The 57,671-nt window shown below is 37.8% G+C and carries 51 protein-coding genes and 1 pseudogene (2 of these 52 only partly in view); 21 read left to right on the top strand and 31 right to left on the bottom strand.

Annotation, left to right across the window (positions count from 1 at the left end):
* The 7 genes from CDG61_RS08625 to plsB all read right to left on the bottom strand — a co-directional run.
* Positions 1–138: the 5' end (the start) of a mechanosensitive ion channel family protein gene (locus tag CDG61_RS08625; RefSeq protein ID WP_171405587.1), read on the bottom strand. 1,134 nt of this gene lie to the left of the window's left edge; 138 of the gene's 1,272 nt are visible here — the first part of the coding sequence; the start codon lies at positions 136–138; its stop codon lies off the left edge, out of view.
* Between the two features lie 156 nt (positions 139–294).
* Positions 295–831 carry a DUF2058 domain-containing protein gene (locus tag CDG61_RS08630; RefSeq protein WP_087550067.1) on the bottom strand — a complete coding sequence of 179 codons (537 nt, stop codon included), beginning with the start codon at positions 829–831 and terminating at the stop codon, positions 295–297.
* A gap of 15 nt (positions 832–846) precedes the next feature.
* A complete protein-coding gene (locus tag CDG61_RS08635) occupies positions 847–1,521 on the bottom strand; it encodes a YoaK family protein (RefSeq protein ID WP_087550066.1) in 675 nt (224 codons plus the stop codon).
* Positions 1,522–1,563: 42 nt separating this feature from the next.
* Entirely contained in the window at positions 1,564–2,760 is a 1,197-nt protein-coding gene (gene sstT, locus CDG61_RS08640; protein WP_087550065.1) for a serine/threonine transporter SstT, read from the bottom strand.
* 211 nt (positions 2,761–2,971) lie between these two features.
* The gene (locus CDG61_RS08645) at positions 2,972–4,702 is read right to left on the bottom strand and encodes a SulP family inorganic anion transporter (protein ID WP_087550064.1); all 1,731 of its coding nucleotides are present in this window, start codon (positions 4,700–4,702) and stop codon (positions 2,972–2,974) included.
* 103 nt (positions 4,703–4,805) lie between these two features.
* The gene (locus CDG61_RS08650; RefSeq protein WP_087550063.1) at positions 4,806–5,123 is read right to left on the bottom strand and encodes an ArsR/SmtB family transcription factor; all 318 of its coding nucleotides are present in this window, start codon (positions 5,121–5,123) and stop codon (positions 4,806–4,808) included.
* A 285-nt stretch (positions 5,124–5,408) separates the two neighbouring features.
* Entirely contained in the window at positions 5,409–7,910 is a 2,502-nt protein-coding gene (gene plsB / locus CDG61_RS08655; protein WP_087550062.1) for a glycerol-3-phosphate 1-O-acyltransferase PlsB, read from the bottom strand.
* A 288-nt stretch (positions 7,911–8,198) separates the two neighbouring features.
* On the opposite strand from plsB, the gene cysK reads away from it, so the two are divergent.
* The 3 genes from cysK to CDG61_RS08670 all read left to right on the top strand — a co-directional run bounded on the left by cysK (position 8,199) and on the right by CDG61_RS08670 (position 10,770).
* Positions 8,199–9,197 carry a cysteine synthase A gene (gene cysK, locus CDG61_RS08660; RefSeq protein ID WP_087550348.1) on the top strand — a complete coding sequence of 333 codons (999 nt, stop codon included), beginning with the start codon at positions 8,199–8,201 and terminating at the stop codon, positions 9,195–9,197.
* Between the two features lie 148 nt (positions 9,198–9,345).
* A complete protein-coding gene (locus CDG61_RS08665) occupies positions 9,346–10,239 on the top strand; it encodes a LysR substrate-binding domain-containing protein (protein WP_087514053.1) in 894 nt (297 codons plus the stop codon).
* 195 nt (positions 10,240–10,434) lie between these two features.
* On the top strand, positions 10,435–10,770 hold the full coding sequence (locus tag CDG61_RS08670; RefSeq protein ID WP_087514052.1) for a hypothetical protein: 336 nt from the start codon (positions 10,435–10,437) through the stop codon (positions 10,768–10,770).
* An 80-nt stretch (positions 10,771–10,850) separates the two neighbouring features.
* Here CDG61_RS08670 and yddG read toward each other — a convergent pair whose 3' ends face one another.
* Positions 10,851–11,783, bottom strand: coding sequence for an aromatic amino acid DMT transporter YddG (gene yddG, locus CDG61_RS08675; protein ID WP_087550061.1), 933 nt, complete (start codon positions 11,781–11,783; stop codon positions 10,851–10,853).
* 523 nt (positions 11,784–12,306) lie between these two features.
* Between yddG and CDG61_RS08680 the strand changes: the two genes are divergently transcribed.
* From CDG61_RS08680 to CDG61_RS08690, 3 genes are all read left to right on the top strand, one after another.
* A complete protein-coding gene (locus CDG61_RS08680; protein WP_087550060.1) occupies positions 12,307–14,913 on the top strand; it encodes a peroxisomal multifunctional enzyme type 2 in 2,607 nt (868 codons plus the stop codon).
* Positions 14,914–15,073: 160 nt separating this feature from the next.
* Positions 15,074–16,255, top strand: coding sequence for a lipid-transfer protein (locus tag CDG61_RS08685; protein ID WP_087550059.1), 1,182 nt, complete (start codon positions 15,074–15,076; stop codon positions 16,253–16,255).
* 149 nt (positions 16,256–16,404) lie between these two features.
* Positions 16,405–17,295 (top strand): metal-dependent hydrolase, encoded by an 891-nt coding sequence (locus CDG61_RS08690; protein ID WP_087550058.1) that lies wholly within the window; start codon positions 16,405–16,407, stop codon positions 17,293–17,295.
* Positions 17,296–17,637: 342 nt separating this feature from the next.
* On the opposite strand, the gene CDG61_RS08695 is transcribed toward CDG61_RS08690, so the two are convergent.
* Positions 17,638–18,642: a fatty acid desaturase family protein gene (locus CDG61_RS08695; RefSeq protein WP_087550057.1), complete on the bottom strand. Its 1,005-nt coding sequence runs from the start codon at positions 18,640–18,642 to the stop codon at positions 17,638–17,640.
* A gap of 123 nt (positions 18,643–18,765) precedes the next feature.
* A complete protein-coding gene (locus CDG61_RS08700) occupies positions 18,766–19,560 on the bottom strand; it encodes a PaaX family transcriptional regulator (RefSeq protein ID WP_087550056.1) in 795 nt (264 codons plus the stop codon).
* A gap of 49 nt (positions 19,561–19,609) precedes the next feature.
* Here CDG61_RS08700 and CDG61_RS17740 point away from each other — a divergent pair, with 49 nt between their 5' ends.
* Positions 19,610–19,732: a hypothetical protein gene (locus tag CDG61_RS17740; RefSeq protein WP_265936252.1), complete on the top strand. Its 123-nt coding sequence runs from the start codon at positions 19,610–19,612 to the stop codon at positions 19,730–19,732.
* Positions 19,733–19,977: 245 nt separating this feature from the next.
* On the top strand, positions 19,978–22,182 hold the full coding sequence (locus tag CDG61_RS08705; protein WP_087550055.1) for an OsmC domain/YcaO domain-containing protein: 2,205 nt from the start codon (positions 19,978–19,980) through the stop codon (positions 22,180–22,182).
* A 128-nt stretch (positions 22,183–22,310) separates the two neighbouring features.
* Here the strand turns inward: CDG61_RS08705 and CDG61_RS17460 are convergent, their stop codons facing one another.
* Positions 22,311–22,451 carry a hypothetical protein gene (locus CDG61_RS17460; protein WP_171405445.1) on the bottom strand — a complete coding sequence of 47 codons (141 nt, stop codon included), beginning with the start codon at positions 22,449–22,451 and terminating at the stop codon, positions 22,311–22,313.
* Between the two features lie 221 nt (positions 22,452–22,672).
* On the opposite strand from CDG61_RS17460, the gene CDG61_RS08710 reads away from it, so the two are divergent.
* On the top strand, positions 22,673–23,299 hold the full coding sequence (locus CDG61_RS08710) for an XRE family transcriptional regulator (protein WP_087514044.1): 627 nt from the start codon (positions 22,673–22,675) through the stop codon (positions 23,297–23,299).
* A gap of 218 nt (positions 23,300–23,517) precedes the next feature.
* On the opposite strand, the gene CDG61_RS08715 is transcribed toward CDG61_RS08710, so the two are convergent.
* From CDG61_RS08715 to CDG61_RS08725, 3 genes are all read right to left on the bottom strand, one after another.
* Positions 23,518–24,240 (bottom strand): pirin family protein, encoded by a 723-nt coding sequence (locus tag CDG61_RS08715; RefSeq protein WP_087550054.1) that lies wholly within the window; start codon positions 24,238–24,240, stop codon positions 23,518–23,520.
* Positions 24,241–24,433: 193 nt separating this feature from the next.
* Positions 24,434–25,132: a DUF1826 domain-containing protein gene (locus tag CDG61_RS08720; RefSeq protein WP_087550053.1), complete on the bottom strand. Its 699-nt coding sequence runs from the start codon at positions 25,130–25,132 to the stop codon at positions 24,434–24,436.
* A 137-nt stretch (positions 25,133–25,269) separates the two neighbouring features.
* Positions 25,270–26,193 (bottom strand): AraC family transcriptional regulator, encoded by a 924-nt coding sequence (locus CDG61_RS08725; protein ID WP_087550052.1) that lies wholly within the window; start codon positions 26,191–26,193, stop codon positions 25,270–25,272.
* Between the two features lie 105 nt (positions 26,194–26,298).
* On the opposite strand from CDG61_RS08725, the gene CDG61_RS08730 reads away from it, so the two are divergent.
* Genes CDG61_RS08730 through CDG61_RS08750 form a run of 5 tightly spaced genes read left to right on the top strand, consistent with a single transcriptional unit; the run spans position 26,299 to position 30,661 of the window.
* Positions 26,299–26,862, top strand: a complete 564-nt coding sequence (locus CDG61_RS08730) for a carboxymuconolactone decarboxylase family protein (protein WP_087550051.1) — start codon at positions 26,299–26,301, stop codon at positions 26,860–26,862.
* The gene (locus tag CDG61_RS08735) at positions 26,855–27,904 is read left to right on the top strand and encodes an acyl-CoA dehydrogenase family protein (RefSeq protein ID WP_087550050.1); all 1,050 of its coding nucleotides are present in this window, start codon (positions 26,855–26,857) and stop codon (positions 27,902–27,904) included. The genes CDG61_RS08730 and CDG61_RS08735 overlap by 8 nt, the downstream gene beginning before the upstream one ends.
* A 3-nt stretch (positions 27,905–27,907) precedes the next feature.
* The gene (locus tag CDG61_RS08740; RefSeq protein ID WP_087550049.1) at positions 27,908–28,696 is read left to right on the top strand and encodes an ABC transporter ATP-binding protein; all 789 of its coding nucleotides are present in this window, start codon (positions 27,908–27,910) and stop codon (positions 28,694–28,696) included.
* 10 nt (positions 28,697–28,706) lie between these two features.
* Positions 28,707–29,906, top strand: coding sequence for an ABC transporter substrate-binding protein (locus CDG61_RS08745; protein ID WP_087550048.1), 1,200 nt, complete (start codon positions 28,707–28,709; stop codon positions 29,904–29,906).
* The gene (locus CDG61_RS08750; RefSeq protein ID WP_228199631.1) at positions 29,903–30,661 is read left to right on the top strand and encodes an ABC transporter permease; all 759 of its coding nucleotides are present in this window, start codon (positions 29,903–29,905) and stop codon (positions 30,659–30,661) included. Before CDG61_RS08745 ends, CDG61_RS08750 begins: the two co-directional genes overlap by 4 nt.
* 62 nt (positions 30,662–30,723) lie before the next feature.
* Here CDG61_RS08750 and tatC read toward each other — a convergent pair whose 3' ends face one another.
* The 5 genes from tatC to CDG61_RS08775 all read right to left on the bottom strand — a co-directional run bounded on the left by tatC (position 30,724) and on the right by CDG61_RS08775 (position 34,228).
* Entirely contained in the window at positions 30,724–31,473 is a 750-nt protein-coding gene (tatC, locus tag CDG61_RS08755; RefSeq protein ID WP_087550047.1) for a twin-arginine translocase subunit TatC, read from the bottom strand.
* Positions 31,470–31,751: a hypothetical protein gene (locus CDG61_RS08760; protein ID WP_147387781.1), complete on the bottom strand. Its 282-nt coding sequence runs from the start codon at positions 31,749–31,751 to the stop codon at positions 31,470–31,472. Before CDG61_RS08760 ends, tatC begins: the two co-directional genes overlap by 4 nt.
* Before the next feature lie 166 nt (positions 31,752–31,917).
* A complete protein-coding gene (locus CDG61_RS08765; RefSeq protein WP_087550045.1) occupies positions 31,918–32,112 on the bottom strand; it encodes a twin-arginine translocase TatA/TatE family subunit in 195 nt (64 codons plus the stop codon).
* 352 nt (positions 32,113–32,464) lie between these two features.
* A complete protein-coding gene (locus tag CDG61_RS08770; RefSeq protein WP_087550044.1) occupies positions 32,465–33,349 on the bottom strand; it encodes a bile acid:sodium symporter family protein in 885 nt (294 codons plus the stop codon).
* A gap of 24 nt (positions 33,350–33,373) precedes the next feature.
* Positions 33,374–34,228 carry an SDR family NAD(P)-dependent oxidoreductase gene (locus tag CDG61_RS08775; RefSeq protein WP_087550043.1) on the bottom strand — a complete coding sequence of 285 codons (855 nt, stop codon included), beginning with the start codon at positions 34,226–34,228 and terminating at the stop codon, positions 33,374–33,376.
* Between the two features lie 178 nt (positions 34,229–34,406).
* Here CDG61_RS08775 and CDG61_RS08780 point away from each other — a divergent pair, with 178 nt between their 5' ends.
* The gene (locus CDG61_RS08780) at positions 34,407–35,447 is read left to right on the top strand and encodes an AraC family transcriptional regulator (RefSeq protein ID WP_087550042.1); all 1,041 of its coding nucleotides are present in this window, start codon (positions 34,407–34,409) and stop codon (positions 35,445–35,447) included.
* 59 nt (positions 35,448–35,506) lie between these two features.
* Here the strand turns inward: CDG61_RS08780 and CDG61_RS08785 are convergent, their stop codons facing one another.
* The 6 genes from CDG61_RS08785 to CDG61_RS08810 form a co-directional block, all read right to left on the bottom strand.
* A complete protein-coding gene (locus tag CDG61_RS08785) occupies positions 35,507–36,712 on the bottom strand; it encodes an OmpP1/FadL family transporter (protein ID WP_087550041.1) in 1,206 nt (401 codons plus the stop codon).
* 135 nt (positions 36,713–36,847) lie between these two features.
* Positions 36,848–37,297, bottom strand: coding sequence for a DUF2147 domain-containing protein (locus CDG61_RS08790; RefSeq protein ID WP_087550040.1), 450 nt, complete (start codon positions 37,295–37,297; stop codon positions 36,848–36,850).
* 26 nt (positions 37,298–37,323) lie between these two features.
* Complete coding sequence (locus tag CDG61_RS08795) at positions 37,324–38,145, bottom strand: MBL fold metallo-hydrolase (RefSeq protein ID WP_087550039.1); 822 nt, start codon at positions 38,143–38,145, stop codon at positions 37,324–37,326.
* A gap of 58 nt (positions 38,146–38,203) precedes the next feature.
* A complete protein-coding gene (locus CDG61_RS08800) occupies positions 38,204–39,172 on the bottom strand; it encodes a quinone oxidoreductase family protein (protein ID WP_087550038.1) in 969 nt (322 codons plus the stop codon).
* Between the two features lie 18 nt (positions 39,173–39,190).
* Entirely contained in the window at positions 39,191–39,712 is a 522-nt protein-coding gene (locus CDG61_RS08805; protein ID WP_087550037.1) for a VOC family protein, read from the bottom strand.
* Positions 39,713–39,781: 69 nt separating this feature from the next.
* Positions 39,782–40,102, bottom strand: a complete 321-nt coding sequence (locus tag CDG61_RS08810; RefSeq protein ID WP_087550036.1) for an SCP2 sterol-binding domain-containing protein — start codon at positions 40,100–40,102, stop codon at positions 39,782–39,784.
* 179 nt (positions 40,103–40,281) lie between these two features.
* Here CDG61_RS08810 and CDG61_RS08815 point away from each other — a divergent pair, with 179 nt between their 5' ends.
* Positions 40,282–41,310, top strand: a complete 1,029-nt coding sequence (locus tag CDG61_RS08815; RefSeq protein ID WP_171405588.1) for an AraC family transcriptional regulator — start codon at positions 40,282–40,284, stop codon at positions 41,308–41,310.
* A 111-nt stretch (positions 41,311–41,421) separates the two neighbouring features.
* On the opposite strand, the gene CDG61_RS08820 is transcribed toward CDG61_RS08815, so the two are convergent.
* Together CDG61_RS08820 and CDG61_RS08825 are read right to left on the bottom strand one after the other, a co-directional pair.
* Positions 41,422–42,504, bottom strand: a complete 1,083-nt coding sequence (locus tag CDG61_RS08820; RefSeq protein WP_087550034.1) for a hypothetical protein — start codon at positions 42,502–42,504, stop codon at positions 41,422–41,424.
* 20 nt (positions 42,505–42,524) lie between these two features.
* Positions 42,525–43,046 carry an ester cyclase gene (locus CDG61_RS08825; RefSeq protein WP_087550033.1) on the bottom strand — a complete coding sequence of 174 codons (522 nt, stop codon included), beginning with the start codon at positions 43,044–43,046 and terminating at the stop codon, positions 42,525–42,527.
* 328 nt (positions 43,047–43,374) lie between these two features.
* Between CDG61_RS08825 and CDG61_RS08830 the strand changes: the two genes are divergently transcribed.
* From CDG61_RS08830 to CDG61_RS08845, 4 genes are all read left to right on the top strand, one after another.
* Complete coding sequence (locus tag CDG61_RS08830; protein WP_087550032.1) at positions 43,375–44,394, top strand: ComEC/Rec2 family competence protein; 1,020 nt, start codon at positions 43,375–43,377, stop codon at positions 44,392–44,394.
* A complete protein-coding gene (locus CDG61_RS08835) occupies positions 44,381–49,582 on the top strand; it encodes an ATP-binding protein (RefSeq protein WP_228199632.1) in 5,202 nt (1,733 codons plus the stop codon). Before CDG61_RS08830 ends, CDG61_RS08835 begins: the two co-directional genes overlap by 14 nt.
* A gap of 65 nt (positions 49,583–49,647) precedes the next feature.
* Positions 49,648–50,787 (top strand): hypothetical protein, encoded by a 1,140-nt coding sequence (locus tag CDG61_RS08840; RefSeq protein ID WP_087550031.1) that lies wholly within the window; start codon positions 49,648–49,650, stop codon positions 50,785–50,787.
* Between the two features lie 150 nt (positions 50,788–50,937).
* Positions 50,938–54,285, top strand: a complete 3,348-nt coding sequence (locus CDG61_RS08845) for a hypothetical protein (RefSeq protein WP_087550030.1) — start codon at positions 50,938–50,940, stop codon at positions 54,283–54,285.
* A 14-nt stretch (positions 54,286–54,299) separates the two neighbouring features.
* On the opposite strand, the gene CDG61_RS08850 is transcribed toward CDG61_RS08845, so the two are convergent.
* Positions 54,300–54,791 carry a hypothetical protein gene (locus CDG61_RS08850; RefSeq protein WP_171405589.1) on the bottom strand — a complete coding sequence of 164 codons (492 nt, stop codon included), beginning with the start codon at positions 54,789–54,791 and terminating at the stop codon, positions 54,300–54,302.
* 85 nt (positions 54,792–54,876) lie between these two features.
* Here CDG61_RS08850 and CDG61_RS08855 point away from each other — a divergent pair.
* Positions 54,877–55,086 (top strand): annotated as a pseudogene (locus CDG61_RS08855) (helix-turn-helix domain-containing protein).
* Here CDG61_RS08855 and CDG61_RS08860 read toward each other — a convergent pair.
* The 3 genes from CDG61_RS08860 to CDG61_RS08875 form a co-directional block, all read right to left on the bottom strand.
* Positions 55,075–55,512 carry a hypothetical protein gene (locus CDG61_RS08860; protein ID WP_087550029.1) on the bottom strand — a complete coding sequence of 146 codons (438 nt, stop codon included), beginning with the start codon at positions 55,510–55,512 and terminating at the stop codon, positions 55,075–55,077. The pseudogene CDG61_RS08855 and the gene CDG61_RS08860 sit on opposite strands and share 12 nt — an antisense overlap.
* A gap of 174 nt (positions 55,513–55,686) precedes the next feature.
* Positions 55,687–56,819, bottom strand: a protein-coding gene (locus CDG61_RS08865; protein ID WP_223155595.1) for an IS3-like element ISAba14 family transposase whose coding sequence is annotated in 2 segments (ribosomal slippage) — positions 55,687–56,567 and positions 56,567–56,819 — 1,134 coding nt in all. Because the reading frame shifts where the segments join, the coding sequence is not laid out codon by codon here.
* A gap of 49 nt (positions 56,820–56,868) precedes the next feature.
* Positions 56,869–57,671, bottom strand: partial view of a hypothetical protein gene (locus CDG61_RS08875; protein WP_228199558.1) — the end only. The gene runs 1,453 nt beyond the window's last position; 803 of the gene's 2,256 nt are visible here — the last part of the coding sequence; the start codon falls outside the window, past its right edge — the gene reads right to left on this strand; the stop codon is at positions 56,869–56,871.

Raw genomic sequence — 57,671 nt, forward strand, 5'->3', positions numbered from 1 at the left:
TCGTACAACAACCTGTTTTGCAATAAAGTTCGCTATAAATGCAAATAGAATCAGTATTCCCAATGAAGTCAGCATTTCCAGCCACGGGTACTGATCTGACCATTCCTGAATACGCTGTATGTATGCAAAATGATTCAAAACCTAGCCTCAAGATATTTAAAACTGAGGTGAATTGTATAGATTTAACAAAAACAGATACTTAGGCTTAACATTTCATATACATTTTATAATCTAAGCTTACGCACTGGAGGCATGAAAAAACCGGCAGTAGCCGGCTTTCATTCACTGTCTCAATTACCACATCAGATCATCTGGAATGACATAAGCAGCATACGGATCTTCTTCATCAGTTACAGCTTCATTTTTCTCGGAATTATTGACGATAATAAATCCCTGCATTTTTTCATTGATACGGTCAGCAAGTGCTTTTGGCAGGAAACTGTATGATTCTTTATCTTTGGCTATAACCAGACTGCCTGATACGAGGGCATTGTAAATCTGCTGGTTGATATAAACCTTTTTGATTTTATCTTCATCAATGAACTGATAGGTTGAATCACCGTCCGTTTCACGTATTTTGTGCTGATTGATCATCTGAACAATGGCAGCTTTGAGTTCTTTCTCATGCAGCGCTTTTTTCTTTTCAAGATCCAGTGCCTGGTCTCTGGCTTGTTTTTCCTGCTGATCCTGCGCAATTTTTGCTTTTAGATCTGCTTCATTGCTCTGACCAGTGCGTTGCTCATGCTGTGCCTGTTTGCTCAGTTTTTTCGCTTTTTTATTATCGACCAGACCCGCTTTTAATAACTGGGCTGCTAAAGCATTTTTGACCATAAGAGTTCCTGAAAATTATCTGTGTAGTTGCCGATAATGAAAATAGAGTATCCAGTATACCATGCTCATGGCCAGGCTCAGAGCTGCCGGTATAAGAAAAGAATTTAATTTTAATAAAGGATAGATGAATGATGCAATCAGTCCACCGGTTAAAAATCCGCTGAGAATCAGCAGATGCAGAATTATTCTGCGATTTTCAACTTTAAGACCACGAAGACGGTAGCCCATGGCCAGTCCTAAATCTGTCAGGACACCAGATAAATGGGTTGTACGTATGATCGTACCTTTGTAATGACTGACCATTGCATTCTGAACGCCCATTGCCAGGCATGACCATAACAGTGCATAACGTGGAAACCAGGGAAGGAACAGCCAGCAGAGCAGTATGGAAAAAGCCACAAGGCTTAAGGGAATGCCGTAGCGACGTCCCAGACTGAAATGACTGTTTCCTAATATAAACCCGCTATAAAATGAACCAATGACATAACATAAAATAACAAGGGTCAGATAAATAACAGTTTCGGAGCGCCACTCCAGGATTGCCATAGCAAGAACACTGACATTTCCGGTCATATGGGAAACGGACTGATGAAGTACAGTCACCAGTCCCAGTACGTTTATGATTCCTGCATTTATCGCAAGAAAAAATGCCCCGGCCTGAACCCAGAAGGGCAAAGATTGTAACGGCATAATGAATATACTGATAAAATTAAGAATTATCAGTATATTAACTTATTTTTTTAGGCCGCGGTCAACTGCTGCTGTAAACAAAACATCGGTAGATGAATTCAGGGCAGTTTCTGTTGAGTCCTGAAGTACACTGATAACCATACCGATAGCTACTACCTGCATCGCAATATCTGAAGAAATATTAAACAGACCACAAGCGACAGGAATCAGTAACAGCGAGCCTCCAGCAACACCTGAAGCGCCACAGGCAGAAATAGTCGCGACGACAGACAGGAAAAGCATGGTTGTAAAATCAACATGAATGCCCAGTGTATGTGCAGCAGCCAGTGTCAGAACTGTAATGGTCACTGATGCACCTGCCATGTTAATGGTTGCACCCAGAGGAATCGCTACACTAGCAGTTGATTCATCAACACCCAGACGCTTTGCAAGATCAAGGTTGACTGGAATGTTTGCTGCTGAACTGCGGGTGAAAAATGCAGTAATTCCACTTTCACGTAAACACTGAAACACCAATGGATAAGGATTTGAACGGGTTACAACTGCAACCATAAATGGGTTGATTACAAGAGCAACGAAGAACATCGTTCCCAGGAGCACTGCAAGTAACTGAGCATAACTCGCCAGTGTTTTCAGACCTGCATCTGCAAAGGTCACTGCAACCAGACCAAAGATACCAATTGGCGCAAAACTGATTACAACACGGATGACCTGATTGACTGCATTTGCAGTATCTGTCAGGAATGTCTTGGTTGTACTGCTCGCATGACGAAAAGCCACACCAAGAATCACCGCCCATGCAAGAATACCGATGAAGTTGGCTTCACCTATTGCAACAACAGGGTTGGCAACAAAGCTGAGCAACAGATTTTTCAGAATCTCAATTAAACTTCCTGGTGGTTGCAGTTCTGTATTTGCCGGCACATTCAGGAACAGTGTGCTTGGAAAACTGATACTTGCAATCACGGCACTGAGTGCCGCCAGGAACATACCAACAGCATACATCAGGATGATTGGACGCATGCGAGAAGTGTGTCCAACCTGAAAATTGGCAATGGAGGCAAGAACAAGTACAAAGACGAGTACGGGTGCAACGGATTTAAGTGCTTTGATGAACAGGTCACCCAGCAGACTTAAATAAGGTGCCACTTGTGGGAAAAAGATAGCAACACCTATACCCAGGAAGATGGCGATAATGATTCGGGAGACCAGACTCAATCTCGCAAAAGCTGAAAACATAAAGATAGCCTTGCCTAATCTGAAAGTAAAAAATTAATACAAGCCTGCCATTTTATACCTAAAATTATGATCCTATTACATTTTATGAAGTCATAAAAATTAACTGATTATTTTTAAAGTTAATATTTTCAGCATTGAATTTATGACCTGGTGTATAAAACAGCAATCTGACTTGTAAGTACTGTGGGTGTCAGGTTTATTCAGCTGAATATTAATTCAGTTGTAAGTCCTGAGCAAGTTGCTGTACTGCCTGAAAATGTGAAAAATATACTTTTCCACTCAGGTTTTTCAGCAGATGTGAATGCTCCAGTTTATCCATGACCGGACCTTTAATTTCTGAAAAATGCAGCTGTATATCCAGGCGGGATAACTCTGTATTCAGATCTTCAAGCATTTCAAGGGCACTGAAATCAATGGAACTGATACTGGAACAGTTAATAACAACATGTTTCAGCTCCTTGTTCTGGCTCACTTCACTGATCAGAAATCCTTTTAAGGTATTCGCATTTAAGAAAGTCAGATTTTCATCAATACGCATGGACAGAACCTCATGGGAAGTCTGAACCTGGTGTCTGTTTACGTTACGGAAATACTGTGTACCATCAATCAGTCCAATCACAGCAATATGCGGTCGGCTGATTCGCCAGAGCAACAGAACAAACGTAGAGATAATGCCGATGATCAGTCCGGTTGAGATATCTATACAGATTACCCCGAAAAAAGTCACCCACATGGCAATCCCATCTGCTCTGGAATAACGCCACGTCTCTATAAAAGGCTTAAAGTCCACCAGTTTCCAGATGGAAACCATAATGGTTGCCGCTAAAACAGCAAGGGGCAACTGCTGAAAAAAACCGGTGAAATACAGACTGACCACAATAATCAGCAGAGATGAAAATACACCTGCCATTGGCGTTTTTGCACCAGAATCAGCATTTACAACTGTACGGGATAAGCTGCCGGTAACGGGAAAAGATGCCGTCACACCTGCGCCGATATTTGCAAGCCCTAATGCAATCAGTTCCTGATTGCTGTTCAGATCACTGCGTTTCTGTAAGGCTGTTGCCTGAGCGATGGACAGTGATTCTACAAAGCTGATCATGGCGATCATTGCAGCTCCAGGCAGTAACTGTAAGACCATTTCAGTATTCCAGAACGGCATGGAAAAAGGTGGAAAACCAGAAGGGATTTCACCAACCGTTTTTATGCCATAACTTTGAAGATTCAGGAAATAGACCATTGCGATGGAAATACCAACCAAAGCCAGTGGAAGAGCTTTTGCAATAAAAGCAGTATTACTGAATATTTTTTTGATGAATTGCAGACAAAACAGTTTAGGCACATAAATTAAAAAGAGGATGGAAGCTATGCCAAAAATAAGCGTATAAACATTGGTAAACTGAAAATATTCCCATAGTGACAGTAAAAACTGAGGAATATTATTTGCCTCCAAAGGTACATCAAGAACAAATTTGACCTGGCTTAATGCAATGAGCAGTGCTGATGCAATGATAAAACTTTTGATGACAGGATGGCTGATCAGCTGAATCAGAAAACCAAAACGGAAAACGCCCAGTAGAAAAGAAATCCCCCCGACCAGTAATGCCAGTAAACAGGCGGCTTCAATATAAACAGGTGAGCCGGGTTCATACAGCGGACTGAGAGTTGCAAAAACCATCATGGAAATAATGGCGACAGGGCCGATGGAAAGTGTAGGGCTCCCACCAATAAATGCATAAATAATCATAGGCAAAATACTGGCATATAACCCCGTGATCGGAGGCAGTCCTGCCAGTATGGCATATGCCATACCTTGTGGAACAAGCATTGCAATGACAATCAATGCTGAGAGCATATCTGCTCTGAACTTTAGAGGTGAGTAGTGGCGTAACCATTGCCAGGCTGGCAAAACGATGGAAAGGCGGGAATCCTGATCTGGCATACAAAAATCTAAATCACATTTTAAGATATATTATGCATAAAAAATGCTAAAAAATCCTGCCGTTGTTCAGATTTTATTCCATGTTTATGATTATAAAAATAATTTAAACAACAGGCTGTGGGCAGTAAAGCTCATATAAATGGTTCAGTACAGAGATGAGACGTTCATCTTTAATGGAGTAATAGATCTGTTTACCATCACGGCGGGTACTGACGACATCACTTTTACGCAACATCATGAGCTGCTGTGACAGAGTCGGCTGATTGATTCGTGTGATTTCTTCAATCTGAGAGACGTTCAGTTCCTGCTGAGAAAGATGGCAAAGAATCAGCAAACGGTCTGTGTTGGCGAGTGATTTCAGTATTCCAACGACGGTTTCTGCAGATTCACGCATGGATGCGATTTCCAGCTCATTACTCATTTACAGGACTCTCTTTAATTTAGAACCGATATATCAGGTGTTTATACCTTTACAAAACATGCCGTTATATTCAGCCCGACTGAAAAAAATGTTCAGTACAGCACATAAATATCTGTTCAGAAATGAACATAAAAATGAACGTCTGCTTTAAGCTACACATTATAAAGCCAGATGATCTTAATGCACTGTTCAGACCATACAAAATCAATTCTTTTTCATGAATGGATTTATAAGATAATCTGATATAAATAAGCATTTTTGAGGATGCTTATTTACAGGCAATATTTATTTCTTTGTCAGATCACTAAAATCTTTCAGCTCTTTTTCAGTAAAATTACTTGCTTCAGAAATAATCTGGCGGGTTTCAGCATTATACCAGCTGAAAATATGATAAGCCGTATCCAGCTGTTCAGAATTAATCTGTACCATATTATCCTGAACAGTGATTAATTTCCGTTCTTTCATAATACGGATAAAACTTTTCAGGGTAGAGCTGTCAAAATAGAAACCTGAATGAATCCGCCCTGAAACATTCAGTTTTTTCAGCATGGACTTACACATTTTTTCCAGTGATTTTATATTAATCCCGGCATCAACAGCATACTTCCCAAGAAGATCAATCATGACGGTGAAATTATTCATGGTCAGTGTTGAAATCTCTGCCACTGAGTGCAGGATGAAAGCAGACTCCGTATCTGAAGCAGGGATCAGCTGATCATTCTGAACCTGGATCAGACCAATATCAGTCAGACTGTTCAGAGAAGCCTGAATCTGAGTATTCAGTTCTGCTTGCGACCATTTCAGGAACATTTCTTCTTTAATAAAGGGATAGATGTTTTTAATATACTGAGTCAGTTCTTCATACTGAATATTTTTGTGAACGCTGATGATGGATGAAATAACCGAAGTCAGAATAAAACAGTGCAGAATATTATTACTGAAATAACTCAGCAGAACTTTCTGATTGGTGACTACTCTGATCCAGGTTTCACCCTGATGATTATATCTTTCTATCTGTTTAAGTTTTAATACGTATTCGATTATTTCTGCTGCTGCAAGCTCAGTAATAATCATACGTTTATCATAACAGAGCTGTTTTAACAGTGTTTTGTATTTCAACAGATGCTGAACCAGAAGTGATTCAGACATTTCATTTTTTTCAGTATTTAATAAAATCAATGAAATAAGCGAGACAGGATTAATGACCACGGCTTTATTGATATTTTCCAGAATTTCAGATGAAACCTGATTTACGGTCTGAATAACCGGTTTTGGTAAGTCATCGGTTACTCTCAGCTTTAACTGATCCGCTGCATTTTCCTCAAGCACATCTTTCAGAAAAACAGGTTCTCCAAAATTGACATAAACCTGTCCAAATACTTTTTCAATTTTACGCATGGAACTGAGCAGACCGAACAGAGACTCAGCTTCCTTAGGCTTCCCACTCAGTTCATTCAGATAAGAAGATCCTTCAAGCAGTTTTTCATAACCAAAATAAGCAGGAATGAAAACCACAGGTTTGGTTGAGCCTCGTAAATGACTCTGAACAGTCATTGAAAGCATTCCTTTTTTAGGAGGCAACAACAGTCCTGTTCTTGAACGACCACCTTCAATAAAGTACTCAAGCGGTGTATTTCTGGACAGAAGGCTGTGTAGATATTCTTTAAAAACGGAAGTGTACAGCTCATTTCCACTGAATGTTCTACGGATAAAATATGCACCGGCTCCACGCATTAACTGTCCCACAACAGGCATATTCAGGTTAATACCTGCTGCGATATGCGGCACCATCAATCCACGTTTAAAAATTACATAGGACAGCAGTAAATAATCGATATGACTGCGGTGGCATGGTGTATAGACAACTTCATAGTCCTGAGCCAGTTCACGCACGGTATCAAAGTTATGAACTTCAATCCCGTCATACAGCTGTGTCCACAGTTTGGTCAGTGCAATTTCAGCAAAACGTAAAGTCGAATAGGAAAAGTCAGAAACAATTTCCATCAGATAACTTCTAGCCCTGTTTTCAGCTTCAAGCATACTGACTTTTTCTTCGATGCTTTCTTTTACGATAGCCTGACGCACAGCTTCTGTTTTTAACAGGCTATTGATTAAATTGCGTCGGTCTGAAAGATCGGGACCCAGTATGGCTTCTTTGTATTTATTGAAACTCGAGTTCAGTTCCTGAACCACGGGATGGGCAGGTGAAAAGTTCGGAAGGTGAGTTTTTGCATCCTGAACGAGCGTGCGCAGCGATAGGGGTTTATGAAACTCAATATAGTTTTCACGACCGTAAAGTGAAATATTAATGGTCTGTTTCAGTTTTGACGGGGTGGACCATGCATCTGAAAAAAGAGCCTTGAACCATGAATCTTCATACTCTGGCGCGCGCCCCCAGAGTACAGTGACAGGAATCAGTTCAATTTCATATTCTGGATATTTATCAAGGTATTCAATCAGCCGGATGAGCTTTTCTGGATAATGATAAGCATTGGAAACAGGGTCAGTGTCATTCAAAACCAGTATGGAGTCCGACTCATGTGACTGTTCAATGCTGATTTCTGAAAATACGGAAGGCAATCCGCGTTTTTCAGCTTCCTTGTCAATCAGAACCGTATTACTCAGAGATGCATCCTGAAGCACATAACAGACACGTACTTTGTCTGACTGTTGTGCAAGATTCTGTTCCAGGGCAGCGGTATTACCCAACACCTGGGGAGTCACAATTTTATCCAGTATTTTACGGGTTAAGTTCCGGTAGAGTTTACTGTAACTTTTATTTGACATTGTGTCCCCTGGTGATTTTCTCATTTGCCGATATTGTCAGGAATTCGATGTTACATTACAAACCTTTGTAAGACTAAATACTGCATCAAAGTTGTAAAAATTGCTTACATTTTATTCACTTCATAATGCTTTCACTAAAAAATACCCTTAAAACTCGTCTGTTTTATTAGAGCAGTATAACTGTGAAATATTTTTCAATGGAAATTCGTATAAGAATGCTTTTACATCATTAATTAAACGGTATGATGTCTGAGTTCTGAAAATCAAAAATATTTTTAGGGAATGATTATGACGACTGATTCTGCTTTTCCAGCAACAGAAAATAAAGGCATTGCTGTATACAGTAATAATGCCGAGGCAATTGGTAATACACCACTGGTACGGATTAACCGTGTAATCACGGGTGGGGCAACTGTACTGGCAAAAATTGAAAGCCGTAACCCTGCTTTTTCAGTAAAGTGCCGTGTCGGTGCTGCTTTGGTGGAAGACGCTGAAAAACGTGGATTATTAAAGGCAGGTATGCATATTGTTGAGCCGACCAGCGGTAATACTGGTATTGCACTTGCCTTTGTTGCAGCTGCCAAAGGCTATGACATTACACTGACCATGCCGTCCAGTATGAGTATAGAACGTCGTAAAGTACTGAAAGCACTGGGAGCAAACCTGGTACTGACAGACCCTGCCAAAGGTATGAAAGGTGCAGTGGATGAAGCGGTCCGACTGGTGACCGAGCAGCCTGAAACTTATTATTTACCTCAGCAGTTTGAAAACCCTGCCAACCCTGAAATTCATGAACTGACTACGGGTCCGGAAATCTGGAATGCAACTGGCGGTAAAGTGGATATTCTGGTTTCAGGTGTGGGTACTGGTGGAACAATTTCGGGTATTTCACGTTATTTTAAAAAGGTGAAAAATCAGCCATTATATTCTGTTGCCGTTGAACCGGCTGAGTCTGCCATTATCAGCCAGACGCGTCGTGGTGAAAGCATTACTCCAGGACCTCATAAAATCCAGGGGATTGGGGCGAACTTTATTCCAGGTAACCTGGCACTTGATCTTGTTGATGAAGTCATTGCAGTTCAAAGTCAGACAGCGATTGATTACGCACGTAAAACTGCGGTGCAGGAAGGAATACTGGTCGGTATTTCCAGCGGTGCAGCGATGGCTGCTGCTGCTGAACTTGCAACACGTCCAGAAAATGCTGGTAAAACGATTGTTGTGATATTACCTGACAGTGGTGAGCGTTATTTATCCTCTGTTCTGTTTGAAGATATCTCAGCAGACTGATTACTGAACAGCATTGACTTACTTATAGTAAGTCAATGCTGTTTTTATAGTTAAAAAGAATAAATAGATACTTTTAAACATTGGAACTGTGATAAAAAGGGCAGATGATGGAAACACTGTCTTTAATGAAATAAGGGAAATAAATTTCGTGTTTGAACTGGACTGTAAATTACTCAGCATCTTTTTTTACGTCTATAAATATAAAAGCGTTTCAGTTGCCGCAGATCATCTGACCATGAGTCAGCCCACCGTCAGTAATATTCTGAATAAGATCCGTCAGCATTATAATGACCCGCTGTTTTTACGTATCGGTAATGAGATGATTCCAACAGAATTGTCCAAACAACTGTTTCCTCTGGTCAGTGAAGCACTGAGTAAAGTTGAAATTATCAATAATTTTACGATTGATTTTGATCAGTCCACATCACAGCAGCAGTTTACACTGGCAATGACCGATGTATCGCATCTGGTTCTTCTGCCCCGAATTACGCAATATCTGAAAAAATATGCTTCACATATCCGTCTGAATGTCCGTCCGATTACCTCTGAAACCAGTTATCAGATGGCAAATGGCGAAATTGATCTCGCGCTGGGTTTTTTACCACATCTTGAAAATGGCTTTTATCAGCAGAAACTTTTTGAGCAGTATTATGTCGTAATTGCATCCAAAGACCATCCACGCCTGACAGGAAACAGCATCAGTGCAGAAGAATATTTAAGTGAGTCACATATTGATATTGATGCAGGAATGGGACATTACCACATTGAAAATGAGCTTTTAAACCTTGAGCTGAAGCGCAATATTCTGATGCGTCTGCCAAGCTATCTGGGTGTTGGACTGGTGGTTCAGGATACCGATGCAATTGCCACTGTGCCTTATTATCTGAGTGAAGTACTGTTGTCACGTGGCAATCTGAAAATATTTGAAGCCCCGATTTCATTTCCGACTTATTCGGTTAAACAGTACTGGCATATGTCCTGCCATCATAAAACCAGTCACCAGTGGCTCAGACATATGTTCCATGAAATATTAATGAAATAATCATGAATATTTCTGTTCAGCAAGACTGAAAGCCGGAAACACAGTAATGATGCTGACTGACCTGACGCTGTAAATTTAATATCCTCATCACATTTATTCGGTAAACTAGACTGATAAATGCTTTGAGATAAATTCTTGAGCAATTCAGCTCAACCACTTAGAATGACACAACTTTCAGCGCTATACGGAATACACATGGACAAAGATTTAATTGAAGAACAGCAACTTGTCTGTGAAGAATTTGATTCAAGCTATAATGCAGTAAAAGAGACTGATCTCGTTGCCATAGCTGTTCATACACTGAACAAAGAACCTGTTGTTGGACTACGTAAAGCGCTTGATCCACAGGACAATGTCGCCTGGTATATCTACGGTGGAGAACTTGAAGAAGGGGATGATTTTTTTGAAATCATTACTGTAAAAGAACTCTTTGAGGTTTTCCCTGATGCACTTCCATACCTTGCACTGGCAGAAGGTTATCGTTTCATGATTGATTCAGATGACTACGAAGACGTCTGGAAAGCTGAATAAATTTGTCTGATACTCTATAAAATCATTAAAAAAGCCCTGAACTTTTTATAAGCTCAGGGCTTTTTTACAATGAAAGAGATTTAAAGTACTTTTCCATTAAACATATAAAAGAACTTATTTTTCAGCAATTGCCAGTTGGTTGAAATCCAGCAGAGCAATGAACCTGCTGTGACCAGCACCGCTCCATGCCAGAAATTGACCGTCAGTGCGGTCTGTAAAATAAACATGGAAATGACAGATGAGAAAATAGGACTGAAATAAGACAAAGCGACCAGTACTGTAATGTTGCCCTGAATAATGCCGATATTCCAGACGGCATAACCAAGTCCAGTCACAGTAGACAAAATAAGCAGGTAACCCAGTGTACTGAAACTCATATTTTCAAGAGGTGTCAGATCACCAATCAGCAGAATTTTCAACCAGAGGACAGCCGTGATTGCCAGGAAAAACAGGGTAATCGGATTGTGTCCATTACTGTACTTCTTTGTGATCACACAATACAGAGACCACAGTGCGGCACCAACAAATGCCAGCATATAACTGATGGGATTAGCTTGTAAATTCTGTAAGACTGTTCCCCACTCAAAAGACCCCGATCCACTTTGAATCAGTACAATTCCACTCATACTTATGCCCAGTCCACACAGCACCAGTATGTTGAATTTCAGTTCTTTAAAAAGAATAAGAAACAGAATGGTCATGCTTGGCCAGAGATAATTGACCAGACTGACCTCAATCGCTTGTTGTGCAGTCTGCGCCAGTGCAATTGCATAGGAAAAACACAGCTCATACACGACAAAAAGCAGAGTCGCAAAAATCAGATATCCACGGGAAAGCAGCTTCAGATCGGGGATTTTGAACAACACCAATAAGATCAAAGCACTGATACTGTACATAAAGGTCACGGCAAGATCTGCACCTATGTCGAAACTTACTTTTTTCAATAACCCAACTATAGACGACCACTGTAAAATAGCACTGAAGCCAATAAGGGTCGCAAGATTTCTGGACATTTCACACTCTGGTGCAGAAGAAAGGAGAGCAGCCTTTTGCAGGCTATTGATGAATTATACTGCTTTAAAAAAACCTCAGAAGCAGAATAATATGCACAAATCGTAAATTCTTAATTTATGAATTATATTGAATGATCATGTTTTATTACTAAAAATAATCAAAAATTAAAAAAGTTTAATGCTGTTTGATTCAGTTCAGATATTACTTTGAATATTGAATCAGAACATCTGCAGATTTGCATAAAAATTCAGCTCCACCCTATAAATCACGCTTATTGCAATTGACGAAAATTTCATCCGATTTTAAAACAGATATGGATAATTTAACGGCATATTTAACTGAGCTGAAATTTTATAAATCAGAAAAATGAACATGCAATGATGCCCCGAAAATGCATGAAAACCGGTGCCTGCACTTTTATTTTTAAACAGGCTTGCAATGAAAGTATTAAAAAACAGGACGTCTGATTACTTTCATCAACATCAATTTTTATATGCATACAGATAAGTAAAAGGAATAAAAATGTCAGAATTACGTTTTGATGGGCGTGTCGCCATTGTCACAGGTGCAGGTGGTGGCTTAGGACGACAACATGCACTGACTCTTGCAGCACGAGGCTGTAAAGTGGTAGTCAATGACTTGGGTGGTGGCGCACATGGCTCAGGTCAGTCATCTTGGGCGGCCGACAAAGTTGTTGAAGAAATTCGTGCCGCAGACGGTGAAGCGGTTGCCAATTATGACTCTGTTGAAAATGGTGAAGCCATTGTCCAGACTGCTTTAGATCACTTTGGTACTGTAGATATTGTCATTAACAATGCAGGGATTTTACGGGATGTCAGTTTTGCCAAAATGACTGAGCAGGATTGGGATCTGATTATGCGTGTGCATTTGAATGGCTCGAAAAGTGTCTCACATGCTGCTTGGCCAATCATGCGTGAAAAAGGTTATGGTCGTATTATTATGACCACGTCGGCAGCTGGAATTTACGGTAACTTCGGTCAAGCCAATTATTGTGCGGCAAAATTGGGCATTCTCGGATTAGCCAACTGTCTAGCGGAAGAAGGCCGTAGTAAAAACATTTTCGTCAATACCATTGCACCCTTAGCAGCGTCTCGTTTGACTGAAACCGTCATGCCACCTGATTTATTGGCTTTGCTCAAACCTGAAGCGGTGAGTCCTTTGGTGGCTTGGCTTGCTCATGAAGACTGTAAGGAAAATAAAGGCTTATTTGAAGTCGGTGCAGGTTTCGTTGCTAAACTGCGTTGGGAGCGTACAGAGGGTTATATGTTCCCGAATACACGCCCATTCAATGTCGATGATGTGGCACGTCATTGGGATAAAATTACCGATTTCACAGAATCAAGCCATCCGACATCGACTACAGAATCATTCACGCCAATTTTGGAAGGGATTCATCATCCAAACTTAGGGGGCAATGAATTCATTGACTTAGATCTTGCGTCTAAAGCTAAAATTGAGATCGAGTCATCCTATGATGAACGTGATTTATCGCTTTATGCATTGGGAATTGGTGCAGCGCAAAATCCATTGGACAGTTCAGAACTTGCTTATGTCTACGAGTTGGGTAGTGAATTCCAAGCCTTTCCAACTTATGGTGTGATGCCACAAATGAATGCCATGTTGCAAATGGCAAAACAGGGCGTGACACTTCCGGGAATGAATTATGGCTTTGACCGTGTACTACATGGTGAGCAATATACTGAAATTAAACGACCTTTACCGCCAAATGCCAAGTTACAGCATACATTTACCTTAAAAAGTGCTTATGACAAAGATCCGAATGCTGTGGTGACTTTTGCAATTTCGTCTAAAGATGAAAATGGTGAAGAACTGATTTATAACGAAATGACTGCATTTGTTCGAGGTGCAGGTGGTTGGGGCGGGGATCGTGGTGATTCGGCAGAAATCAATGTCGCACCTGAGCGTGAACCTGATGCTGTGATTGAAGAGAAAACAGACATTAATCAAACACTGTTATATCGTTTGTCAGGTGATTGGAATCCATTACACGCTGATCCTGCATTTGCCAAAGCCTTTGGTTTTGACCGTCCAATTTTACATGGCTTATGTACTTTTGGATTCAGTGGTCGCCATGTGATTAAAGCTTTCAGCAATAATGATGGACGTTATTTCAAAAGTATCAAAGTACGTTTTGCTAAGAGTGTTTATCCGGGCGATACCCTTGTGACGAAAATGTGGAAAGAATCAGACACCAAAATCATTTTTGAAACGTGGGTCAAAGAACGTAATGAAGTGGTGATCAAAAACGCTGCTATTGAATTGTATAAAGAAATTCCAACAGTGAAAGCAAAACCAAAAACGGTTCAAGATTCAGCTCAATCTGCTCAAGTCCAAGTATCGAATGAAGCTAATGCGGTAAATACTGAAATCACGCTTGCGGATCTATTTACAGCGGTCAATCAACACATTCAATCGAAGTCAGATATTGTCGATAAAACCAAAACTTCATTCCAATTTAAACTGAAAAATCCTGAGTCTTTGTGGTTTATTGACCTGAAAAATGGTGCAGGCAGTGCAGGTGCAGGTGAAGTTGCCAATCCTGATGTAAGCCTTGAAATGGATGAAGAGCATGTGCCAACCGTGTTTAATGGCTCACTTGCTGATGTACAAAAGTTGTTCTTTGGTGGTCAGTTAAAAATTGGGGGCAATGTGATGGCATCCAATAAGCTGATTGTTCTGCAAGATATGGACAAAAAGCTGATTGATCAGGCTCGTGATGCACGTGTGGCTTCGGGTGATACAACACAGGCTGCGGCAACACCGACAAGTACAGCCAAAGAGGCAAAAGCACCTGAAATTTTCACAGCACTACAAAATCGTTTAAAAGGTGAAAGTAATGCAAACCATACTTATCAATTTAACGTTACTGAACCGAATGAATCTTGGACAGTGAATTTAGCCAATGGCAGTGTGCAACAGGGTAGCGATGCCAATGCTGATGTGACTTTGACATTATCCGATCATCATTTGGCAGAGTTGGTTTCAAGTCAGCGTGAGATTCGCGATCTGTATCAGCATGGTGATGTGGTAGTGGATGGTGATATTCGTTTGGTACATCAGATGCAGTTTTTAAGTGGATTAGTTTAATTTGAAGATTGAATTCATATTTAACTCGTAATGGAAGTTCTCACTTACTTTAAAGGATGAGAAATAGAATTTCGTATGAGGGATAGGATTTATATAAAAAATTCCCCTCATCCTAACCTTCTCCCAAAGGGAGAAGGGACTTTAAAATCAGGATATTAAAATGAAAAGACGTGTCAATGTAATTGGTGTCGGCATGACCAAATTCGCCAAGCCGGGTGCAAGTGCTGAATATTATGAAATGGCAAAGGAGGCAGGGCAAAAAGCCTTACAGGATGCCAATATTCAATACAGTGAAATCGAACAAGTTTTTGCAGGTTATGTCTATGGTGATTCAACTTGCGGACAACGAGCAGCCTATGAACTTGGCTTAACAGGTGTACCCATTGTCAATGTCAATAATAACTGTTCTACGGGTTCGAGTGCTTTATTCCTTGCCCGTCAAGCCATTGAAGGTGGATTGGCTGAATGTGTACTCGCACTCGGTTTTGAGAAAATGGAAAAGGGCGCATTGGGTGCAAAATTCAATGACCGTGAACCACCGATGGGACAGCATGCCCAAGTGATGTTAAATGTACAAGGTTTCAATTCTGCACCGCCTGCAGCACAAATGTTCGGTGGTGCAGGGCGTGAGTACCGTTGGAAATACGGCACGAAAAAAGAAACCTTTGGGCAGATTGCGGTCAAAGCCCGTAAACACGCAAGCAACAATCCTTATGCTTTATTTGGTCAGGTCTTATCTTTGGATGAAATCATGGCATCGGATAATGTCTTTGATCCATTGACCCGTTTTCAATGTTGTCCGCCAACTTGTGGTGCAGGTGCAGTCATTTTATGTTCTGACGAATTTGCCAAAAAGCATGGTATTTCCAATCCTGTTTATATCGCAGCGCAGTCAATGACTACCGATTATGCCTCAAGTTTTGAGGAACTAAGCATGATTAAAATGGTCGGCTATGACATGACCAAACAAGCCGCAAATCAAGTCTATGAAGCAGCAGGCATCGGTGCAGAAGATGTCGATGTGATTGAATTACATGACTGTTTTACTGCTAATGAATTACTCACATACGAGGCTTTGGGACTGTGTCCTGAGGGCGAAGCTGAAAAATTCATTTGGGATGCAGACAATACCTATGGTGGTAAATATGTCACCAATCCATCAGGGGGCTTATTGTCTAAAGGGCATCCTTTGGGTGCAACAGGCTTGGCGCAATGTACTGAACTGGTATGGCAATTACGTGGTACAGCAGATCAACGTCAGGTTGCAAATGCCCGAATCGCTTTACAACATAACCTCGGCTTGGGTGGAGCGTGTGTCATTACCATGTATCGACGTGACTGACATTGATGTGACTGAATATGGCCTAAATGTAAAAAAAGAGATGCAATGACATATAAATGAGTCGAAATGACCTATGGAATTGTATTCAGCTGAGTACAATTTCAGTAAGGACATCATTATCAATGATAAACATGAAGGCGGGATAAATCATGGGTATTTTAAAAAAATTTATAAAGTCTGCGACTTATCATGAGCCACTACCGATTCGGCGTGATATTCGTTTTGATTTGCCGGCAGACCGTATTGCAGACTGGCATACTTCAGCTGGACCTATTTTTACAGCATTACTGAATACATTTTCAATCGTTTTACCTATCGGTGAGCGTTTCTTCATTGATGCCGTCCGTGCACATCGTGATCTGGTCGAAGACCCAGAACTGAAGAAAGCAGTGACTGCATTTATTGGTCAGGAAGCGATGCATGGTCGTGAGCACGAGGACTATAACAGAGCTTTGTTTGAGCGAAATCCAATTGCACCGAAGTTTGAAAGTTTTGTACTTGATGTTTTTGGTTTAATGAAAAAGCATTTACCTGCATCATACTGGTTAAGTGGAACAATTGCGCTTGAGCATTTTACCGCTTTGCTTGCAGATTCAGTTTTACAGATTCCTGAATTATTCGAGGGTGCAGAAGAACATTATGCCAATATCTGGCGCTGGCATGCTTTTGAGGAAACTGAGCATAAAGCCGTGGCTTATGATGTGTGGAATACGGCAATGGGTCAGGGCATCTATGCTTATCTGTTGCGTAGCTTTGGCTTGGTTGCTGCAACGGTCGTATTCTGGGGCTTTGTATTGCCTGTATTTACCAAAATCGTGATGGATGAGAAGAAACTGACTGATCTCTCAGCATGGCGTAAAGCGTACAGATATACCTTTGGTGAAGTGGGTGCTTTGCGTAAACAACTGGGTAATTATATTGATTATTTCCGCCCAAATTATCATCCATGGGATCATGATAACCGTGCACAAATGCTGGCTTTGCAGGATTTGATTTATGAGCTGGCTGATAAGACCAAAGCAGCCAAAGTTCTGTCATAAAACAGAAACTGATTCTGAGTGTATTTTTCTCCACGGATACACTCAGATTTATTTCAATCAGACCGCTGCAGTCACTGCATGATATTTATGCATTTCTTTCTGATGATTAAAAAATAAACTTTACTCATAATCTCCTGGTAATTTCTCTTTGCCAGCAGTACTTCTATTGTGCAGTTTAGAACCAGTGCTTTGACACCACAACATCATCCGCTGATATTTATGACTGACAACATAGCTACATTTTTACAGTGAAATACCAATCACAAAAAACTGCCTGTTTTCAGCGACAACTGAAATAAGGCAGCTTCTGAGTATTTTCCCAGAGTATTTACTGGGTCTGTGTTATGCAGTCGTTTCAGGTATTACGGCTTTCTTCTCTGACAAAGAATTAATCACTTCAACATAGGTGGGTGGTTGATCTACAAAGCCACGCTCACGAAGTACCCGGTGCATACGTGGCAATTTAAAATAAGGAACTGAAGCCATCAGATGATGTTCCTGATGAAAATTGACATGAATCGGGGCAACAAATGAACGTGCAAGTAAACCTGCATGTGTTGTTCTGGTATTGGTCAGGGCTGAATGGCTGGTTTGCATTCCTGCGTGTTCAGCCATAGAGCGGATCCGGATAAACAGCGGAAATGGTACGGTATAAGCCAAAGGCCACAACGCATAAAGTCCAGGGTGTCCTGCACGCCATAAAGCTCCAAAAATCACAGCATTGCTGACTACAGCACCCGAACTGTTTTTGAATAAGGACAGTGCATAGTCCTTAAACGTTTTTCCATTCTGAGGAATACGTTTCTGATCATTGGATACCGTCCATTCAAGTATATCCAGATCCATCAGCAAGCGACCAAACAGAAATTTCACGCCAGTCAATCCTGTTAAGTCACGGGTAAATTTGCGCAGCAGGGACTTCTTTGTCACAGGAAAACCTGCGACCAGACTCAGATCTGGATCTTCAGGCAAAGATGTTTTTGCGTGGTGTCGCATGTGATGCGCCCGATATTTATGTAAATCATTCCATATAGGACGGGCACAGAGCCAGTCAACAGCAACATCATTCAGCCATCTGGTTTTAAATAAGCTACTGTGAGATGCATCATGCATCAATATGGCAAGGCATAACTGCCGACCTGCGAGTATTGCCAAGGCAACTGCAATCATTAATACTTTTGCCCAGACGGGGGCGTACTCCCAGTAATATGCTACCCCTGCAAATGTGGCCGCAATAATTGCCCATGTAGAACCGACAGCCCATGCACCATGCAGATCTGATGCTGTAGTCAGTTCTTTAATTTCGTCCCTGCTGAATAATTCAGTCACACTGACACGGGTATTCATTTTTTATAATCCATTTTATTGGTATTGATAATTAATATAACTCAAATCATTACACAAAACTAAATTTTATTTTTAAAAATGTAATAAAAAGTATTTACCAAATATATAATTTAAATCAGAAATTTATAGTGATTCTGTATTCAGTGAATGCCATATTTTTAAACCTGTCCGATCCAGTTCAGTCACATTCTGAATAAACCGGTCACGCAGGTTCACATCAACAAATGCTTCAGGAAGCAGAGGATCAGTCATCAATAAAGCAATGGTTTCCCGCCCCAGTAAAAACGATTCTCTGGCTGCATCATTAATATTCAGATGAGGGTATTCAGCAAGCCATTTCTCAATAATGGTATTGTATTTTATATAATTTTTTTCAAATTTTGAGGTATCCCACAGCTTTGGAATGGACTGCTGTGTTTTTTCATCAAATGAATGAATCAATGCAATTTTGACTGTCGGCTCTACACCGGCGTTTACCAGTTCACGAAAAATATCATCCAGGCTCAGTGTTAAATTATCCGGACGAATGAAAATTCCCTGTTCCAGTTCTTTAAACCCAAACCGTTTCAATGCCCGTTCACGTCTGCTCAGTGCAGCACGGTCAACACGTCCCAGACTGTTACTGAAGACAGCAATGTACTGTTGTTGCCAGGGTCTGGTTTTTAGAATCCCTTGCTGTCGATTGACAATAATATCAGCCCAGTCATGAGACTGCTGTGCCAGACGGTAAGTCCCGCGTGAAATTGCTTCAATTTTATGTTCATTACACAGGCGGGTCGTAGCAACCCGTATCTGGTTCTCTGAAATATCAAATAACCGGGCAGCGGAGATGAGTTGTCTGATCGTAATAGGACGGTCTGATGCTGCAAGTAAAAGATCTATAACCAGGGTCTTTGCATTCAGTTTTAACGATGTCATGACAGAAAACTTTCCCTGAATGTTGAATTATGGATATTCGGATTAAAATATGGATCGTCTAATGTATCTGAAGTATGCAGAACTTTCATCTGTTCACCAGTGTATGTATGACGAAGAACGGGCTTTGAATAAAAATCCCAGTAATACTGAAGTCAGAACCATTAAAAAATAACAGCGAAGTAATGATAAAAGTCATCCATTGATGTGAATAATTCGGTAAAATCACAGGTCATTACTTTCGAATCTGTTTTTAAGGGCATAATCAGTCTTTCAGTACTGTATTTTTCAACTTTAAAACATTGTTTTTCTTATTTTTATATGTGTATCCGATCAAAATCATAGTCTGGATATACATATTATTTCATTTTTATATTCCTTTTTTCAGCAATGCTGAACAGGAATACTCAGGTGTCCCGCATGGAAATCAAGGTCAATTATCTCGATAATCTTCGTCAGGAAGCAAAATTCGATGATTTTACGGTCATTGCCGACCAACCCATCCGATACAAAGGGGATGGTTCAGCACCGGGTCCTTTTGATTATTTTCTTGCATCTTCAGCGCTGTGTGCAGCTTACTTTGTCAAAGTGTATTGCGCAGCCCGTGATATTCCAACAGACAATATCCGTCTGTCACAGAACAATATAGTAGACCCTGAAAACCGCTATAAACAGATTTTTAAAATTCAGGTTGAATTACCGACTGATATTTCTGAAAAAGACCGTCAGGGAATCTTACGTTCCATCGACCGCTGTACTGTTAAAAAAGTCATTCAGACCGGTCCTGAATTTATTATTGAAGAAGTTGAAAGTATTGATGCCGATGCTCAGGCATTGCTCATGCCGAGTCTTAAATCTGAAAATACGACGTATATTCCAGGCAAAGACCTGCCACTGGAACAGACCATTGCCAATATGTCAGGTATTCTGGCAGGTTTGGGGATGAAAATTGAAATTGCCTCATGGCGAAATATTGTCCCAAATGTATGGTCATTGCATGTCCGTGATGCACAAGCACCTATGTGCTTTACTAATGGTAAAGGGGCGACCAAGGAAAGTGCGCTTGCTTCAGCACTGGGTGAATTTATTGAGCGTCTGAACTGTAACTTTTTCTACAATGACCAGTTCTGGGGAGAGGATATTGCCAATGCTGAATTTGTGCATTATCCAGATGAAAAATGGTTCAAACCTGGTCCAAAAGGTCAGTTACCTAAAGAAATCCTGGATAAAAATACGCTCGCAATTTATAACCCTGAAAAAGAATTACTGGGGACGCATCTTTACGACACCAACTCAGGAAAAACTGAGCGTGGTATCTGTTCATTGCCTTTTGTGCGTCAGTCAGATGGAGAGACCGTTTATTTTCCATCCAATCTGATTGAAAACCTGTATTTAAGTAATGGTATGAGTGCCGGTAATACACTTGCTGAAGCTCAGGTACAATGTCTGTCTGAAATTTTTGAACGTGCTGTAAAACGTGAAATTCTTGAAGGTGAAATTACACTACCAGACGTTCCACAGGAAGTACTGAACAAGTATCCAGGTATTGTGGCAGGCATCCAGGGACTGGAAGAACAGGGCTTTCCTGTTCTTGTGAAAGATGCCTCTTTGGGTGGAAAGTATCCTGTCATGTGCGTAACGCTGATGAACCCGCGTACTGGTGGTGTATTTGCTTCTTTTGGCGCACATCCAAAACTTGAAGTGGCTCTGGAACGCAGTCTGACAGAACTCCTGCAGGGTCGTAGTTTTGAAGGTCTGAATGATCTTCCTAAACCGACTTTCAGCAGCAATGCTGTTACTGAACCAAACAATTTTGTAGAACACTTTATTGATTCCAGCGGTGTAGTGTCATGGCGTTTCTTCAGCTCAGCGTCAGATTATGATTTTGTGGAATGGGACTTCAGCTCCAGCGGTGAAGATGCCAATGCTCAGGAAGCGGAAGCTTTGTTCGGTATCCTCAAAGATATGGGCAAAGAAGTTTATATGGCTGTTTATAAACACCTGGGTGCAACAGCCTGTCGTATACTGGTACCGGGTTATTCTGAAATTTATCTGGTGGAAGATCTGATCTGGGATAACACCAATAAAGCTTTGCTGTTCCGTGAAGATATCTTAAATCTGCATCGTCTCGATGAAGAACAGCTTGAAGCACTTGTTGAACGACTGGAAGAGGTGGAGGTGGATGATTACACCGATATCGTAACCCTGATTGGTATTGAGTTTGATGACAATACTGTCTGGGGACAATTGACCATACTTGAATTAAAGTTACTCATTTACATGGCATTGCAGGCATTTGAAGAAGCCAAAGAGCTGGTGGAACAGTTTCTTCAGTACAACACCAATACAGTGGAACGTGGATTGTTCTATCAGGCACTGAATGTCGTGCTGGAAGTTGAACTTGATGATGACCTGGATCTGAATGACTATGAATATAATTTCCGTCGCATGTTTGGCGATGAAAGAATGGACGCAGTCATCGGTTCTATGGACGGCAGTATCCGCTTCCATGGATTGACCGAAACCAGTATGCAACTGGAAGGACTGGATCGTCATTTACGTTTGATAGACAGTTATAAAAAGCTGCATAAAGCACGTAAAAACTTTGTAAGTTCCAACCTTTAACTATCCATAAATGCTGCAAATCGACATTTGCAGTTCTCTCTACTGAAGTTCAGCTTCAGGCAGGGTAAGGATTCAATTCAGGCAAATGTATAATTACGTTTGCCTTTTTTGATGGAAGTAGCTGATTACTATTCATGATGGATCGTCTGAGCTTTCAGTTGAGAGTTTTCCTGAGCCAGAATCTGATTGTCTGTTTCTGCCATATACCAGCCTGCAAAACTGAAAAAAGTGACAAAAAGTAACATTATAGAAATAGAATCTGATTTCATATTATTGCTCCATGTTCAGATATATGTAAATATGTTCAAATTATTGAGCATAAATAAATTCAAGTGTTTAATTTAAGATCAAACCATTCTTTAAACCTGGAGGTTTTACTTGAATCCATCCTGCTTGAGATATATGATTGCTCAATAATTTGAATATTTCAACAAAAATGTTCAAAATTTTGAACATAATTTTGTAAAGGGGTCGTGCTTTGAGTAAATTTATGCAACGTTTACGCTCAGAAATTGAAAGAATAGGCGTCAGTGAACTTGCTCGAAAGGCAGGAGTTGCAAGGAATTCACTCTATAACTGGAGCGAAAAAGGCAATATCCCTATGGATAAACTTTTTTTACTCGCAGAATATGGGGTGAATGTTGATTATATTCTGAATGGACAAAGTCAGGATGCGACCAGTTCTGTCATGGACGAATTTGGCCTGATTCCAGTCAGAGAGGATATTGAGGTATCTGCAGGTGCTGGTGCATTTGTGGGCATGGAAGACAGTTCTGCATACTGCATGGCTTTTAGAAAAGACTGGTTAAACAGCCGTGGACTGAAAGAAAAAGATTTATACGTCGTGTTTACCCGTGGCGACTCAATGGAACCTACCATCAGTGATCAGGATTCATTACTGGTCAATACTGCTGAAAAAATGCCTCATGATGGACATATTTATGTAATCCGGAGCCAGGATACGCTTTGGGTTAAACGGATTCAGAAATTGCTGAACGGCTCACTTTTACTGATTTCTGATAATAAAATCTATCCTCCAATGGAGCTGAACTTAAATGAAGCTTCAGATGTGGAAATTATTGGTAAAGTTGTCAGTTCGAGCAAAAACTTTTATTAAAAACCATGGCTTTACATAAAAAATCAGAATGGTTTCTGATAGATATCCAGTATAGATGATGAAAAACCATGTGAAAGATAGCAGTATTTTGAGTGATATATAATGGACTTATCCATTCAAGCTGAAACTCAGAACAACAGTACAAGGGGATGTTTAATACCCCCTGACTGATTTAAATAAAAAAGCATGAATGGATTCATTCATGCTTTTTCAGTCAGTTAAGCCATGCTTGGAATTTCTTCAGGGCGCATATCAAAGATCAGGATTTCTGCCTGATTACCCTGACTGAAGGAAAGCGTACCACCTTCGCGGATACGGGCAGCATCACCTGTATTAAATGTTTTACCATTTACATCCACACTGCCTTTGGCTACATGCAAATAAACATAGCGACCTTCAGGAATGACGAAATCCGCGGTTTCATGGCTATCAAACAGACCTGAATAAATATTGATATCCTGTTTAATTGCAAGTGTTTTTTCACCACCTTCAGGAGATATCATCAGATGAAATTTACCGCGTTTATCTTCAGGAGCAATATGAATCTGCTGATATCCCGGTGCTGTATTCACTTGATCAGGCACCACCCAGATCTGTAGAAAATGTACATTTTCCTGAGCAGAGTGATTAAATTCACTGTGTGCAACGCCATGACCTGCACTCATCAGCTGAATATCACCAGGGACAATAACCGAACCTGTACCCATAGAATCTTTATGTTCCAGAGCACCTTCAAGCACATAGGAAATAATTTCCATGTTACGGTGTGGATGTGTACCAAAGCCTTTTGACGGCGCTACTGTATCGTCATTGATCACCAGCAGATCTGAGAAACCAACCTGTTTTGGGTCCCAGTAATCAGCAAATGAAAATGTATGTTTTGATTGTAACCAACCATGATGAGCTGCACCACGTGCATGAGATAAGCGCATATCAAACATTGTCATACTCCAGATTTAATTTTTTATCTGAGTTAATAGTATTGTTTTTAATTTATTGGTGAAGCACCAGAAATGGGAAGCTTGGTGTGATTTTTAGAACGATACAGTTTCAACAGACAGAGTGACAATTTTACTGGAACCAGATATCTGACGATCATTATCCCCATTATCTGGTGATGTTCATAAGAGAGCCTTAACAGATCAAAAGCAGTCTATATTCACCCATGGTTTCAACAGGTGCGCGATGGACGCAGGGTAAAACCTGTTGTGCTGGGTGATCAACAGCTAAACGCCATAGGTGCCCATTACCTAAATTTAAAGGTTCGGCTGTAGGTTTGGGCTGATAGTGCAGATCAAAGAAGTATTCTTTCAGAAATGATTCAAATTCAGCTTCAGATCCATCATGCAGCTCTTTGAGTTTATTTCTGATTTCCGGAATCAGAATTTTTTGCTCCACCTGATCATTTGGCAGGATATCACTTGCAGCTCCATGATAGGTGCATAAAAAAGTGTCGGTTTCTATGGGAGAACGATCTACATGATATGAATATACGTCCGTTGAAATAAAATCCAGTTCATCATCACGTTCATAGCATTTCAGAAGATTCAGGGAGGGAGACGCACCAAAGTCAGATAGCAGCTGAATATCCTGAAGAATAATTTCCCTGGCTGAATGACCGTTCTTAGAAAGCTGCAGCGCTAAAAGATCTTCAACTGAAACTTCAGTAATATTTTCTTTTAACTCCAGTTTACTGGTAATCTCATTAAAATCACCATGAAGATTTCTATGCCAGCAAATGGCATTTGTTTCACCCTTAAATTTTGAATTTACGAGTTCTGAAAAAGTTGAAACTTCTCTGATCTGCTTGTGATTTGAAAATGTAACTGTCATATCCAGGATAAAAATAAGCTTTCAATCATTATATACTTTTAACCCTGTATAAAAATGAAATCAGAAAATCATTTCAGTCAGTGTGTGGATATGTTCCTTGTGAAATAATCCTAAAATATGCTTATTGAAAAATGGATTCAGGAAAGCTGAAGTTTCATAAACTGACTGGGATTTTTTTGAGTCACACGCTGAAAAGCACGGGTAAATGCCGCGACAGACTGGTATCCGACTTTTTCAGCACAATCAGCGATTGTTAGACCTTCAGCTAAAAACTGTTGCGCAAGCTGCACACGGTAATATAAAACAAACTGAGTTGCTGAAAACCCTGCAATACTGGTGAAATACCTGGCAAAGTTAGCTCTGGATATACCACAGACAGCAGCCATGGACTGCAGGGTCCAGTCCTGTTCAGGATTCGCAACAATATCCAGAATGAGAGGATACAGTTTTGGATCATTAAATAAGGTCCAAAGGGGGATATTCTTATGGTTTCCCTGATTAAAGGTATGACGGATCAGGTAGTAAAATAAAATACTGGTCAGGCGTTCAATCAGGCTGATGGAAGCCTCTTTATCCAGTTTTGCTTCATGACGGATTAATTCAAAAATGCTGATACATTCAGTCAGTGCCTGATCGTTCTGCCTTAAAATCAGATAGGATGGCAATGCTGCTATAAACAACTCTGACAGCCTGGAACGAAACGTAAAATAACCACAGGCAAGATGTGTGGAACAGGACAGTACACCTGCATCACTACTGTTGGCTAAATTACGCTGTAAGTGATTCAGTGAGGGAGCAACCCGTTGCGTTGTGTCCGTAATAATAAAAGGGATATCCTTTAAAAGAAAGATGGCATCCCCTTGATAAAGATGAATAAAATCATGTTCTTCAATAAGATGAAAATGACAGTCCTGCTGAATAACCAGATGAAAACTTGCTTGTCCCTGTCCCTGAATGGAAGTTGACCATTGCTGATGATAACGGCTCAAATGCTGAAGAGATGTCTCAATTTCCAGGCGGTCGATTAACCAGCTTAGCATTTTTTGAGAATTATTAAGCATAAAAACTTCCAAATGTTTAGACGATAAAGCATTTTAAAATACTGATAAGCATTGAGAGAATACTATAAATTTTCAACACTAGGTACTCTAAACGGAGTACATACCATGACAACTTATTTCAAACCTTTAACAAGCGAACAAGCACCAGCTGAAGCAAAACAACGCCTGATCAATGCTGAAAAAGCCAATGGTTTCAGTTCCAATCTTCTTGGTGTTCTGGCATATGCACCTGCTGCGCTGGAAATGTACCAGACCGTTTCAGAAATCAACAGCCGCAGCAGTTTAAATGTACAGGAACGGGAAGTGGTACAGCTGGTTGCTGCCACAGATAACGGGTGTTCATTCTGTGTTGCAGGTCACACCGCTTTAGCGAAAAACAAAGCCAGACTTTCGCCAGAAACTGTTCAGGCTCTCCGTGATCAGACTGAGTTACCCGATATACGCCTGAATGCTTTGTCTACTTTTGCACGTCAGGTGCTGCTGACTAAAGGTGCTGTGGATGTACAGACCACTGATGCATTCTTCAATGCGGGCTTTACTGAACAGAATGCACTGGATGTCCTGCTGGGATTAAGCCTTGCCACTTTATGCAACTATGCAAACTCCCTGGCCCGTACAGAATTAAACAGTCAGCTTGCTGCACATCAATGGGAACCTAAAAATGCTTGATGCTACTTTAGCTGCCTGGCTTGAACAGCATGCAGAAGCCTTAAATGCAGGTGAAGCTGACGTGAGTCTTACTTTACTTCAACAGCTGGGGCAGGCAGATGTATTCAGACAGGGGGTGCCGAAGCAATTCGGTGGTCTTGGCAACACCTTACAGGATGCTATTGAAACCATTTCACAAGTCGCAGAGCATTCAGTTACAGCAGCTTTTGTCAGCTGGAGCCAGCGTACTTATATTGAGTATTTATTGACTGCAAAAACCGATGTGTTGAATGAATTCCGATTTGATGAACTTCTTTCAGGAAAATATGCAGGTGCTACTGGTCTGTCCAATGCAATGAAATTTCTCTCAGGTCTTGAACCATTGCAGATTCAGGCAGAAGCAGTCGATGGCGGCTGGAAACTCAACGGGAAACTGCCGTGGGTGACCAATTTTCACCCAGATGGTTTTAGCGTCGCAGTAGCAGCTGACAGTAATCAGGGACCTTTACTGTTTTTAGTCCCATCAAACCGTGATGGTTTTGATCGCAGACCGGATCTGGAACTGATTGGTCTGAAAGGAAGTTCAACCGCAGCGGCGATTCTTACTGATGTGACGGTTTCACAGACTGAATTACTGAGTGATCAGGCGAAAGACTATTTACCTGCAATTCGTCCGGCATTTCTGGGCTTACAGTGCGCATTATCCATAGGATTGATTAAACGCAGTCTTCAGCAGGTGATTGCTAAAAAGCACTCCAGTTTAGTGAGCGATCAGGTTCATTTTATTCAACAGCAGCTGGATGAAAACCTGAAGGCACTTTTCCTTGGACTGAAATCTGAACAGTTTGTCACGCAGGCACGACTTCTGTTTGAGATCAGAATCAGCTTAAGTGAGCTCACCCAGCATGCCATTCAGCTTGAATTATGCAGTACAGGTGGAAAATGTTATTTAACGCCTTATGAAGCAGGTTTTACCCGAAGGCTCAAAGAATCAGCTTTTATTCCTATTGTGACACCCAGTGTTCTGCAATTAAAAACTGAACTGTCACGTTCAGGGAGCTAAGTCATGAATATTCATCCGGTATTACTCTCTGCAAAACAACTGACGATCAGCCATGCTGCTAAAACTCAAGCCGTGATTGATGGTGCTGATTTTGATATTCAGCAAGGTGAAATCATTACTGTTTTAGGGCCAAGTGGTGTAGGTAAGTCTACTTTACTGTCTGCAATTGCAGGTTTGCATGTGCCTGAAAATGGGAAAATCGAGCTTTCAGGGAAACCGGTATCCCAACAGAAGTCAGAAATGGCATTTATGTTTCAGTCTGCGGTACTGCTGCCCTGGTTAAACATTTCTGAAAATATTGCTTTTGGTCAAAATTTTAAAAAGCAGACAGAACGGAATGCAGCAGAAATTCAGGCGCGGGTGAGTAATGCATTAAAACGGGTGAAACTGGATCATATTCCACACGCAAAGCCTGACACTTTATCTGGAGGCATGGCACAGCGGGTAGCTTTAGCCCGCGCACTGGCTAAATCTCCACGACTGCTGTTGCTTGATGAACCATTCAGTGCTCTGGATGAATTAAACAGAGCACAATTACAGCATTTGCTGGTCGACCTGGTTCATCGTCAGGAAATTGCCGCAGCCGTTATGGTCACACATGATATTGATGAGGCTTTGCTGATTTCGGATCGAATTTTCTTTTTATCAGGTCATCCGGCAAATATCAGTCAGATCTGGACATTACAAAGCAGCCATCCCCGTAATCTATGGGAAGGTGAATGCTCCACAATCAGAAATGAAATATTAAAACAGTTACATCAACATCAGGCAGCAATGCTGGAAAAAATTTAAGGAATAAGATATGTGTGATGACGATATCAATCATTCCCGTCGTGATTTTCTTAAATTGATGGGACTTTTCACCGGGACTGCCACCTTGCCCATACAGGCAAGCCTGGCACAGACAAAGCCGGAAAATACACAGATCAAACGGGTTAGAATTGGCTACATTCCTATTACAGATGCAACACCATTACTGGTCGCCTATCAGAATAAGTTATTTGAAAAACAGGGGTTGGAAGTTGATCCACCCGTTTTATTCCGGAGCTGGGCACAACTGGTGGAAGCTTTTTTATCAGGCAGTGTAAACGTCATTCATCTATTATCACCCATGGCTGTATGGACACGTTTCGGTAGTCATTTCCCTGCAAAAATTGTGGCATGGAACCATGTTGGCGGTTCGGCACTGACCGTTGCTAGAAACATAGACAGTCTAAATGATCTGGGTGGCAAGCAGGTTGCAATACCTTTCTGGTATTCTGTTCACAATGTTGTGCTGCAGGAAATGCTGCGTAATGCAGGTCTGAAAATTGTCACAAAACAAAAGGGGAAACTGGCGGACAATGAGGTTGGACTGATTGTACTGCCACCTTCAGATATGCCGCCGGCATTACTCAGTAAGCAGATCTCAGGTTACCTGGTGGCTGAACCGTTTAATGCAATTGCAGAGCATCTGAAAATTGGGAAGATATTGAGGTTCACAGGTGATGTCTGGAAAAAACATGCCTGCTGTGTGGTTTACATGCATGAGAAAGATCTACAGCAACATCCTGAGTGGTCTCAGAAAGTAGTGAATGGCATTGTTGAGGCTCAACTCTGGTGTCGTAGCCATCGAGCTGAGGTCACCAGGCTGATTTCAAGGGAACATAAACCACGATTAACCCCCCACATTCATGCTGTAATTGCGCAGGTCGTTAACCCTGACTCATCCCGACATAAGTTTTATGTGAGTACGGGTGCGATTAAGCATGCCGCATGGCAGGAACACCGCATTGACTTTCAACCCTTTCCATTTGAAAGCTATACAGTTGAGCTGATCAAACGTATGCGTCATACACAGGTTGAAGGTAATCCCGCATTTTTAAAAAAACTGAATCCAACGGTAGCCGCACGCCAGCTGGTCGATGACCGTTTTGTCAGAAAAGCAATTCAAAAATCAGGCGGGATGAAAGCCTTTGGTCTCACAGAATCGTTTACCCGTCAGGAGGTATTCCAGTTATGAATAAAGTGATGATGCCCGACTGGAAATACCATAGCTATGGACTGGCAGGACTTTTCGGTTTTTTTTGCCTGTGGTTTATTGCAGGAACATATATCCCTGAAGGTTTTTTTCAGCAGTTTACTTTAAATGCAACCCTGATGAAGTTTTCCGTACTCATTCAGGACAGTGAGACCTATATCCATATCTGGATGAGCATCAAACGTGTACTGGTTGGGCTGGGGATTGCACTGCTGATCGGGATTCCTGTAGGGCTTCTGATTGGACAGAACCAGAAAGCAGATGCCTTCAGCTCACAGATTTTTCAGTTTTTACGCATGATTTCCCCATTATCCTGGATGCCGATTGCAGTCATGATCCTGGGAGTTGGAGATAAACCTGTTTATTTTTTACTGGCCTTTGCGGCTGTCTGGCCAATTATTCTGAATACAGCAAATGGAGTAAAAAAGGTTGATCCTCAGTTATTGAAGCTTGCTTACAGTCTTGATGCAACACCACGTGAAATTTTGCAGAAAATTATATGGCCAAGTGTTCTTGGGCAGGTACTGGTGGGTTTACGTCTGGCAATAGGAATTGTCTGGATTGTACTTGTACCCAGTGAAATGCTGGGAGTAAGCTCGGGTCTGGGCTATTTTATTCTGGATGCACGCGACCGACTCGATTACACAGAGCTGCTTTCAATTATCTTAATTATTGGCTTTATCGGCTTTATACTCGACCATTTTGTGATCGGTTTGCAGAAACGTTTTGCTGTTTAATTAATCTGACTTTAAAAAAAGCCCGATCAGTTCGGGCTTTTTATCGTACAGGATTCAGGCTTTTATTCAGTTGGATGTTCTGTATAGCCATTCATAAATTGCCCGATCACTAAACCAAGTTCAAACAGCCCCCACATCGGTACAGCCAGCAGTAACATACTGAGTAGGTCGGGTGGGGTAATAAACATTGATACAAAAAAACAGCCGACTATAATAAATTTCCGTTTTTCCACCAGTTGCTCTACAGTGACTGTTCCAGAAAGCAATAACACCGTAATCAGAACTGGAATTTCAAAACATAATCCAAAAGTAAAAAATAACTTTAAGCAAAAACTTAAATAGCTGCTGATATCTGTCATAGGCAAAACTGCATCAGGAGCAATATGTATAAAAAAGAACAGTACAGATGGCAGAACAATATAACGGCAGAAAATAATACCGAAATAAAATAAAATCACGCTCGAACATGACAACAGTAAAATCAGCTTTTTTTCCTGAAGATACAGTGCAGGTACAATAAAACGCCAGATTCGCCAAAGTAAAAATGGAAGACAGATCAAAAAAGCAATAAATAAAGTTAATTTAAAAGGGGCTGTAAATGTTGCAGTAATATCGGTTGCAATCATCTGGCTGTCTGCAGGTAAAGCATATAAGAGCGGCTGGGCAAACAACTGATAAAGTGTCTGTGCAAAGAGCAACAGACATAGAAAAACCACTGCCAACAGCAGAACCATCTGAATCAGACATTTTCGCAATATGGTCAGATGCCCCAGCAGATGTACAACAGCGGTTGGCTGGTCATGAGAGATCATGAATGAATATATCCAGTAAAATGAGAGGGGATATGCAGAATGTAATCATTCAAAGCTGCATAACTTAATGGATAAGCAGCAGAATGATCGACCTGTTTCAGGGGAATAATTTTTTCTATTTTTCCTAGACTGTTGTAGGGCAAACTGATATGGACTGGTGCATCAGAAGATAAATCTGTGTAAATTTTCTGACTCAGTATTTTTTCCAGATCTTTCACTTTATTAATTTCAGACTCAAGTGTCTGCTGTAATTCATTCAGTTTCAGCTCACGTTCCATATCGCTTTGAAAGCTCTGTAACATAGCTCTAATTTTTTGATAGAACTGATATACAGTTTTTAAAAGCTCTAACAGTTTTTCAGGACCTAAAAAAATCAAAGCGAAACTGACGAAGAAAATAAACTCAAATAAACCAACATTGAACATAGTAGTAGTACGACCTGGATCAGGAGAGGTGATCGTTACTTTCAGATCGAGGCTTCTGTGTTACCTCATCCTTCGAATCATCCTGTATGGATGCCTTAAAATCCTTAAGTACGCCCCCCAGGTCTTTACCCAGATTCTTTAATTTTGATGTCCCGAACAATAAAACCAGAACCAGTGCAAATAACGCAATGTGCCCAAGTGATAAACCGAACATAAGGTAACTCCTGATCATTTCTTTTGTCGGCTATTTTAAACGATACAAAAATTTCCTTAATCTTATTAAATGATTAACTATTTACTTCTGATTCAATAAGAGTAACCCAGAAAGACACTTAAACTCATAATTACAAATGATTTTTGTTAGTCTGAGTGAAACATCATACATTTATCTTCGAGTATAAAAATTATAAGTTTATGGGGATGTATGCTGATAAAACACAGAAATCAATTGAGTATCTAAAATTAGATGTTGATAGTTTTCATTCAAAATAAGAAAGAGACTGTCTTATAAAGCAGTCTCTTTCTATATAATTTATAATCAAAATAGCCCTCAATCAGACTGGATTTTAATTGATACTGATTTTTCTCAAAACAGTTTTCTTATCTTTCATTTTAAAAATAAAACCAACAGCAAAAGCAAAGAAAATCATAATAACCGAATAAACAGCAGCAGGAATTGCAATTGTTGTGCTACCCAACACTGAAATTGCCACTGTTAATGCCACAGCGCTGTTGTGAATCCCAATTTCAAATGCACATGCACGGGCTTCTGCTTCATTCATTTTAAATATTTTAGGAACAAAATATCCCATTGCCAGACTGATTGCACAGAACAAAGCACACACGACACCTACCTGAGAAAAATGTCCTGCAATATTGGCTTTTTCCTTAAATAATGCACCTATGCAGATCACTACAAGAAAAGTTACAGAAAAATATTTAACGAAACTTTCCATTTTTTTTGCGAAATCTGGTTTCTTTGCGCGGATTAACATACCAGTTGCTAAAGGTAGTAGAATAAGTAAGAAAACCTGAATGAGTTTATCCAGTTGCACCGCTACTGCAGTACTGTCATGCATAAAATATGACAACGATAATGTTGCGACTAGTGGTAATGTAAATGCCGCAATGACAGAATTAAATGCTGTTAAAGTAATATTTAAAGCAATATCTCCCTTGAAAATATAACTGAATAAATTAGCGGTACTACCACCTGGAGATGCAGCTAAGATCATTAATCCAACAGCTAAAAGTGGTTCAAGTCTGAATATATTCGCGAGACAAAATGCAATACTGATAAGTAAAACCAACTGACAGAACAATGCAATAATGATATTCCTTGGATTATTTTTTATACGTTTAAAATCCTGAACTGTTACTTCGAAGCCTAACCCCATCATGATAATAATTAGTGCAACTGGCATACCAACTGTAATAAATGCTGAGTCCATAACTTAATTTCCTTTTTAATAATTTCATGCAGGGTAGAGTTTTAAAGTTCGTTTAATTAAAGCATTTTGTAGTTTTATAGGTAGTTTTCTAAAGATAATGGCATCACGAATAAAATCACTGTGAACCTCATTTCTAAATTTTGGCTGTGCTGAATTAAATGCAGTGAAAATAGTATCTACAATTTTTTGCATTGGAATGCCTGTAGAAAATGAAGCAATAGTTCGTTCCGAAAAAATCCGCATGGGTTCGATATAGATTGGATGATTGGGTTTTTTCTGAACATTTTCTATTATTTTTTCTGCCATTGGAGTCTGTATCTGCCCAGGTTCAATTAAACAGGTATCTATACCAAAGACTGAATATTCATGACGCATTGCATTGGAGAGTGCTTCCAAAGCAAATTTACTTGCTGAATAGATCCCTGTAAAAGGTAAAGTTCGTAAACCACTTTGTGAACTGATATTAATGATTTTATTCCGTTGTTTATTTTTGCTTTGTAATAATGGCAAAAACGTTTTAGCCATCATATGCACACCCACAGTATTTACTGCAAGTATGTGCTCAAACTGGCTCTGTGTGACATCCATCAAAGGCCCGTTATAGATTACACCTGCTATATTTATCAGGGCACGGAATGTCATGCCATCTATGTTTTTTTGTACTGTTTCAAAAGTCTTTAAAATTTCAGATTCCTGAGTAATGTTCATGATTATTGGTAAAAAATCATGACGGAAAGTTTTATTAACTTTCTCCTTCTCCTGTTCATCAATCACTGAACCGAATACAAAAAAACCTTCATTTAAAAATTTTTGTGTTGTCGCCAGTCCTATACCAGAACCTGCACCTGTAATAAATACAGCCTGTTTATTATGAATCATGAATCATCTTCCTTAATTTGTATTTACAGGATTACTATTAAGGAAACAGCTATTTTATTTTGGTAAAAAAGTGCCAAAAAAATGTACAACGGTGTCAAATTTGCTATGATGAAAGTGCCTATAGTTTCAATGGATAGATGAGATAAATTGAAATAATTATTTCTATAGGAGTTTTAAAATGGATTTTGAAGACAAAAGTATGTCTGCACCTATTATTCCTGTGCATTTGCCTGCTGCATTTGTTCGAATGTGTGTTGCACGTGGATTTCGTACAGAAGCCATCCTGAGTAATACAGGCATTCATGCAGATGAACTGGATAATATTGATACATTTTTTACATTAAATCAGATTGCAATGATTGTCAGTAATGCATTGCTGTTAAGCAAAGATCCAGCAATTTCCATTGCATTCAGTCAGCATATCCGATTATCGCATTTTGGTTCGTATGGCATTGCATTAATGTCTGCACCTACTTTTATGGATGTATTTGAGATCTGCCAGCGATACAGCACTTTAATTGATCCAACAATTCATTTTGAATCTATATTTAAAAACGGTAGAATTTATATTCAGTTCGGTAAAAAAATACCCTTAGGTCTGAATTATTACTATACGCAGGAAGCATTATGTCTTTCAATTATTCGTATTTTAACGGATTTACTTGAACGTGAACTTCCTCAGCTAAAAATTGAACTTGATTATGAAAAACCGGCATATGCTGATAAGTTTAAATTTTTAAATGCGCCGATTCGCTGGGGGAAAGATAGATGTGTTATTTCCTTCAATTCTGATATTTTGAATGAAAAATTGCCAGGTGCGGATTATCCCGCATTTCAAAAGGCTATAAAAATGTGTGAAGCAGAAAAGGGGATTTTTGCTCAGCAGGGTGAAAACTGGTTAATCAAATTAAAATTAATTATTCTCCAGAATTTACATCAACCTTTAACTGCTGAAGGAATGGCTGAGCAACTGCATTTATCCAGACGTACTTTTTTTAGAAAACTGGCTGAACACCATACTACATATGATGTGCTGCTTTCAGCATCCCGTGCAGAGGTTGCGAAAGATTATTTACTGCATAAGCAAATCAGTCTGGTTGAGCTTGCAGATCAGTTGGGTTATAACGATGTTTCCAATTTTACTAAAGCTTTCAAGCGATGGTACGGGTTACCACCCAAGCAATGGAAGCAGGAACAACTGGCACTCATGATCCACTGACTGAAAGTAAAAAGGCGATCATTTGATCGCCTTAAACATTTTAAAACGGAAGTTAAATATTAAAAATGATAGCCAATTTTCAGACCATAACCCCATGCATCATTGTCTTTATATACAGCATCATACTTTGCCGTTCCAAAATCAAAACCTGATTGTGCTTTTGCATCGCCAAGCATGAAGTATTTAACACCTAAAGCAATGTCATAGTTTGGTGCAGGTGCAAATTTAGCTCCTAATCCTAAACTCCAGTAACCCTCAGATGGTCCCAGAGTTGAAACCAGATTTCCAGCCCCGCTGTCCCAGCCTACAGAAAAGGAACCAGACAGTTTTGGATTGAATTGTCTGCCTATACCAATGTTTGCAGAGATCTGATCATCATAATATGCTGCAAGGTCCACACCGGCACCTGTTGATTGCTCAGTGAAATTATAAAGTTTGGCAGGTGAAATTTTATATTTTGACCATTCAACCCAACGGACATTCGCAAATGCAACAGTCTTTTCCATTACACCTGTTTGAAAATCAAGATTGATGGATTGTGGCGTCGTAATAGTTGATTTTTCAGTTGAAGTTCCCAGATCGACTCTTCCTGCCAAAGGATGAAGGATGCTCAAAGATTCAGTCATGTTCATATCATGATCAATTTCAGAGCGATAGGTCAGCGATGCTTTTAAGGCAATGTCTGGGATAGAATAGGCAAGTCCAGCAAGCCAACCAGTACCTGTTGTTTCTTTAGCATCCAGATCATATTTCGCCCAGGTATATCCGGCTCCTCTGAGTGAAGCTTCACCTTTCACAGTCTGTAATACAGGACCTGCATAAATATTCCAGTGTTCATCAGGTTGAAAACCAATAACCGTACTTAAATTCTGTGTGCTTACCGTTGCTTCGGTACTCTCATTTCCATCAGAATATGCTGAAAACGCTTTGTTAGGATAAGCGGCATCTGCTCCAAAAGGCTGATCATATATAAATCCTATAGAAAACTGATCTGTAAGCTGCAGTTTCAGTGCAAAAGATGGGGTGTAATAACTGTTTGCAATATCACCAGTATCTCTTCCTGCCGCTTGTGAATAATTTCCTTTACTGAAGTTGTCATTCATTTTTCCACTCAATGATGCATCCAGCACTGAGATACCGGCTTCGAAATAATTCCCCTTTTGTAGAAAAGGTGCAATTGACTGTCCTGAACGATCAAGTGCAGCAGCATGAACAGCACCCGAAACAGATCCTGCTATACAAAGAGCAATGATATGTTTTTTCATTTTAAAATCCTTTTTAATGTTTTGTACTTACTGTGTTTTTGCGTTTGAAGTATTATTTTTAATCAATCAATGTGTGCCTGAATGGTATAAATGTGCCAATCTAATGGTGAATCAGTGCCATCCATGGCATTTTGTTTAATTTTGCCGAATCCATATCTGATTACGACCTAATGAACTCATTCCGATATACCCACGTATCCGTAAATGTTTACCATTATTTTGTAATTTGACTTTTGCGCTATATATTTTTCCCGCTCTTGGATCAAGAATTTTTCCCCCATCATAACTGTCTGTCTCAGGTATATATTTCAACTGTGTGAGCACCTGCATACCAAGCATGGGTTGATTGGTGTATGGTGCAGGGCAGTTCTGACATATATCCACGACAGTGACACCCTGCAGAGGGAACAGCTTAATAATTGTTCCTGTATACGTGTTGTTCGCTGTGCTTTTAATTTCAATCAATCCTTTAGGATTTCCTGATTTATCATCCACGGTTTTCCAGACACCACTGATATCCTGCGCACTGCTGGAAAAACTGATCCCCATTAATAAGATAAATATTCCCCATCTGAACATATTCATTATTCCTTATGAATAAAAATGTTGAGTCAATCCTGATATCTGTTTAATTCGACCGGATCATGTGCACAGAAAAATTCAATTTCATCACTATGCTTCCTTTTGAGTTGTTTCAGTGTATTCAGGCTTTTTATCCTTTGTGCTGGAACCGCCTGAACTAATTTTTCAAAAAGCCTGAGACCTGAAGGCATTCGATTATCTGCATCCAGCTGGCTATGGTGATAATAAGCATCACCACAATGCAGCAACCATTTACCTGAATCCTGTTGAATTGCAATACCTGTATGTCCTTTGGTATGACCAGTCAAAGGAATCATGAAAAGATTTATTCCGAGTTGATTTTTCAGCGAAATTGCTTCCAGTCCAAACCAGACAGAATCCGTCTGTTCATAAGTTTTCCAATGGGGTGAGGGGATAAACTGATTTTTACGGAATCGTATTTTATCTTTAAATGATGGATATAAGATCTGATCAAGTTCAGGTTTATAAATATGCACCTTTGCCTGTGGAAAGTCAGAAAAGCCACCTGCGTGATCCAGATCCAGATGTGTCGGAAACAGATCCGTAACATCTTCAGGCTTATATCCAAGCATTTTGATCTGTTCAAATGCAGTTTCCTGAACAGCCAGTTTCGGTTTAAAGCTTTTTTGAAAAAATTTGCCTAATCTCTGATCAGGTTGTTGAATATCTTTTAAGCCTATTCCTGTATCCACCATCATTAATTTATTCTGATGTTCAATTAACAGACAGTGACAGATCAGTCTCCCTGGTTCTATAAATGTGCCATGCCCATTAATCAGCTTTGCACAAAGTGGGCAGAGTGTTCCACAATTTAAATGATATATTTTCATAAATTTTCCCGTGTAAATATGCCGTATCTGGTTAAAACACAGCATATTTTTGAATCAATCAGAGCTTAAGAATAATTTTTCCAAAATGACGGTTTTCCTTCATTCTTGAAAATGCATCATTGAACTGTTCGAAGGGATACACGGCATCTATAGGAATGCTGATGTGATTACTTTCCAAAGCTGGTACCAGCTCGGCAGAGGCTTTCTGAATGACATCTCGGATTTCATCTGGATTTCGGGTACGAAAACTGACACCTTTATAATTAATCCTGCGCATGGAATGCTGATCAAAATCAATTTCACCAACTTCACCTGCCATACGACCAACGTTGACGACAGTACCTGCGATTTTAGTTACAGACATGGTCTGGTTGAATAAAGGTCCAGCCAGAAAGTCGATTACGAGATCTACACCTTTACGCTTTGTCAATTTGAGTACTTGTTTCGCCCAGTCTTCATCCTTGGTGTTTACAACGGCATCTGCACCATATTCTGATAATTTCATCAGTTTTTCAGCATGAGTAGATGTTCCAATAACCCGTTTCGCACCCAAGTAACGCGCAACCTGCATTGCCATTAAACCTACAGCTGAACTGGCACCAACGACTAAAACGGTCTGTTCAGCTTGTAATTGTCCATTTGAAACAATAGCGTCATGTACGGTTTGTAATGCAACAGGTAAAGCTGCCGCCTGTTCATCTGTCAGATTTCCTGGAACAGGGTAGATCCATTGAGCATTGGCAAGCGTATACTCTGAAAACGCACCTGGACCTGCTCCCATTACCCGCTCACCGACAGACCACTCTGTGACGTTTTCACCCACTTCAATAATTTCACCTGCCCATTCAACACCAACAGGAAACCCAAGCCCCCCAACAAAACCATGAGTTCCACCTGTCAGCATATTTAGATCAGCTCGGTTAAGTGCACAGGCTTTTACTTTGACCACTACATGACCGCTCATAACCTGTGGTTTTTCAAGCTCACCTAAAACAGCACCATTTTCACCAGATAAGATAGATTTCATTATCACTCCAGATCCGAATCAAAGCTTACGAATCGGTTTTGAACCGTTCCAGCCAATGGATGCTTTTTTAATATATTCAAAAATCTGTTTTTTACTACCGGCCAGTTCAGAAATTTCTAAAGCAGTACCAATGAGGTGTTCTGCATCAAAGTAAGCCATCCGCCCCTGAGGACCACCTATCTGTCCTTCATGAACAACTTCCAGTCCCTGGCTGAGCAGGTGCTGATACATCTCGTCATAGTTTTCAGTCCAATATGCGATGTGCTGTAGACCTTCACGCCCCGAATTTAAAAAGTCATGATACATGGACGGTACATCATTAGTCTGCTGAATCAGTTCAATCTGTAAATCACCTGAGTTTGCCAGGGCAACTTTCATTTCAATATTGTACGGTTGACCTTTATATTTAAAATTATCCAGCATGGCATTTTCCATATAAAACCATGGACCAACACCCAGCTTTAACCACTCGCTAATGGCCGTTTCAATGTCTTTAACAATATAGCCATTCTGACAAACCGGTCCCAGATCTTTACTCATTTTAATTTCCTTTTTGAGAAGTATATTTGTCAGAGAAATTCATTTTCCTCTGACAGCTTTGAGGATGATTTAAGCTAATTTAGATGCATCAAAATAATCACTGATTTCTTTAGCAAGCATGATGTCACCATCAATTTTTAACTTCCCACTCATGAAAGCCATTGCACCCGCAATTTTTCCTGTTAATAATTCGATAAAAACTTCATCTGATGCTGTCAGTACCACATCCGCATCCGCATTTTCTGCTTGCTGAATGTCACAGTGACTATCATTGATCTGGATAACGTAGGGCACAGAAAGTTGCAGTTGAATCACACATTCCACACCATCGGTAGCATCAACATTTAATGCAGCAGGTAATTTATTTAAAATAAAATCATTGATATTCATGGTTTAATCCTTTAATTAATAGTGTCAATCAGATAGATGAGATTTGCATTCAAGATGAGTGCTTTGGTCAATATAGAATGCCCGTAGAAATTGATATTGACTGAATGAAGAATTCATTGACATCAGTTTTAAAAATGATGAAATAAGGTGAGTGAAGGAATCTTTTTGAAATGGTAAAAATGGAAATTTCATCAAAAAAACATACAGTTGCTGCGCATTATATGCGTCTGTTATTTGATTATTTAAATCGAATAAATTATTCTATTGAGCTTTTTTTACAGAAAATTAATTTAGATAAGTCCCACTTTGATCAGCCCAGTAATCGTATTGATTTTCAAATTTTTAATCAGGCTTGTCACTTATTACAGACCAGATTTCAGCATGCAAACCTTGGAATTACCTTGGGGCAGCTGGTCACAACAGGGCATCTTGGACCACATGGCTTTGCCTTGATGACATGTTCAAATGCTAAAGAAATTTTACAGCAGAATATTCGCTTTTCAGCACTGACTATTGATGCAGGCAGTAACATCCTTGAACACAAAGGAAATCAGTACATCCGTTACTGGAAAAGTAATCTTGCTGATGGGCAGAAATTAGGGAAATTACAGGATGAACTACACCAGGCATCGTATGTGACATTATCCCGACACTTATTTAACCGCAGTGATTTGAGTCCACTATGGGTATCTTTTCAACATAGTCAACCGGAAGATATTTCAGAGTATGAGGCTTTATTTCAATGCCCACTGTATTTTGAAGCAGAGCACACAGCTATTGGATTTCATCAGGATTTTCTTAATTTAACTGTCCCCAGTTCCGATGCATCCATATATGCAGTTATGAATGATTTAAGGCAGCAATTATTGAAGCAACTGGGAAATCAACTAGAACCCTCATGGCTTGCAATTGCACGTAAAACTATTATCGAATCGTTTCAGTTAGGTGGTGTGACACTGGAAGAAGTTGCCAGAAGCATCGGCTTTAATTCAGAAGAACTTAAAACTGAGTTAAATCGGCATGATATGAATTTCCGAAGTCTGGTAGATGACATCCGCCAGAATCTGGCAATCAGCTATGTCAGAAATCCAGGACTGAGCCTGGTTGAAATTGCATTTTTGCTGGGATTCTCTGAACAAAGTGCTTTTCAGAGAGCTTTTAAACGATGGACAGGTAAAACCCCGAAAGAATATCGGACTTATGAGTAAGTTATTTGCTCATAACAGTGATCAATTAAAAAAATGTCGCCTGAATTTAAAATTACAGACGACTAAGGGAAGTATGTAAAACAACAGAAAACTATTTAAACAATTTACTTATCAACTTTTTAAATGAATCAATTTACCAAACTTCAACGCACCAAGAATTTCAGTTTGTTTAAGCCCAGGAAATAACCAGTACGGTGTAGATTCACTGCTGCAGGCACAAGAAGGAAATGCAGGATTACTGTGTAATGGTCCAGCAATAGTCTTTTCCATGACCATCGAAATGTATTGATCGTTACTGCCTTCCTGAGTATTGCCATTGAGAATGACTTCAACTCCTGTATTCTCAGCATATTCACGAATTGCTTTAATTTTAGAACTCTTCGGCTCATATGCATCCAGGCTGATGCCATTTTCTGAAGAAACAAAAACCTGATCATTTACCTTAACAACCAGTGAGTGATTGCCTTCGGTATGTCCAGGTGTATGTACCAAGGCAATTCCATGACCTAAAGCTAAACTCTTCCTGAACGTGATTATTTTTGCAGGATCTACACCAACTGTAGCATTGGGGCAGTACCAGTCAGACTGGACAGGCAATAATCCCTGAACACAATTCCATTCTTTTTCATGCACAATCAGTTTCGCATTGGGGAAATATGCGGGTTGATGATCACTTCCCAGCCACTTCCTCAGTTCCTGCGTATGTAAATGGTCATAGCTGATATAATCAATCTGTTCAGGTTTTATTTTTAGCTTTTTCAATGTTTTTTCAACAGAAGTATATTGCGGTGCAAATACTTTTGAAGCACTTTCAGGTAATGAACCAGCCAACCGTTCAAAAAAAGGAGTTTTACGGTTGTTTTCAACATCTGTAGGTGAAAATAAAATAACTTTGAGCTGATCATTAAAATCCTTATACTGAATTATAAACAGTCTGTTTAAAAGATGAAGAAATGGAAATGTCAGTGATTTCTGTGCAAATACACCAGTATAGCCATACCAGGTTGGGTAGGGGGCTCGCACGAGATCTACAGTCTGATAATATTGCACATCAGGCTGTTGCATTATTTTCTCTCTGAATTTTATAGCTGCCGCCCGCACATTTTCCAACCGTGCAATAGGAGAGGAAGCATTACGGGTATTATCAAAATCAAGAACTTCCTTCATTCCCAAATTTTTTAAAGTACTGGTCATTTCTAATTTTCCTTTCACCGTTAGAGTTTCACTTTAGTCACTTTACTAAGATCTTTCATATCATGTAAAAGTCCTGTAGCTGCTTTATAAAACTGAAGAATTCCTTTTGGTGTTTTAAAATTAAAACCTTTAAACAGCTGCTTAATGATACTTAAAGTATCGAAATAGATGCGTTCACAAACCAGCTCTTCACCTTCAAAAATGAAAAATGCACACATACGCACGCGAAATGAATTTCCCGTAGGTGGAACAGAACCCAAATAGCCATTATGTGTTCCTAATAACCAGAACTCACAGATTACAGCATCGTCTGTATGCCTTAATGCAATCAGCTCATGATGCTGATCTGGGAATGCTTTACGTGATGAACGATGATAGTTTAAAACATCATCACGCCCATCATGTACTGCACCTGTAGCAATCAGTTCATAATGAGGGTGTGGAAAAGTGGACAGAACAGCATCAAAATCCTGTTTAACTTCATCTGCGAAATGATCTAATACCAACTTTTCGCGAAATTCCTTTAATTTCTGATCTAACATTTTATATCCTTATTTTCAGGAAGGTATTCGTTAAGATCAATCTAACTTCTAGATGCTTTAAGGTTTGGTATTAAAGTGACAGTCTTATGGTGAATCCGTGCCAAAATTGAGGTTGTGTAGGCTACAGTCTTGGATATTCTATTTAACTTATGTTTATATAAAGTTTAGTTTATAATTATTTTCACAATTAATTAATATAAAACAAATAGTTAATTGATATATTTTAAACATATTGAAAACAACTTCATGAACTTGCTTTAAAAAATGATTCCATTTTTAATATAAATATATAAAATATTTATAAATCATCATTTTACATAAGTATTAAATGTTAAAAATTCATGTAATAGATGCGACTCATGGAGATTGTCTTCTTCTTGATTTCGATCATTCAAAAATTTTGATCGATTGTGGTCCAAAATCATTCAAAGCTCGTAGAGATGTACTAGCTAATATAGAAAAGATTTTAGGTGAAAATAGTGTTATTGATATAGCGATAGTCACTCATAATGATGATGACCACATTGGTGGATTTGAATTTTTGCTCGATACTTCTATCAAAATTAACACTATTGTTTTTAATAGTCTTCAAGATATTCCTGACATTATACAAAACTCACAAAAACAAATTTCATATAACCAAGATAATGCTCTTAAGCAAAGATTATTGGCAGAACGAGGAATTAAAACTCTATGTTTAACAAGAGATTCTAGTCCATTAATAATTAATGATATTACGTTAACTGCGATAACGCCAACGGCTGAAGCCCTAGAATGCATGCTAAATGATGCCAATGTTCAAAAAGAAAGAGAAGAAAAAAAGAGAAGGCAAAAGCAAATCTCAAGTTCGAAAACTGAAGAAATAAAGCCTGAGGAGGCTTTACAAAAAATTCAATCTGGTCAAGATGTTTTCGTAAAAGATCCATCTATTACTAATAAATCAAGTATAGGATTAGTCATTCAATGCGGATCTTTCTCTGGGCTTTTTTTAGGGGATGCTCATGCTGAAGATGTGATTGAAGGGTTGACTATTTTAGGTTTTAATAATCATCAATTTGATGTGGTAAAAATATCTCATCATGGAAGTGAGCGAAATACAAATATTGAATCATTAAGTTTTTTGGGAAAGACAGACTATATATTGTGTGCAAACAATGAAAAGCATCATCACCCTAATAATATTACATTAGCCAGAATACTCAATTTAGATAACACCCCAACTATTCATTTAAGCTCAAATAATCCTAGTCTATTGGAAAAAATTAATGATTTTAAAAAACTAGGTTTTAGTATTAATGAATCATATCCAACTAATGGCGTGAATACACTTTGCTATGAATACAAATAACCTAATACAAGTTCACACACTGACAGATAACTCCAGTGGATATTTTTTCAAGTCATTTGATGATGAGAAGTCTTTTGTTATTACATCTAAACATAGCATTTGTGACCAAAAAAAAAGCTGTGACTTATACCAAAGAAAAGTGGATGAATGTTGCAGAGCCTGTTCTAAAGAATTTGATATAAAAGATATTAAATTTTTAAAAAACAATGACAATGCTACCCTTCAAATAGAAAAAATCTATTATGAGAAAACAAAAGATTTAGTAATTGTAAGTGTAATTGATCGTGCTATTGATAAACTAATCATAAATGGAAAAAGTAGTAGTGACAGCTACGTAACTTTTGGTTTTAATAGTTTAGAATCAGGAGTGACTAGCTTAGTCTTTGATACGCCGAGAGTTATTGATACACTTATATATTACAATTTACATTCAAACCCAATCCCCAACTTAATAGAAAAAGAAGATAATTTTGATGGGATTTCAGGCTCTGTAGTTTTTACAAATCATGAAAAGTACCCGACAGCAAAAGCACTTATTATTCATAATGAAAATCATAATGATATTGGAGCAGAAAGCCTTGATACTTTAAATTTCAGTGAAATCAATGATTTTTTTGAATGCAAGGTTTTTGATCAAAGACTATATATTCCAGAAGTACAAAAAATTAAAGATATTAGTCAACAAAGTTTGGAATTAGTTTCGAAGATGATTGATGGAGTAGAGTTATCTAGACCTATATTACATAAAGAGTTTGAAGATAAACTAAATTCAGGCAGATTTATACAAATTACTGGTTTGTCAGGTACAGGTAAATCAGTTCTATTAAGACAAATCGCTGAGTCAAAAGCTAATAATTCACCATTTTTATTTATTAAATCAGATCAACTTACAGGAAGTAATAATTGGTTAGAATATCTATCTAGAGTTGGACTGCCGAGTTTTTCAATTTCAGAGTGGCTAATCAGTTTAGAAGCTACTGGGGGAATTCCAATTGTCTTTATTGATGGTATAGACAGAGTTAGTGAAAACAGTAAACCAATTATTGAAGACTTAATTCGTTCAATTTTTAATAATGATGATTTAGCCAATTGGAAAATCGTTACCACTTTAAGAGATACAGGGCTTGAACCATTAAAAGTGTGGATCGGTGCTCTTTTAAAGAATATTAATATCCAAACTATTAACGTAGAACTTTTAAATGATGATGAATGTTATGCATTAGCTCAAAAAATTCCAAGTATTCAGCAGTTATTATTTAGTTATAGTAAAGTCAAAGAAATCATTAGACGCCCATTTTTTACGAAAGTTGTAACAAGCTTAAAAACTAATAATTTTGAACCTGAGTCAGAACTAGAATTAGTAGATGCTTGGTGGAAACGAGGCGGATTTAATGAAACTGGTCAATCTACTTACAATCGACAGGATTTTTTTAAAAGGCTTTCTGAACTTAAATCTATAAACCTTAGCAATAGTGTCAAACGTAGAGAGATTCAGCCTATCGATACTTTAGATAGCTTGGTGATAGATGATATCATCCATGTAAACTCTAAAAGTTCTGCTGTTGATTTTACACATGACATATTTTATGAGTGGTCATTACTTTATCTTCTTTTAGAAGAAGAACAAAACTGGTTAAATAAAATAGAAAGCTTTGGACAACCTCCTTATATAAGTAGGGTTGTAGAATTACTTGCTCAACGAGAGTTTATTGATGATCAGTGGGTAAGTCATTTAGCGAATCCAAAATTTCAACAACTCAGATCACAATGGTTAAGAGCATGGATAATTGGACCAATAGGACATCCGAAATTTATTGAGTTGAGTAGTGGATATACACAAGTCTTACTCGAAAATGATTTTGATCTTTTTAATAAATTATTGACATGGTTTCAAGCAGAGAAGACTAAAGCAAATCCGGTATTCTTAATACAGTCTGATAAATTAGATATGGCTATTCAATATCCTTGGCCATCTGATGCTTCATTATGGCAAACACTTCTAGAGTATATTTTTAAATTAACCCCAAGCATTTCTCCCAAAGTATATCCTCAAATATTAAAAATTTTTGAAGTCTGGCAATATGTAGGTATTCATATACCCTCAAATCAAATGTCTAAAATGCTTTTGGATGTATCAACTTATTGGCTTTTAGAAATTTCTCAAGAAGAAAGATCTAGCGATTGGGGACAAATAGTTAACTTAAAAGATTTCAAGTTGGGGCTAATTAATTTAATTTTGGTTTCAATTCAATCAAATCCATCCTATATGGAAAGATATCTAAATTTTTTACTTTCACAAAGTGAAGTATCTAGAGAAATTTATACACATATAGTAGGTGCTTCCTCTGTTATTTCACAACATCATCCACAATTACTTGCGGATCTAACGCTAAAATTTTTATTAGATGAACTGCCTAAAGCACATATAGAACGTGAAGAATCGGAATATCAGAGAACCAATCAATACTTTAAAAAGTTAATGGCTATACCAGTAAAAGAAAGAACCAAAGAACAACAATTGAAAATTGATCGTCGAGGATTATATTTTCATCAAGCACCATATCAACAGATTCAGATTCATGATTGGGAAAACTTATCAATTAAATATGAATCTAGACACTTTTATCCTAGCTCACCTCTAAAAGAGCCATTTTTTTCACTATTGAATCATTCAGAAGAGAATGGATTACAGCTCATACGTGACCTATCTAACCATGCTATTCAAGCGTGGAAACAACTATGTGAACTTTCTGGACAAGTACCTATACCAACTTTCATTGAATTTCCTTGGGGAATGCAAAAATTTTGGGGTAATGAAAAGCAATATATCTGGAAAAAACCTGTTTGGATAAATAATGCAATTTCATCGGCCTATATGGTCTTAGAAAACTGGTGCTTTGAACAACTAGAGCAAGGGCGAGATTTTGATGAACTCATTCATAGAATTACATCAGGAAATGAGTCAGTTGCAATTCTTGGTATAGTCAGTGTTTTAGCTCTAAATAAGCAAGTTGTTTCTAATGCTATATTTCCAGTTGTTACCAATTTTAAAGTATTAGAATTAGATAAGTATCGTTTCCAACAAGACTTACAGGAACCTAGTACAACTTTAATTTCTCTTCAAGGTGAGCCAAAATATCAAAAAGATATTAACGCTGTCAGACACAACTACAATAGAGAAGGTCATAAATTAAATTTAGAGTTTTTACTACGAAATTACTTTATCAACCCTGAATTTCGTGAACTAACAAAAGATAAGTTATCTAATTTCAAAGCTGATCTTCCTTTTAATTTTAAGCATGAGAAGATAGATGAATCCATCATTAAATTTTTAGAGGGACGGGCTGATTTTTACGCTGAATACGGTAATGCTAAGAATTATTCTTATCAAGAGCTTGAAAATCAAATTAGTTTTAGCTTTAATTATCCTCACTATCAAGAGCAAGCTAACTCCCAAGAACATAAAGAAAAAAATAATTTTTTTATTTTCTCTCAAATTGCTTATTGGGCGGAACAATCATTAATAGCTCAAGAAATTCAAAATACATATACGTTAGAATCAGTCGGTGAATTTTTAAAAAATATAGAAGAAGAAAGCTTATTTCTTGATACTTGCGATATAGATGATGACTCATATGTAATTAGAAGAATGAAACAAAACGCTTTTAGTGCATTAGCAACCATGATCTTAGTCTTTAGAGCTGATTGTACAGAAAGTGAATTAGAATGGGCTCGTGATATTTTAAATCAAGTAGTCCAATTACCATATAGCTCTTATGAAGTAGAATGTCCACAAGCTTCCTTAACTTTTCATCCGAAGAAATTTCTTGCACAGGCTTTAGTGAATGAAATTATTCATGGCACTATGAATGATTTAACTTTCAGTAATCTTCTAAATATTGTAGCGAGCCCATCTCATGAAATTTCATTAGCGGCCCTAAAAGAATATTTTAAATTATTTGATATACAGCCTAAACTTGTTTGGTCTGCAATTCATTTTGCATTTGCTTTATGTAAAAATCATTTAAAATATCAAATCTATCGATCAGATAAATATCCAGAAGCTCAACAAGAGTTAAAACAGTTATATGAACATCTAAACAACTATTTTAAATCCGAAGATGACTGGTGTTCATTACCTATACCTGATGCTCCTTGGATGGAACTAGACGAAGAAACATTGCAAAGTAATAAAGAAAGAGAGAGAAAGATTGCTGAATCCTATAATCAATGGTACTACGATGATAAAGATGATTCAAAGTGGGTAAAATCAGATACTCAATGGGATTATGATTTCTCAGGAAAAGTTATTCATTTACTGCCTGAGAGATTACTTCATGATACCTCTCAAACCTATATTCTCGATTTTTTAAGAAGTTGCTTAGAATGGACTATAGAAAAACAAGAACCTTCTTGGCTCGAAGAGAATCAGAGTTTTGATGATAAAGATATTATTTATGAATGGAATCATAGCTTATCTAGTGCCTTAGCTAGAGTTGTTGGAATATTTCCTACAGAAGAAATCAAATCACAATTCCTTATGCCAATTCTTAATCTTAAAACAGATGCTTGTTGGGAGTTGCTTTATCCGTTTATTGAGAATTATATTTGTCGTTATATTTATGATGCACAAAAAATTCCTGACAATGCATTAGATGTTTTAGATTTATGTTTGGATCGTTTTTTAAAAGCATCGTGTTTTGATAAAAAAAGTTATAGAGCAGGACAAATTTCAGGCTTTGATTTACCTAAGATTGCAAAATCGCTGATATTTGTATCATTAAATCAAAATGCACCTTTAGCCAGCAGGTTTGTGAATGGGGATTGGTCTGAAATTGATATAATCTTACCTGTAGTTGATAAGTATGTCCGAGCGGTAGGTTGGACTGAATATGTTATTCACCTATTCTTGAAATTGTGTGAGCGATCAATCCAAAATTATCCATCAAATATTTATGCCGATCAAATCTTAGAACTACTATCATTAGATGAGCAACTGAATTGGAATGAGGAAGTATATCAAAGGATATCTAGCCTTATCCAAATTTTTATAGATAAGGAACAATCTATGCCAATAGAGTTACGACAAAAATTCTTAAAAATTATTGATTGGTTGATTGATCACGGTGATCGAAGAAGTTCAGCACTTCAGCAAAGTAATTTTTTTCAAAAAGTGAAGAGCTCTTGAGTTATAGCTTCATAAGCTTATAGAGCTATTAAATTTTATCGAACATTTATCTGATTGAATATACTATGAATAATGAGAGTTTAATCAAAGTTGTGACCCTAAATTCGGAATCTACAGGGTACCTTTTTTTATCATATGATGAAGCAAAATCATTTGTTATAACTTCTAAGCATAGTATTTGTGATCAAAAGGATAATTGTGACCTGTACAAGGATAAAATAGATGGATGTTGTAGAACATGTCTCAAAGAATTTACTATAGAAAACATCCATTTATTACAGGAGGGAACTCAAGAAAAACTGAACATTAATAAAATATTTTATGATAAAAATAAAGATCTTACGATTCTTGAGGTTAATGAAAGGGCTACTGATAAATTAATCATCAATGAAGAAATTTATACCGAATCTTATATTGCAAGGGGCTTTAATGAAAAGGATAAAGATTGGATTAATTTAGATTTAGATAAGCCTAAATATTTTGGATCAATGATTTTTTATCGTCATTTAAATTCAAACCCAAATTTAGTGGAGAAAAATAAGAATTTTGAAGGAATTTCTGGCTCACTCATTTTCACTTATCATCAAGACGATTCTCCAAAAATTGCAAAAGCAATAATTATTCATAATGAAACGCATAATGATTTTGGTGCAGAGAATCTTGAAACACTAGATTTTGATTACATCAACATTTTTTTTGAATGTCATGTTTTTGGTACAAAAGAAGACCTAGAACTATATGAACTAAGGCTTCTATTAAAAAATAACCAAGAATGGTTATTAGAATCATTTTCTAATAATAGAGTGGCAAAATACAGTCTTGGTCAACCTTTAGCCCCTAATGACCCCAATCTACCAAAATTGTTACCTCGTGAGCATCTAATTAATAAAATTCATCATAATTTATTTACAGAAGATATTAATTTTATATTAGGAAAAGAGGGTGTTGGTAAATCATGGGTTACTGCACAAAGTTGGTTACTTCTTGAAGATAAACCCTTATATATTTTTCTGCCTGCTCAAGATTTTAGTCAATTAGGTAAAAGTGATATAGAATCTTTTTTAATAAAAAAAATTATTGAACAAACAAATGATGAAGAGAATCAAATTACTGTTACCAAATGGGAAGATAGATTCAAAAAGTGGAGAAATGATTCAGATGAAAATAATATTAATCTCTTAATCGCTATTGATGGAATAAACTAGAAACCAGATGTAGACTGGTATAGAATTATCGATACAATTTATCATTTATTTAAGAATAAAAAAGTTAAAATTCTAGTTACATCAAGAACGACCTTCTTTAATGAAAAAGTGAAGAGAAAATTTACAGGTGATTATAAAATAGTAACTGTAATGGACTGGTCTGAAGAAGAAAGAAATGAGATTTTGCTCCAAAAAGAAATTAACCCCACTACACTGACAACTAGCGTAGCAAACTCTTTATTAAATCCCAGATTGTTAAATATTACTATCAGTTTATTCGATAAACAGAAAATTCAAAATATTGATGAGTTAGATGTCAATAGAATATTATTAGAACACATTAGGCAGATGGAATCTGAGAGATATGAAGAAATAACATATTCTGAATTTTTAATAAGTCTTCAGACTCATGCACAGGAAATTATAAATAGGTTAGTCAAGGATGAAAAAGATGATCTGAATTATTTTAAAGGAAATCTCAACGCTGTTGCTGAAGGCCGTTTTTTTGAAGTCATCGAAGATGATCTTAATTCATATAAATTAAGAGATGAAGGTTTATGTTTTTCATTAGGGTTAGAAATCGTTCTTCAATTAAATAGAATGAAGCGAAACGGTAAAAATTTGGACGATGGTTTGGCTAAAATTATTGAGCCGATAAATGCATTAGATAAAACCTCAGATATTATTATTTCTAGTCTTACAATATTGATATTTGAGCCTAATTATTACTCTAGAGAGGCTCTTACCGCTTTAGTTTCATGTTTTGTTTCTCTACAAAATACCGATGAATCATACCTTGGTTATTTTTCTACGATTGTTGAAAGGAAAATCTCTGATTTTATAAATATTTTGGGAGAATTATGTTTGAATGGTGGCAATCAACCAAATTTTAATTGGGTTGAAAAGTCGATTATTTGTATTTCTTCTACTTCTCAATCTTGGCCATGTATCGAAGAGCAGATAAAGAAATGGTTGCAATATTATTCATTATCGCCTGAAAAAAAACTTTCACATTTTTCAAAAAAAGATGATAAAGATCGCTTAAATGCGCTTGAAAAGAATACGGCCGAAATTTCAGAAAAATTAAACAAACTATCATCAGTTGAAAAAGGATTAATTTCTCAATTAACTGAAAATGAAAAAGATATTGATAAATTAGTTATTACGGCATTCCATATCTTAGCAGGAAAACCTTTAGCCAATTTTGCGCCTGAATTTACTAAATGGAGCTTTGGCTGTAGTTTAAATTCAAGTTATAGCTCCCCACACAAAGACTTTATTAGCTTAATAAGATACAACCTTGTTGATTGGAAGAATACAAGGGTGCAATTATTAAATGAAGCAAGAATATTGAATTCTTCAGGTAATTCAAGTGTGGCGCAATGGGCTTATATAAGAATACTTTATGCAACCGGAGAATCCTGTGATGCAAAATTTGCAGAAGGTCTTGCTAAGCAACTTAGAACTGATGAATCCTTCGGAGGATGGAGAAGAATAGAGGGCTATTGTTCTACTGATCCATGTGATCCTGAATCATTTGAGCCCGAAAATATTATTAAAACTGTTCAAAGATGTGAGGAAATAGATGTTAGCCAAATTTGGAATAATTTACATCAGACTTCAGAAAGTCTTACACTACATGATATTCAAACTGGTCTAGCACGCTTTAGGCCAAATGAAGTTGTATCAAAATATCGAGAATTAATTACTGATATTTTGTGTAGAACTAAATATCCTTTACGATGTGGAATAATCAATATAGATCAACATAATCTTTTATTTACAAAAGAACATTTTGATAAATTATTTGACTTCCATAAACTTAATAAAGACTCAGAAATATTTGATGAACTAAGTGAAAATGATAAAAACTTTGTAAATCAGTTCTCAATTATGCAAATCCTACCATTTATTAAACCAATTCAACAAATTGAAATTCTGATGGATTTCAATAAAGAGGATAATGTATTTATCGATCTTATCGAAATTATGGAATCACTAACAAATGAAGAGTTTGATCAAATTCTTGATAGTAAATTACAAGAACATCAACTTTTGAATGTGCTTTATTACGCCAATACCAAAGAAATTCCTCTAACTGAAAAATATAAACTTATTTTAAAAGAACATTTAAGTAGTGATAATTCCTTTATAAGAACACAAGTGTTTAGAGCAATAAGTATTTACGATAATATAGAATTATTAAATGATTTCATAAAGATAAATTGGTCAGGTTTAAATGCTGATACTAACGACAATAAATTGTTTTATGGCTCATTATTATGGTTACTATCTGCAAAAGGTAATCTAGTAGATGAAGAAACTGCTGTGGCACATATAAATCCTAATATTTATGGAAATGCAAGTGAGTATCTTTCAGTTACAGGGTTACGAAAAATAGCCCTTTCTATCGATTCTATCTTTAAAGTTATTGCTAATAATAATATTGATTTTCCAGATTTAGAAATTATCGAAAATTTATCATTAAAACGAAACATTACTTCATTATTTTCAGTTGACAGAAGAGAAGATAATGTTAACTTTGAGAAAAATCTAAAATCGCTTTCAGAGTCTGGAGAGGATTTTGAAAAAAGACATGAAAATCAAAATCAGGATTTTGACAAATATATAAGTTATTTGAAAACAAAAGGTGCTGATCTAATCCTAAATGGTATGTTACCAAAAGCATTTGCTCACATAGCAAATTCAACTCTAGAATTGAAAGATGAATGGTTTACTACTTTTTCTAAAATAGAAAGCTCTCATATACCTAAATTTTATAACTTTATTTTACTACTAGCCTATACTTATTCTGAGGATGATGCTCAAAAGGCTCAAGTGCTTTGGAACAAAATAAGTAATAGTGAATCTTTTACCAATATAACAATCGGCCATGAAAAAATTCCGCTTAAACAGATGTCAATTTGGGGGAGTTCAAATCGAGATTTAGATGCATATCGATTCGAACTACTAGATAAGGCACTATCAGATCAACAAATATATAATCATGTGCTTGCTGCAATAGTAAATAATAATGAAAAAATTATTTATGAATATATTAATCAGAAAATAAATTGTGTAGAACCATCTCAAATTGCTAGAGGAATTTTAGTAGCTGGGTGTTTAGATGAAAACTCTGTTTCTGCAGATATCTTTGATAAATACATAAACTATAAAGGAATAATCGGAGAGGCATACATAGCATCTTTATATATGTATGAAAGAAATATCTGGTCTAAATATTGGTTTAATAAAATGCTATCTACAGAAGATAGTTTAGAGTTTTGGAGATACATGATTTTATTCGTAAAAATTGTAGATTTAAGATTTTATAAATGGAAATCTTCCTTATTAAACAATAATCTTCTTTTCCGAAAATTTTATCATAGTTTCAGGAATGATATAAATAATCGCTGTAAAAAATGGGGGAAAGAAAGAGATAAAAAACTGTTTGGTAGCGAACCTCCGAATCCTATCTACATATATCTACAAGGATAATCCCAAAAAATATATTATGAACAATAATTGATTAAAGAATTAATAGCTTTGATTTTTATTTTCAAGCTATTAATTTCTTTGCTTTTCATTTGTCGCAATTGTTCAATTTTAAACTGAATATCAGGAAATTGTCCTTTTAAATCATGCAATGCTTCAATTTCTTCTTCTAGTACAGTGATTTCGCTCTCAAACTCTTCTTTTTTCAAATTAAGTTCTTGGAGGATAGATGTTGACTCAATACAAAACTGTGATCGTAGATCATGCAAATTTTCAGCTTCGGTATAAGTGGTTTGTCCATATCTACTTTTTTCAACATCAACGGTTAAATAACCATCTTTAACCAATCGAAGTATCAACCGATAAACACTTTGATAGTTAACATTACTATCTACTACTTTCAAAAGTTTAACTTTATCCCAAAAATCTACAGTTTGCCATGACTCAATATTGTAGCTACAGAATACTCGTGAAAGTTCTTTAAACATTGGTAAGTTTTGAATTTCCATATTCATCACTCAAATAATGAGGATTATAGTCCGTGGATTAAAACACTTCAATTCCTGATAGTTCTTGTATTTGTGGTTGTCACCTATGAATCAAGAACTAGCACTGTCAATTGGCTCAAAAATCAGGGAAATTCGGAAAAATAAATCTATTAGCCAAGAATAATTAGCCTTATCAACAACAATTGATCGTAGCTATTTGGGGCGAATTGAAAGGGGAGAAGTCAGCATTACTGTTGAAAAACTCTACCAAATCTCACAAACACTCAATGTTGACCCTAAAATATTACTCCCTTGAAAGATATTTTTTAAGGAGATGTGGAGCTAAGAGATGATCAACTTTCAAGTTTGTTCTAAGCTTTACCTCTTCTATAATATCTATAAGTGTTTCTGTATTCTGATGAAGCTGTGACTCCAAATCATCAATTTGAGTGCGCAGATTTTTATTAGTGTCCGTAAGAGCTTGCCTTGTCTTTTTATTCACATAAAGTTGCTCTTCTTTAGTCTTTAGGTGTAGTGGAGAAATCTGCTCAGATACATACAGAGATATGAGCTTCTTCCTTTCAGCCGAACTCAAAGTACTTAGCCCACCAGATATATAGCCCTTAGCTGCTAGACGACTATGAAGAGCTTTGTGCGAAATAGGGGATTTTTCAAAACCTTCAATCAACATCATTTGCAATTCTTGTTCGATGACTTCATCTAATTGTTTACCACGTAACATATTAGGCTTCCTTAGTCTCAATTTTTTGCTGTTCCATAGCGAACATTTCACTTAAGGTTGTTGGTAATTTAGCGATTGCATCTCCATAAGGGAAAACGGGAACAGGAGTTAAAAGAGGTGGTCCCACTTGTTTGAACAACTAAAAGCGTATTTATAAGTGATATTCCGCTCTAGTTAAGCCACCTTGTTTTGTTGGGGTAGCTGATCATAGTAAAACTCATTTGGTGTCATTTTGTCTAGACTCGAATGAGGTCGTTTCAAATTATAAAACTCAAAATATGCACTTAATTGCTTTTTCGCATCTGTGACACTGCTATAAGCTTTGAGATACACCTCTTCATATTTAACGCTCCGCCATAATCGTTCAACCATCACATTATCTACCCATCGACCTTTACCATCCATACTGATTTGAATGCCATTTGATTTCAATACATCAATAAATGCATCACTGGTAAACTGGCTGCCTTGGTCTGTATTAAATATTTCAGGTCGACCATATTTTTCAATCGCTTCATTTAAAGCCGAAATACAAAAATCCACCTCCATACTAATCGATACTCTATGCGCAAGTACCTTGCGGCTATGCCAATCAATCACAGCACATAAATAAACAAAGCCTTTTGCCATAGGGATATACGTTATATCCGTAGACCACACTTGATTACTGCGCTGAATAGCCAATCCTTTGAGCAGATATGGATATTTACGGTGAGCTTGATTAGCCTGGCTTAAATTTGGTTTGCAATATAACGCCTGAATACCCATTTTCTTCATTAAAGTACGTGTATGACGTCGTCCTATATGATGTCCTTGACGATTCAACAAATCACGCATCATACGACTGCCTGCAAAAGGATATTGCATATGTAATTCATCAATACATCGCATCAGCTTCAGATCTGATGCACTCACAGGTTTTGGGCGATAGTAATAACAACCACGGGAGACTTTCAGCAGCTTAGCTTGCTTAGATACTGAAATCTGAAGTGAGTCGTCGATTAACTTTTGTGGTTGAAGCGGCCCAGTTTCTTCAACACACCTTCTAAAAAATCAATTTCTAATGCCTGCTCACCGATTTTTGCATGTAGTTTTTTTAGATCGATGGGTGGTTCTGTTGGAGCTTTTGATTGATCGAAAGCTTGCGAGGAAGCTGAGATCAATTGATTTTTCCAGTCAATAATTTGGTTTTGATGAACATCAAACTCAGCACTCAATTCAGCAAGTGTTTTTTCTGCTTTAATCGCAGCAAGTGCTACCTTAGCTTTAAAATCATTTGAATGATTTCTTCTTGGTCTACGTGCCATAAAATACTCCATATATTGATGTTTATAACATCATTTGAGGAGCAGAATATCACTTATAGGAGTTGTTCAAATTTACGGATCCATCTCTTAAACTATTTTTCCTATTAATTGCTTTTGTTTTTAAGTCACTTAAATAAAGTATTTTTTGACGCAAATCCTCAAGCATTTCGCTATAAGATAAATCATGGACTACGATTTGCTCTATATGTGCAAACTTACCCAGCAACTTATTCAAAGTATGTTGTAGGGCTTCTAATTCACCTTTACGGCCAGTTAAAGCAAAGTTTCCACATTTATCACCTGATTGGCACGCTAGACGTTTAGGGCAATCATGCACAGCGACTTCACGCATACATCCACCAAAAGGCAAGGGATGTAAGCAAGCATGACGTTGGACGAGGGAGTCTGCTAATGAATTATCTTCTTTGACCAGCTCATTAAATGTTTCTGCAATATCTTGAAAATACTCATCAAAAAATGAGTTTTTTACATAGCTTGCCACTTCATTTTTTGAGTCAAAGGTTTGTAAATTCATCTTTAAATTATTTTCTAGATCCAACTTTTCTGAAAAGTACATTAATCCATCATGTTTAATAGAATCAATTGGATAGTCTGGCTTTAGTTCTTGTTTATCATTTTCGTAAAGTGCCAATTCATGTTTTTTTAACAAACTAGTTGTGACTTTACGTTGTTTTAACGCTAAGTGTTGATAATATTGGTTTTGCTTAATGTCTACACGCCCCATGAGCATTGCTTGCAGATGTTCAGCTAAACCACTGAGAGCGAGAAAAGTATTGATGTTGTGCCGTGGAATATGACTTGTAAGTTTTGAATGCTCTTTTTCATTCTCAA

It is taken from the genome of Acinetobacter sp. WCHAc010052, assembly GCF_002165295.2.
Taxonomy (GTDB): Bacteria; Pseudomonadota; Gammaproteobacteria; order Pseudomonadales; family Moraxellaceae; genus Acinetobacter; species Acinetobacter chinensis.

Bases quoted from the DNA above. Each gene is read 5' to 3' on its own strand.
- CDG61_RS08700 (WP_087550056.1), bottom strand. From the start codon at position 19,560: ATGACATCGTTAAAACTGAATGCAAAGACCCTGGTTATAGATCTTTTA.
- CDG61_RS08790 (WP_087550040.1), bottom strand. From the start codon at position 37,297: ATGAATATGTTCAGATGGGGAATATTTATCTTATTAATGGGGATCAGT.
- CDG61_RS08820 (WP_087550034.1), bottom strand. From the start codon at position 42,504: ATGACCAGTACTTTAAAAAATTTGGGAATGAAGGAAGTTCTTGATTTT.
- CDG61_RS08650 (WP_087550063.1), bottom strand. From the start codon at position 5,123: ATGAGTAATGAGCTGGAAATCGCATCCATGCGTGAATCTGCAGAAACC.
- CDG61_RS08770 (WP_087550044.1), bottom strand. From the start codon at position 33,349: ATGGACTCAGCATTTATTACAGTTGGTATGCCAGTTGCACTAATTATT.
- CDG61_RS08750 (WP_228199631.1), top strand. From the start codon at position 29,903: ATGAATAAAGTGATGATGCCCGACTGGAAATACCATAGCTATGGACTG.
- CDG61_RS08710 (WP_087514044.1), top strand. From the start codon at position 22,673: ATGCAACGTTTACGCTCAGAAATTGAAAGAATAGGCGTCAGTGAACTT.
- sstT (WP_087550065.1), bottom strand. From the start codon at position 2,760: ATGTTTTCAGCTTTTGCGAGATTGAGTCTGGTCTCCCGAATCATTATC.
- CDG61_RS08695 (WP_087550057.1), bottom strand. From the start codon at position 18,642: ATGAATACCCGTGTCAGTGTGACTGAATTATTCAGCAGGGACGAAATT.
- CDG61_RS08830 (WP_087550032.1), top strand. From the start codon at position 43,375: ATGTTAAAAATTCATGTAATAGATGCGACTCATGGAGATTGTCTTCTT.
- CDG61_RS08800 (WP_087550038.1), bottom strand. From the start codon at position 39,172: ATGAAATCTATCTTATCTGGTGAAAATGGTGCTGTTTTAGGTGAGCTT.
- CDG61_RS08635 (WP_087550066.1), bottom strand. From the start codon at position 1,521: ATGCCGTTACAATCTTTGCCCTTCTGGGTTCAGGCCGGGGCATTTTTT.
- CDG61_RS08815 (WP_171405588.1), top strand. From the start codon at position 40,282: ATGGAAATTTCATCAAAAAAACATACAGTTGCTGCGCATTATATGCGT.
- CDG61_RS08680 (WP_087550060.1), top strand. From the start codon at position 12,307: ATGTCAGAATTACGTTTTGATGGGCGTGTCGCCATTGTCACAGGTGCA.
- CDG61_RS08845 (WP_087550030.1), top strand. From the start codon at position 50,938: ATGGACTGGTCTGAAGAAGAAAGAAATGAGATTTTGCTCCAAAAAGAA.
- CDG61_RS08735 (WP_087550050.1), top strand. From the start codon at position 26,855: ATGCTTGATGCTACTTTAGCTGCCTGGCTTGAACAGCATGCAGAAGCC.
- CDG61_RS08810 (WP_087550036.1), bottom strand. From the start codon at position 40,102: ATGAATATCAATGATTTTATTTTAAATAAATTACCTGCTGCATTAAAT.
- CDG61_RS08705 (WP_087550055.1), top strand. From the start codon at position 19,978: ATGGAAATCAAGGTCAATTATCTCGATAATCTTCGTCAGGAAGCAAAA.
- CDG61_RS08715 (WP_087550054.1), bottom strand. From the start codon at position 24,240: ATGTTTGATATGCGCTTATCTCATGCACGTGGTGCAGCTCATCATGGT.
- CDG61_RS08760 (WP_147387781.1), bottom strand. From the start codon at position 31,751: ATGGAACGTGAGCTGAAACTGAATGAATTACAGCAGACACTTGAGTCT.
- CDG61_RS08730 (WP_087550051.1), top strand. From the start codon at position 26,299: ATGACAACTTATTTCAAACCTTTAACAAGCGAACAAGCACCAGCTGAA.
- CDG61_RS08835 (WP_228199632.1), top strand. From the start codon at position 44,381: ATGAATACAAATAACCTAATACAAGTTCACACACTGACAGATAACTCC.
- CDG61_RS08740 (WP_087550049.1), top strand. From the start codon at position 27,908: ATGAATATTCATCCGGTATTACTCTCTGCAAAACAACTGACGATCAGC.
- CDG61_RS08685 (WP_087550059.1), top strand. From the start codon at position 15,074: ATGAAAAGACGTGTCAATGTAATTGGTGTCGGCATGACCAAATTCGCC.
- CDG61_RS08725 (WP_087550052.1), bottom strand. From the start codon at position 26,193: ATGCTTAATAATTCTCAAAAAATGCTAAGCTGGTTAATCGACCGCCTG.
- CDG61_RS08630 (WP_087550067.1), bottom strand. From the start codon at position 831: ATGGTCAAAAATGCTTTAGCAGCCCAGTTATTAAAAGCGGGTCTGGTC.
- CDG61_RS08860 (WP_087550029.1), bottom strand. From the start codon at position 55,512: ATGTTACGTGGTAAACAATTAGATGAAGTCATCGAACAAGAATTGCAA.
- CDG61_RS08795 (WP_087550039.1), bottom strand. From the start codon at position 38,145: ATGAAAATATATCATTTAAATTGTGGAACACTCTGCCCACTTTGTGCA.
- CDG61_RS08765 (WP_087550045.1), bottom strand. From the start codon at position 32,112: ATGTTCGGTTTATCACTTGGGCACATTGCGTTATTTGCACTGGTTCTG.
- cysK (WP_087550348.1), top strand. From the start codon at position 8,199: ATGACGACTGATTCTGCTTTTCCAGCAACAGAAAATAAAGGCATTGCT.
- CDG61_RS17460 (WP_171405445.1), bottom strand. From the start codon at position 22,451: ATGAAATCAGATTCTATTTCTATAATGTTACTTTTTGTCACTTTTTTC.
- CDG61_RS08785 (WP_087550041.1), bottom strand. From the start codon at position 36,712: ATGAAAAAACATATCATTGCTCTTTGTATAGCAGGATCTGTTTCGGGT.
- plsB (WP_087550062.1), bottom strand. From the start codon at position 7,910: ATGTCAAATAAAAGTTACAGTAAACTCTACCGGAACTTAACCCGTAAA.
- CDG61_RS08670 (WP_087514052.1), top strand. From the start codon at position 10,435: ATGGACAAAGATTTAATTGAAGAACAGCAACTTGTCTGTGAAGAATTT.
- CDG61_RS08775 (WP_087550043.1), bottom strand. From the start codon at position 34,228: ATGATTCATAATAAACAGGCTGTATTTATTACAGGTGCAGGTTCTGGT.
- CDG61_RS17740 (WP_265936252.1), top strand. From the start codon at position 19,610: ATGGATCGTCTAATGTATCTGAAGTATGCAGAACTTTCATCTGTTCAC.
- yddG (WP_087550061.1), bottom strand. From the start codon at position 11,783: ATGTCCAGAAATCTTGCGACCCTTATTGGCTTCAGTGCTATTTTACAG.
- CDG61_RS08645 (WP_087550064.1), bottom strand. From the start codon at position 4,702: ATGCCAGATCAGGATTCCCGCCTTTCCATCGTTTTGCCAGCCTGGCAA.
- CDG61_RS08745 (WP_087550048.1), top strand. From the start codon at position 28,707: ATGTGTGATGACGATATCAATCATTCCCGTCGTGATTTTCTTAAATTG.
- CDG61_RS08840 (WP_087550031.1), top strand. From the start codon at position 49,648: ATGAATAATGAGAGTTTAATCAAAGTTGTGACCCTAAATTCGGAATCT.
- tatC (WP_087550047.1), bottom strand. From the start codon at position 31,473: ATGATCTCTCATGACCAGCCAACCGCTGTTGTACATCTGCTGGGGCAT.
- CDG61_RS08850 (WP_171405589.1), bottom strand. From the start codon at position 54,791: ATGGAAATTCAAAACTTACCAATGTTTAAAGAACTTTCACGAGTATTC.
- CDG61_RS08825 (WP_087550033.1), bottom strand. From the start codon at position 43,046: ATGTTAGATCAGAAATTAAAGGAATTTCGCGAAAAGTTGGTATTAGAT.
- CDG61_RS08720 (WP_087550053.1), bottom strand. From the start codon at position 25,132: ATGACAGTTACATTTTCAAATCACAAGCAGATCAGAGAAGTTTCAACT.
- CDG61_RS08805 (WP_087550037.1), bottom strand. From the start codon at position 39,712: ATGAGTAAAGATCTGGGACCGGTTTGTCAGAATGGCTATATTGTTAAA.
- CDG61_RS08690 (WP_087550058.1), top strand. From the start codon at position 16,405: ATGGGTATTTTAAAAAAATTTATAAAGTCTGCGACTTATCATGAGCCA.
- CDG61_RS08780 (WP_087550042.1), top strand. From the start codon at position 34,407: ATGGATTTTGAAGACAAAAGTATGTCTGCACCTATTATTCCTGTGCAT.